The sequence below is a fragment of the Streptomyces sp. NPDC029466 genome (assembly GCF_055574515.1).
In genome coordinates this window covers 227,756-284,689 of the sequence record NZ_JBVHZH010000001.1, presented here as the reverse complement: position 1 = coordinate 284,689, position 56,934 = coordinate 227,756, and the positions used below count along the sequence as shown (strand labels likewise).

Sequence of the window (56,934 nt, the reverse complement as noted above, 5' to 3'; positions counted from 1 at the left end):
GGTGCGGTGGTGCACGGCGTCCTGGTCCGGCCCCGCGACACCGACTACGACGAGGTGTGCGCGCTCCTGGACCGGCTGGAGGGCTACACCCCCGGCGACCCGCACAACCTCTACGAGCGGGTGCCCACCGAGGCGGTGTGCCCGGACGGCCGGACCGTACGGGCCTGGGTCTACCTGGCGGCCGGCCCGCTCGCCGCCCGGCTGCGCGCCACCGGCACCCCCATCGAGGGCGGCGACTGGCCGGCCTCGCGGGCGGCGGCCGGCTGACCGGCGCCTTCGCCGGCCGCGCACGCCACCCGGCCGCCCCCGGGCGCCGCCGCGGCGGCCGACCCCACCCCGGCTAACCTGGACGACTCCTCGCGTACCAGGGCTCCCACCCGTACCGAGGGCCCTTCCCGTACCGCAGAACAGGTGTGACCGCGTGGCTTCCTCCCCGTCCTCCCCCTCCGCCGCAACCACCCACGAGCCGCTGCCCAAAGCGGAGCTGCATCTGCACATCGAGGGCACTCTGGAACCCGGGCTGGCCTTCGCGCTCGCCGAGCGCAACGGCGTCGAGCTGCCGTACGCCACCCAGGACGAGCTGCGCCGCGCCTACTCCTTCGCCGATCTCCAGTCCTTCCTGAACCTCTACTACGCGCTGATGGCCGTGCTGCGCACCGAGGACGACTTCGCCGACCTCGCCCACGCCTATCTCGCCCGCGCCAAGGAGCAGGGCGTCCGGCACGCCGAGATCTTCTTCGACCCGCAGGCGCACACCGCGCGCGGCGTCCCCATCGGCACCGTCATCAACGGCCTGGCCCGCGCCCTGGACAGCGCTGCCGAGACCTATGGCATCAGCACCCGCCTGATCATGTGCTTCCTGCGCGACGAGAGCGCCGAGTCCGCCCTCGCGACCTTCGAGGCGGCCCGTCCCCACTTCGACCGGATCACCGCCGTCGGCCTGGACTCCGCCGAGGTCGGGCACCCGCCGTCGAAGTTCAAGGAGGTCTACGCGCTGGCGCGGGAGGCCGGCCTCAAGTGCGTGGCGCACGCGGGGGAGGAGGGGCCCCCGGCCTATGTGTGGGAGGCCCTGGACGTCCTCGGCGTGGACCGGATCGACCACGGGGTGCGCTCCCTGGAGGACGAGCGGCTGGTGGCCCGGCTGGTGGCGGACCAGGTGCCGCTCACCGTCTGCCCGCTGTCCAACGTGCGGCTGCGGGTCATCGACGACCTCGCCGACCACCCGCTGCCCGCGATGCTGGACGCCGGGCTGCTGGTGACCGTCAACTCCGACGACCCGGCGTACTTCGGCGGCTACGCGGACGACAACTTCACCGCCGTACGCGATGCCCTCGGCCTCGACCAGGAAACCCTGCGCACCCTCGCCCGGAACTCCTTCCGCGCCTCCTTCCTGGACGAGGCGACCCGCGAGCGGTACCTCCGGGAAGTGGACGCCCACCAGGCGTAACGCCCCCCGGGCGGCAGGGGCGGGTGAGATGTCCCCTGCCGCCCGGCCTGCTCCCGGGGCCGAGCGGAGGGCAGCCGGACGGAACACGAAGTTCCCCGCGGGGAAACGAAGCGGCAACGCCCGGCTGCCACGCTCGGGTCATGACGGCGCCGATACCGCACCTGCCCTCCGCGTCCCTGGCCCCCCTCGGCACGGGGGGCCTCGCCGCCGAGATCACCGCCCAGCTCAGCTCCCAGCTCCGCCGCGTCCGGCTGCGAGGTTTCCCGCATCCGGAAACGCCGGCCCCCACCCTCGTCGCCGTCGCCCACGGCAGCCGCGACCCCCGCGCCCTGCCCACCGTCCGGGCCCTGCTCGACCGGGTACGGGCGCTGCGCCCCGGCCTGGACGTACGGCTCGGGCACATCGAGCTGAACCGGCCGCTGCTCGCCGACACCCTCGCCGGGCTGCACGGCGCCGCCGTCCTGGTACCGCTGCTGTTCGGCCGCGGCCATCACGTCACCCACGACCTGCCCGCCGCGCTCCGCGGCGCACCCCACCTGACCGGCCGGGTCGCCGAACCCCTCGGGCCGCACACCCTCCTCGCCGAGGCGCTGCACGGCCGCCTCCTGGAGGCCGGCTTCCCCGAGGCCCCGTGCCCGCGCACCGCCGTCGTCCTGGCCGCCGCCGGCTCCCGCGCCCCGCGGTCCGCCCAGGACACCGAGCGCACCGCCCGGCTGCTCTCGGACCGGCTCGGCGGCACCCCCGTGCTGCCCGCCTACGCCTCCGCGGCCGCCCCCACCGTCGCCGACGCGGCCCGTGCGCTGCGCGACCGCGGCCACGACCGGATCGCCGTGGCCGGCTGCTTCACCGCCCCCGGACGCTTCGCCACCCAGTGCGCGGCCGCCGCCCCCGGGCCCGCCGCCGAGCCCCTGGGCGACCACCCCGCACTGGCCCGTCTCGTACTGCACCGCTACGACCAGGCCCTCCTGGCCGCGACCGGATCCGGCCCGGAGGCCCGCAGGGCGGCTACCGTCGCTGTATGACGGGCACACCACCGACCATCCCCGGCTACACCGCGGCCGACCTCGAACGCTGGGTCACCGAGCCCGACAAACGGCCGGGACGCACCGCCTTCCAGCGCGACCGCGCCCGGGTACTGCACTCCGCCGCGCTGCGCCGGCTGGCCGGCAAGACCCAGGTCGTCACCCCCGGCGCGCACACCGCCGCCTGGGACGCCAGCCCGCGTACCCGGCTGACCCACTCCCTGGAGTGCGCGCAGGTCGGCCGGGAACTCGGTGCCGCCCTCGGCTGCGACCCGGACCTGGTCGAGACCGCCTGCCTGGCGCACGATCTCGGCCACCCGCCCTTCGGGCACAACGGCGAACAGACGCTCAACGAAGTCGCCGCGCCCTGCGGCGGCTTCGAGGGCAACGCCCAGTCGCTGCGGCTGCTGGCCCGTCTGGAGCCCAAGCGGTTCGTGCCCGCAGAAGACGGCTCGACGGTCAGCGTCGGGCTGAACCTCAGCCGCGCCGCCCTCGACGCGGCCACCAAGTACCCATGGGCGCGCGGCGGTCACCCCACCGACCCCACGTCCCCGAAGTTCGGGGTCTACGCGGACGACGCACCGGTCTACGCGTGGTTCCGGCAGGGCGCCCCCGACGGGGCCCGGAGCTTCGAGGCGCAGGTCATGGACTGGTCCGACGATGTGGCGTACTCGGTGCACGACGTCGAGGACGGGCTGCACGCCGGACACCTCGACCCCAACCTCCTGCTCGCCGACGCCGAACGCGCCGAGATCTTCGAGGTCGCCGGTGCACGCTACGCTCCCGGCGCCGGCGCCGAGGAGCTGGCCGCGGCGCTGGACCGCCTCCTGGAGCAGGAGTGGTGGCCGCACGGCTACGACGGCTCCGCCCTCGCCCAGGCCCGCCTCAAGGACGCCACCAGCCAGCTGATCGGCCGTTTCTGTCTCGCCGCCGAGGGCGCGACACGGTCCCGGTGGGGGACCGGACGGCTCACCCGCTACGGAGCGGAGCTGGTGGTTCCGGACGAAACCCGGCTGGAATGCGCCGTTTTGAAAGCCGTCGCCGACCGGTACGTCATGCAGCGCCCCGACCAGGAGGCGCTCCGCGCCGACCAGCGTGTCGTCATCGCCGAACTGGCCGAGGTGTTGTTCGCCCGCGCCCCCGACGGCCTTGATCCACAGTTCCGTTCACTGTTCGACACGGCCCCCGACGACACCGCACGGATGCGCGCCGTCATCGACCAGATCGCCGCCCTGACCGACGCCTCCGCCCGCTCGCTGCACGCCCGTCTCACCCGCCGCCCCGGTCCCGGCGGGGCGCACCGCGGGTGACCCTGGAGGGAAGCCCCTCTTCCCCCCTCACGCTCCGTGCGGGACGCTCGAACCCGACCGTTTTCGAACGGAGCACCCTGACAACAGCGAACAGCGAGCCCTGACAGGCACGGCAACCCCGTTCGGCGGACGGTGACCGGGGAGCCCCGACAGGCGGCGATCGGGAACCCCGACGCCACCGAACGCATCAACGGGGGAGAGCACCGGGGGGTACATCGGGGCGTTCACGACGCGGACGCGGACGCAGGTACCGCAACGAGGAGGAAGCAAGTGGTCGACGCACACCAGACGTTCGTCATCGTCGGGGGTGGCCTGGCCGGGGCGAAAGCCGCGGAGACGCTCCGCGCGGAGGGCTTCACCGGCCGGGTGATCCTCATCTGTGACGAGCGCGACCACCCCTACGAGCGCCCCCCGCTCTCCAAGGGGTACCTGCTCGGCAAGGAGGAGCGCGACAGCGTCTTCGTCCATGAACCCGCCTGGTACGCCCAGGCGCACATCGAACTCCACCTGGGCCAGCCCGCCGTCCACCTGGACCCCGGGGCGAAGACCGTCCGCCTCGGCGACGGCACCCTGATCGTCTACGACAAGCTGCTGCTGGCCACCGGCGCCGAGCCGCGCCGCCTGCACATCCCCGGCACCGGCCTGGCCGGCGTGCACCACCTGCGCCGCCTCGCGCACGCCGAGCGGCTGCGCGGCGTGCTGGCCTCCCTCGGCCGCGACAACGGCCATCTGGTGATCGCCGGCGCCGGCTGGATCGGCCTGGAGGTCGCCGCCGCGGCCCGCTCCTACGGCGCCGAGGTCACCGTCGTCGAGCCCGCCCCCACCCCGCTGCACGGCATCCTGGGCCCCGAACTCGGCGGCCTGTTCGCCGATCTGCACCGCGAACACGGCGTCCGCTTCCACTTCGGCGCCCGCTTCACCGAGATCGTCGGCCAGGACGGCATGGTGCTCGCCGTGCGCACCGACGACGGCGAGGAACACCCCGCGCACGACGTGCTCGCCGCGATCGGCGCCGCCCCGCGCACCGCACTCGCCGAACAGGCCGGACTGGACCTCGTCGACCGGGAAGCCGGCGGCGGTATCGCGGTCGACGCCGCCATGCGCACCTCCGACCCGTACATCTACGCCGCCGGCGATGTCGCCGCCGCCGACCACCCCGTTCTGGACAGCCGGCTGCGCGTCGAGCACTGGGCCAACGCCCTCAACGGCGGCCCGGCCGCCGCGCGCGCCATGCTCGGCCAGGACGTCAGCTACGACCGCATCCCGTACTTCTTCTCCGACCAGTACGACGTCGGCATGGAGTACTCCGGCTACGCCCCGCCCGGCTCGTACGCGCAGGTCGTCTGCCGCGGTGACGTCGCCAAACGGGAGTTCATCGCCTTCTGGCTCGGCGCGGACGGCCGGCTGCTCGCCGGGATGAACGTCAACGTCTGGGACGTCGCCGAGTCCATCCAGCAACTCATCCGCTCCGGGGCGTCGTTGGCGCCCGAGGCGCTGGCCGATCCGGAGGTTCCGCTGGCCTCGCTGCTCCCGTAGCGTGCCGGTATGACGCCAAGCCCCAGCGGTCCCACCGGCCCCGGCCGCACCGACGTCCCGGACCTCGTCACCCTCGACGACGTCCGGGACGCCGCCCGGCGGCTGGCGGGAGTGGCACACCGCACGCCCGTGCTGCGCTCCCGCACCCTCGACGCGCTGGCCGGCGCCGAGGTCCACCTCAAGTGCGAGAACTTCCAGCGGGTCGGCGCCTTCAAGTTCCGCGGCGCCTACAACGCCCTGTCCCGGCTGTCCCCGGAACAGCTGGCCCGTGGAGTCGCCGCCTACTCCTCCGGCAACCACGCCCAGGCCGTCGCGCTGGCCGCCCGGGAGCTGGGCAGCCACGCCGTCATCGTGATGCCCGAGGACACCCCGAAGTCCAAGAAGGACGCCACCGCCGGCTACGGCGCCGAGATCGTCACCTACGACCGCTACACCGGCGACCGCGTCGCGATCGGCCGGCGGCTCGCCGAGGAACGCGGCCTCGCGCTGATCCCGCCGTACGAGCATCCGCACATCATCGCCGGCCAGGGCACCGCGGCCCTGGAACTGATCGAGGAGACCGGCCCGCTCGACGCGCTGCTGACGCCGGTCGGCGGCGGTGGCCTGATGGCCGGCTCGGCCGTTGCCGCCACCGCCCTCGTCCCCGGCATCCGCATGATCGGCGTGGAGCCGGCGGCCGGCGACGACACCCTGCGCTCCCTGGCCGCCGGCCACCCCGTCACCATCCCGGTCCCGCGCACCATCGCCGACGGCCAGGCCGCCGAGCGCCCCGGCGAGCTGACGTTCTCCCTCAACCGGCGGCTGCTCGACTCGGTCGTCCTGGTCACCGACGACGAGATCCGCGCGGCCATGAAGTTCGCCTTCGAGCGCCTCAAGATCGTCACCGAACCCAGCGGCGCCAGCGCCCTCGCCGCCCTCCTCGCCGGCCACATCAGCCCGCTGCCACCCCGCATCGGCGTGATCATCTCGGGCGGCAACGTGGGGGTGGAGCGCTTTCTGGAGCTGCTGGGGTAGCGATTCCTGGAGCTGCTGGGGTGAGGGGAGGGGCGGGGCGCTTTCTGGGCTGCTGGGGGGAGGGGCGGGGCGAGGGGAAGCGCGCCGAGCGGGCCGCGGAGCCCTCCTGCTGCTCCCCCGCCCCCTCCCCCTCCTCCCCCTTCGGGGGGAGGGGGCGGGGGTGGGTTCGGGGGTGGGGGGAGAGCCCCGGCGTTCGCGGCGCCCCGTGGCCGGCGGCGTGCGAGCCCGCAGACGCGTGGCCGGGCTGTCCGCCTCCGCCAGAGTGTGGCCGCGCCGCCCGACTCCCCGCCCCGCCCCCGCCCGACCAAGGCTGTCCGACCCCGGCCGTAGAATTCACGCGTGGCAGGCAGGATCAACGATGACGATGTGAAGGCGGTGCGGGACGCGGTCCCGATCGACGCCGTCGTGTCCGAGTATCTCCAGCTCCGCAACGCCGGCGGCGGCAACCTCAAGGGCCTGTGCCCCTTCCACGACGAGAAGTCCCCGTCCTTCCACGTCAGCCCGGCCAAGGGGCTCTACCACTGCTTCGGCTGCCAGGAGGGCGGCGACACCGTCGACTTCGTCATGAAGATCGACCACCTCTCCTTCGCCGAGACCATCGAGCGCCTCGCCTCCCAGGCCGGTATCACCCTGCGCTACGAGGAGGGCGGCTACACCCCGGGCCGCCAGCAGGGCGAACGCACCCGCCTGGTGGAGGCCCACAAGGCCGCCGCCCAGTTCTACGTCGAGCAGCTCGACAGCCCCGAGGCGGAGATCGCCCGCAAATTCCTCGCCGAGCGCGGCTTCGACCAGGCCGCCGCCCAGCATTTCGGCGTCGGCTACAGCCCGGCCGGCTGGGACCACCTCACCCGCTTTCTGCGCGGCCGCCGCTTCAGCGACCAGGAGCTGGTCCTCGCCGGCCTCTCCCAGGAGGGCCGCCGCGGCCCCATCGACCGCTTCCGCGGCCGTCTGATGTGGCCGATCCGCGATATCGCCGGCGAGGTCGTCGGCTTCGGCGCCCGTAAGCTCCGCGACGACGACAACGGCCCCAAGTACCTCAACACCCCCGAGACCCCCATCTACCGCAAGTCCCAGGTCCTCTACGGCATCGACCTCGCCAAGAAGGAGATCGCCAAGACCAACCGCGCGGTCGTGGTCGAGGGCTACACGGACGTGATGGCCTGCCATCTGTCCGGTGTCACCACCGCCATCGCCACCTCCGGTACCGCCTTCGGCGAGGGCCACATCAAGATCCTGCGCCGCCTTCTGATGGACAACTCCGGCTCCGAGGTCGTCTTCACCTTCGACGGCGACGCCGCAGGCCAGAAGGCCGCCCTGCGCGCCTTCGAGGACGACCAGAAGTTCGCCGCCGAGACCTCCATCGCGATCACCCCGGGCGGCATGGACCCCTGCGATCTGCGGCTCGCCAAGGGCGATCAGGCCGTCGCCGATCTCGTCGAGTCCCGCACCCCCCTCTTCGAGTTCGCGCTGCGCCATGTCGTCTCCCGGCACAACCTCGACACCACCGTCGGCCGCGCCGCCGCCCTCGACGAGGCCGCCCCCATCGTCGCGCACATCAAGAACAGCTCCATCCAGCACGAGTCCGCCGTCCAGCTCGCCGGCATGCTCGGCATCCTGGACACCCAGTTCGTGGTCAAGCGCGTCTCCCAGCTCGCCCGCTGGGCCCGCGAACGGGGCCGGGACGGCGGTCCCGACCAGGGCCGTCAGCAGCGCCGCGGCCAGGCCCCGGCGCCCGTGGAGCCCGGCCCCGCGCCCGGCCCGCGCGGCCCGGCGCTCAACCTCCGCAGCCCCGCCCACCGCGTCGAGCGGGAACTCCTCAAGCTGGCGCTCCAGCGCCCCGACCTGGTCTCCCCGGCCTTCGACGCCTACGGTGCCGACGAGTTCACCGCCCCGCCCTACGCCGTGGTCCGCCAGTGCATCGAGGACGCCGGCGGTGCCGCGGCCGGCGCCGCCGACCAGGCCTTCATCCCCCGGGTGCGGGAGGCCGCCCCCGACGACACCGTCCGCGCCATGGTCACCGAGCTCGCCGTCGAGCCGCTGCACACCCGCCGGGATCCCGACGAGGCCTACGCCGGCGTCCAGTTGGTCGCCGTCCGCCTCGCCGCCGTCAATCAGCGCGTCACCGAGATCCGCGGCACCCTCCAGCGCCTCGGCCCCCGTGCCGACCCCGAACACCTCGCGGCCGTCCAGAACGAACTGTGGGTCCTCCAGCAGTACGGCCAGTCCCTGCGCGAACGCGGCTACGCCGCCCTGTAGCCCCCGGGAGCCCGGCCCGGGGAGCCGGCCCGCGCCGCACCGCCCGTAACACCCCGCGGTAGCCGTCCGGTCACGGACCGGACTCAAAAAGTGCACGCACGCCCCTCGTGGCAGGCGTGTGTCGTACTCCACACTGAGAAGCGGTGCCTGAGTCCTCGGTGCGCCGCGGGCCCGGCCGTACCCCACCGGAATCCCCCGCGGAACCACTCGTGACGTACGGGACGGACGGCGGCCCGGCCGCCACCGTGCCCGACCTTTCTGCCGCTTCAGCAGCGATCACCCTGGAGGTCGCCCCCGTGCAGACCCAGACCCTCGCCGACGCGCCGGCCGCCACGGAGCACGACCCGGAGCACGACACCGACCCGGCCGCGGAGCCGCTCACCGTGCCGCAGCAGGCCGAACCGCCCGCCGCCGAGATGATCGTCGAGGAGATCACCCCGGAGCCGGTGCCGCGCCCCGAGGCGGGCAGCCCGTCCGCAGATCTCTTCCGCCAGTACCTCCGCGAGATCGGCCGGATCCCGCTGCTCACCGCCGCCGAGGAGGTGGAGCTCGCCCGCCGTGTCGAGGCCGGTCTCTTCGCCGAGGAGAAGCTCACCCACGCCCCCGACCTCTCCTCGCAACTCGCCTTCGACCTCGACAAGTTGGTGGTCCTGGGCCGGATGGCCAAGCGCCGCCTGATCGAGGCCAACCTGCGGCTGGTGGTCTCCGTCGCCAAGCGCTATGTCGGCCGCGGGCTGACCATGCTCGACCTCGTCCAGGAGGGCAACCTCGGGCTGATCCGCGCCGTCGAGAAGTTCGACTACGCCCGCGGCTACAAGTTCTCCACCTACGCCACCTGGTGGATCCGCCAGGCGATGTCCCGCGCCCTCGCCGACCAGGCCAGAACCATCCGGGTCCCGGTCCATGTCGTCGAGCTGATCAACCGCGTGGTGCGGGTCCAGCGCAGGATGCTCCAGGAGCGCGGCTACGAGCCCACACCCGAGGAGGTCGCCGCCCATCTCGACCTGACCGGGGCACGCGTCAGCGAGGTGCTGCGGCTGGCCCAGGAACCGGTCTCGCTGCACGCTCCCGTCGGCGAGGAGGAGGACGTCGCCCTCGGCGATCTCATCGAGGACGGCGACGCCGCCTCACCCGTAGAATCCGCCGCGTTCCTGCTGCTCCGCGAGCACCTCGACGCGGTGCTGTCCACCCTCGGCGAACGCGAACGCAAGGTCGTCCAGCTCCGCTACGGCCTCGCCGACGGCCGCCCCCGCACGCTGGAGGAGATCGGCCGGATCTTCGGCGTCACCCGCGAACGGATACGGCAGATCGAGTCCAAGACCCTCAACAAGCTCCGCGACCACGCCTTCGCCGACCAGCTCCGCGGCTACCTCGACTGAGACCGCCGGCCCCGGCCCGCCCGGTACGCCCCCGCCCGGTACGCCCCGCCCGGGACGTCACGCCTCCCGCTCGAACGCCCCCGGATAGGCCTCGTCGCGCACCGCCGCGTACTGCTGGCGCACGGCCTGGCCGACCGCCAGCTCCTCACCCGGCTCGAAGACCTGGCTCGCGGCGGCCGGCCACTGCGGGGGATCGACCCAGGCGGGCCCGCCGCCCGGTCCGGACTCCGCACCACTCGCCGGGGTGAGGGTGCCGTGCGCCACCCCCCACGCCCAGGCCGCCTGCCGGGCCGCGCCCAGCGCCGCGTACTCCGCCGGCTGCGGCACCACGACCGGCACCCCGAACAGCGCCGGCGCCACCGCCTGCACCGCGAACAGCTCCGCGGCCGCGCCCAGCAGGAACACCCGGCGCACCGCCATGCCCCGCCCCCGCAGCACATCCAGCGCGTCCGCGAGCCCGCAGAGCATGCCCTCCACGGCCGCCCGCGCCAGATGCTCCGGCTTCATGCTGTCCCGCCGCATCCCGTGCAACGACCCGGCGGTGTGCGGCAGGTGGGGCGTCTTCTCGCCCTCCAGATACGGCAGCAGCACCATCCCGTACGCACCGGGCGACGAGTTCATCGCCAGCTCGGACAGGCCCTTCAGATCCGTCCCCAGCATCTCCGCGGCACCGCGCAGCACCCGTACCGCGTTGCTGGTGTGCACCACCGGCAGATGCCGGCCGGTCGCGTCCGCGAACGAGGTGATCGTGCCGCTCGGGTCCACCAGCGCCTCGTGATGAATCCCGAACACCGACCCCGAGGCGCCCAGCGACACCACCGCGTCGCCCTCCCCGACGCCGAGCCCGAAGGCGGCGGCCATCGTCTCGCCCGTACCGGCGGAGATCAGCAGCCCCTCCGGGGTGAACCCCGCGGTCCCCGACGGGCTCAGCAGCTCCGGCAGCCGCACCTGGTGGCCCAGCGCCAGCTCCACCAGATCCGGCCGGTACGACTCGGTCGCCGCCGACCAGAAACCGGTCGCCGAGGCCCCGCCACGGTCCGTCGTCCGCCGCGCGGGCCGCCCCAGCAGCTGCCACGCCAGCCAGTCGTGCGGCTGCATGACCTCCGCGATCCGGGCCGCATGCGCCGGCTCGGTACGCGCCAGCCAGCGCAGCTTGGTCACCGCATGGGTCGCCTGCGGCACCGCCCCGACGGCCTGCGCCCACGCGGTACGCCCGCCGAGCGAGTCGATCAGATCCGCCGCCGAACTCTGTGCCCGCTTGTCATTGCCGACCAGCGCCGGCCGTACGAGATTCCCCTCGACGTCCAGCGGCAGCAGCCCGTGCGGCTGCGCGGCGACCCCGATCGCCTGCACCCCTTCGAGCAGCCCGCGGCCCGCCGCCTCCCCGAGCGAGATCAGCCACGCCTGTGGATCGACCTCGGGCCCCTTCTCGACGGGGTGCGGCGCATACCCGCGCCTGATGACGGCGCCCGTGTCCGCATCGCAGACGACGATCCGTGTGCTCTCGGACGAACTGTCCAATCCGGCGACTATCCCCATGGCCTCAGATGATGCCCCATACGACGCATAGGAGCAGCGTCAGGGTTTACCCGGGAGACCCTCTAGGTGTTGCTCGTGCCCCAGTCGTCCTCGTCGCCGCCGCGCTGGTCGCGCAGCGAGCGGACCCGGTCGGTGACGGAGGCCGGCAGCCGGTCCCCGACCTTGGCCGACACCGTCCCGAAGGCCTTCGACGCCGCCTCGCGCCCGGTCAGCGCGGCCGACTCGGCGGTGTTCCGGACCGCGGGATTCTGGGAGATCCGCTGGGCGGCCTTGCGGAGCTGCTCGTACCGCTCCCGGCCCGCCCGTGCGCCGAGCACATACCCCGTGGCCAGTCCCGCGATGAACGTGAGCCGGTAGCGCATTGCTCCACCTTTCCTCTCGTCGGTCCCGTCCGGTGCCGGTACGCACCGGAGTAAAGGGCTGTGCCGCGCGCCTACCCTCCGGGGCCGCAGATCACCCGAGGTGACCTGAGGCGATACCGATTGGCGGAGCACCCCCCTGCTTGCGCTAATGTATGTGTCGCAGCGAGCGCGCGCCGTCCGGAAGACCGGTCAGCGGTGCATTCGAGGCACACAGAGCAATCCCCTGTAGCTCAATTGGCAGAGCAGCCGGCTGTTAACCGGCAGGTTACTGGTTCGAGTCCAGTCGGGGGAGCTCGGTCCCCTGTAGCTCAATTGGCAGAGCATTCGGCTGTTAACCGGAGGGTTACTGGTTCGAGTCCAGTCGGGGGAGCAGAGAGAAGAGGGCCCCGGAAGGGGTCCTTTTTCTTGTGCCATGGAACCGAACGGCCCGTGATCGAGGTCCTCTTGGGCGTGCGTGGTCGCCCGACGGCAGCCCTCACGGGCAACAGATCGTATGAGCGGCTATGCTGCGGCAGACGGCGCGCACAAATGTGCGCGACGCGCCGTGGGGGGCGGTAGCTCAGCCGGTTAGAGCAGCGGACTCATAATCCGTCGGCCGTGGGTTCGAGTCCCACCCGCCCCACCGCAGCACCCAGGGGGGAGATCCTTTCTACCTGGGAGAGGACAGACAGCAGGGCCGCCACGCACATGTGGCGGCCCTTCTGCACCTTCCGGACCAACGTGCCGTATGCGCCCCCGCGTGCTCATCATGGTCATCCGCGGCCGTCCGGCCGTCAGGAGTGCGGTGCGCAAGGGGAAGGTGAGGGCGATGGAGCTGTTTCCGGCGATCCCGTATGGCGAGTGGCGGGAGACCAAAGAGACGGTTCATCGCTTTGCGCAGGTGGTCGGGAAGGTTCGGCTGGCCGCCAGTGCGCGGCGTAATCACTGGTGGAACGTCCCGTTCCATCTCACCGGGCGGGGCATCACCACCCGGCCGATGGGGCAGCTCGACAGCAATCCGATCTTCACGATCGACTTCGACTTCGTCGGGCACCGGCTGGTCATTTCGGTGCTGGACGGCCGGACCGTCTCGTTCCCGCTGGTCGGCCGGTCCGTGGCCGCCTTCCACGACGGCCTTATGGACGCGCTGGCCGGGCTGGGGGTCCGGGTGCGGCTCGCCGTTCCCCATCCGTTCGACCTGCCCGACGCCGACCGGCCGTTCGCCGGGGACACCGAGCACGCGGCCTACGACCCCGGGCACGTCCAGCGCTACTGGCAGGTGCTCAGCCAGGTGGCCTCGGTGCTGGAGGAATTCGCGGCGGGCTATGAGGGGAAGGTCAGCCCGGTGCACCACTTCTGGCACACCTTCGACATCGCGCACACCCGGTTCTCCGACCGCCGGATCGAGCAGCCGCGGCAGATCGACCCGGTGACCCGGGAGGCGTACTCCAGGGAGGTGATCAGCTTCGGCTTCTGGTTCGGGGACGACAGCTTTCCCGAGCCGGCGTTCTACTCGTACACCGCGCCGGAGCCCGCGGGCCTGGCCGATGAGCCGCTGCGGCCTGAGGCGGCGCGGTGGGTCGCCCGGGGGGAGAGTCATCTGGCCGTGCTGCGGTACGACGACGCGCGTGCGCAGGCCGATCCCCGGGCGGCCGTGCTCGGCTTTTACGAGAGTGCCTACCGTGCCGGGGCCGGGCGGGCCGGGTGGGATGTCGAACGGCTCAGTTGTGCGGGCGGGGTGACGGATCCGCAGTTGTAGGGCGGGCCGGTTGTCCGGCCGTCCGCTTCCGTTCTCGGCTGTCTGCGGACCAGGTCTGGGCCCGGTCGTAGGAAGAAGCCTCAGATCACCGGTGGGCGGCCCAGGCGGGTCATGTGCCATACGGTGCGCCAGTGCAGGGGGCGGCGTCGGCCGCAGGGGGTGCGTACTCCCTCGGCGAAACCGGCAGCCCAGGCGCGCAGGCCCGCCACCGAGGGGCTGCGGACGGCTGTGAGGGCGGCCCATACGCCGAGGTAGAGGGGCATCAGGACCGCGGGGAGGTGCCGTTTGGCGAGCCAGACGCGGTTTCTGGCGACCATGCGGTGGTAGACGGCGTGCCGGGTCGGTGAGGTGTACGGGTGCTGGAGCACGAGCTCCGGGACGTAGCGGATGCGCCAGCCGTCGTCCAGGGCCCGCCAGGCCAGGTCGGTTTCCTCATGGGCGTAGAAGAAGTCCTCGGGCCAGCCGCCGATCCGGTCCAGCATCGGTACGGACAGGGAGTGCCCGCCGCCGAGGAAGGTGGTGACCAGACCGCCGCGTGCCGGGTCGTTGGCCCGCAGGCGGGGGACATGGCGGCGCTGGGTGCGGCCCCGCTCGTCGGCGATGCGGAAGCTGACGATCCCCAACTCCGGTTCGCACGTGTGCAGTTCCGCCAGCCGGCTGAAGACGTCCGGGCTGATCAGCAGGCCGTCGTCGTCCAGATCGACCACCACGTCGACCTCCCCGAGCTTGCGCAGCTCGTCCAGGGCGACATTGCGGCCCCCGGAGACTCCCAGGTTCTCGCTCAGCTCGACACCGACGGCGCCGTGCGGCAGCGGGGGGAGCGGGGAGCCGTTTCCGATGACCACGATGTGGGCCGGCCGGAGGTCCTGCTTGGCGACCGAATCCAGCAGCGCCCGCAGTTCGGCCGGACGGTTTCCCATGGTCAAGATGGCGACGCCTACGCGCAGATGACGCACAGAAGTTTGCTCCGTTCTTGGCGGTCTTGTCGGGATGCTAACCGCCGGGGGCGGCGACTGTGTGCCACGGCGCTTCCCCGGCGACATCCGGCCGTTGAACGCTGGGGAACGTCCTCGCCGGTGCCGGGAGCCCGCGGATGCCGGGCGTGCCGGACCGGCGCACCATGGAAGGACCGGGGGTTTGCACGGTTGCCCAGGGGGGCGGATGGAGGAAGCCCTCATGATGGAAGTCAAGACGGTCGACAAGCCGGATGAACGGCGCGACTTTCCCCGGGGTCACCTCGAAGCCCTGCACCTCACCGGACTGGACTTCGCCGTGGCCACCTTCGAGCCCGGCTGGCGCTGGTCGGAGTCGGTAGCCCCGATAGCCGGGACCGACAGCTGCGAGGTGCACCACAACTGCTTCGTGGTCCAGGGCCGGATGCGCATCAGGATGAACGACGGCGCGGAGTCCGAAGTGGGACCCGGCGATGTCTTCGTCTGCCCGCCCGGACACGACGCCTGGGTGGTCGGGGACGAGCAGTGCATCGTGTACGACTTCGCGGGCCAGATGGCGAAGGACTACGCGAAGGGCTAGGTCTGCTCCTGGGGCGACGCGCAGGCGGAGGAAGGGGGTGACGGCGCGGGGCGGAGCCGCTGTCTGACGGGGGACGGAGCGAGGCCGGGGCGCGGTGGCCGGTTGCCGCGTCGGCCGGCTGGGTGGCGTGTGGTTCGCCACGTGCATCCGGATGTCTAGGAACGCGCTCAATGGGCAGGGGTGCGGGACGGTCCGGCGTGCGGAATACGTCGCGGGTTGATCCCGTTGCCGCAGCCGGAGACCGTGTGACAAGCGTCGACAGACCGGAAGCAGGGAAACAGGCATGAGCACCATTGAGCTCACCAAGGAAAACTTCGACGAAATCGTCTCCGGCAACGATTTCGTCCTGATCGACTTCTGGGCCGAGTGGTGCGGGCCGTGCAAGCAGTTCGGCCCGGTCTTCGAGAAGTCCTCCGAGACGCATGACGACCTGGTCTTCGCCAAGGTCGACACGGAGGCGCAGCCCGAGCTGGCGCAGGCCCTCCAGATCCAGTCCATCCCGACCGTGATGATCGTCCGGGAGAACATCGCCGTCTTCGCCCAGCCCGGCGCGCTGCCCGCGGAGGCCCTGGAGGACGTCATCGGCCAGGCCCGTGCGCTGGACATGGACGAGGTCCGGGCGTCGGTCACCGAGGCCCAGCAGGCCGAGCAGGCGCAGGGCGAACAGGGTCAGCAGGCGCAGAGCTCGTGAGCGACCTTCTTCTGGTCCGGCACGGCGAAACCGAGTGGAGCAGGGACGGCCGGCACACCAGCTGGACCGATCTGCCGCTGACCGCCACCGGTGAGGAGCAGGCCCGCGCGCTGCGGCCGCTGCTGTCGGACCGGAAGATCGGGCCGGTGTACGCCAGCCCGATGCAGCGGGCGCTGCGCACCGCCGAGCTGGCGGGCCTCGCCCGTCCGCAGATCGACGCCGACCTGCGGGAATGGGACTACGGCGGCTATGAGGGCATCGCCACCGCCGAGATCCACCGCGACCGGCCCGGCTGGTATCTGTTCTCCGACGGTGTCGCCGAGGGGCCCGCGGAGCATCCGGGCGAGTCGCCCGAGCAGGTCGGGGCGCGCGCCGACCGGGTGCTGGCACGGATCGCGCCCCGGCTCGCCGCCGACGACGGCGATGTGGCGCTGGTCGCCCATGCGCACTTCCTGCGGGTGCTGGCCGCCCGCAGGCTCGGGCTGCCGCCCGCTGCCGGGGGCCTCTTCACCTTCGAGACCGGGGCGGTCGGCGTCCTGGGGACCGAACACGACCGGCCCGCGGTCCTCGCCTGGAACGCCCGGAGTCTGTAGCCCGGGGTCTGTAGCCCGGGGCCGGGGGCGGGACCCTTGGCCGGTAGGTCTGTTGTGAGCCGTGAGCCGTGAGCCGTGAGCCGTGAGCCGTGAGCCGTGAGCCGTGAGCTCGGAGTCGCCCGGCCGGAGGCCGTGCGGAGGTGGCCGCCGGCGGGTTACGGATCCATCGGATCGAGATGCAACGGCTGCACCTTGCCCTCGATCATGGCGCCGAGCCCCATGACGGCACAGGTGTCGGGGTGGTCCGCGGTGTGGACCGGCATGTTCGTGGCCTGGTGGATCATCGGCTCCAGGCCGGGGATCAGGGCGCTGCCGCCCGCGAGCACGATGCCGCGCTCCCCGAGGTCGGCCACCAGATCCGGCGGGCAGCGGCGCAGCACGGCCCCGATGCCGTCGAGGATCGAGGTCAGCGGGGTGGTGATGGCGTCCCGTACCCGCTCGGTGTCGACATGCACGGAGCGCGCCATCCCGCTGATCACGTCCCGGCCGTGCACCTCCGTGGAGCCGGGGGTGACCCCGTCGCCACCGGAGAGGATCAGCTGAAGCGGGCGTACGGCCTGGCCCGCCAGCATCAGCTCGTGGTGCAGCCGCAGATGCTGGACGACCGCGTGGTCGATGGCGTTGCCGCCCACCGGCACGGTCTCCGCGGCCACGATCGAGCCGAGGGAGAGCACCGCGACCTGCGTGGTTCCGGCGCCGCACACCACGATCATGGTGGCCTCGGGCTGCTCCACCGGAAGCCCGCACCCCACCGCCGCGGCGACCAGGGTGTCGACCAGCTCCACCCGCCGCGCCCCCAGCCCGGTGAGCGTCTCCACGGCGGCCCGCTGGGCCAGCGGCTCGCTGCCGTACGGAAGACAGACCGCGCCCCGCATCGCGGGCCGGCGCCGCCAGGACTTGCGCAGCTTGTCGCCGACCAGGGTCCGCAGCAGCCGCTGGGCCATGTCGATATCGACGATGGTGCCGTTGGAGACCGGGCGCACCACCCTGATGTAGTCGGGGGTGCGGCCGTCCATCACCTCGGCCTGGGCGCCGACGGCCAGCAGCGCCCCGCTGCGGGTGTTGATGGCGGCGACGGTCGGTTCGTCGACGACCAGCCCCTGGTTCTTCACATACACCCTGGTCCGGGCCGCGCCGATGTCGATGGCGGCCGAACAGCGCCGCAATTGGGCGAGGCTGATGGTCATGGGTGATTCCTCCCCGATGGGCCGGTATGGACGAAGCGGTCGCGCGGCCGGTTCGCAGGGACCGCTCGTGCGCCATCCTCCGGTCGTGCCGAGGCCGCCGCCTGCTGGAAAGGTCCGCTCGGGGGACGGCGGCGGGGTGGCTGCGGCGAAGGGGTGACGAGGGGGGAGAAGCCGGTGCGGCGGGCCCTCAGCCGGCCAGTCGCTGGTACAGCCCCCAGGTGAATTCGGGGACGATGTCCTGCGGGGTGCCGTCGGGGCCGGGCGCGGTGCACGCCAGCCGCCAGCGGGTGGGGGCGCTGCCCTCCATGGGGCGGGCCGGGGCGAAGGCGCGGGCGACCTCGTCGACGGTGCAGGACCAGGGCCGTAGATCCGCGGTGCTGCGCAGGTCAGGGGCGGTGGCGCCGGGTGCCCGGACGAGCCAGGCGTTCCAGACGGCGTCCCGGGCGCCGGTGAGGATCTCGAACCGCAGATCGGGCCAGAGCGGCACCGGCCAGGTCAGGGCCTCGCAGCGCAGATCGCCGATGCGGCGGGGCGTGACGGTCTCGGGGGCGCCGAGCAGCGCACGATACGGCCGGCTGCCGCCGGGCGCGCGCGGGGCGTGCATCCGTGCCTGCCAGCGGCGGTTGGCCTCGCGCATCTCGGCGCGGGAGACGCCCAGGGTGCGCAGCGCCTCCTCGACCAGGCCGGGGTGGTGGTCGGCCATCCGGCGCAGCAGGACGACCTGGAAGGCGACCGGCCCGGGCAGCCCGGAGGGGGCGTCGGAGCCGCCGGGCGGGTCATTGTCCGTGGTGTGGTCCATGAGGGACATGGTGGTGGACGGCGCGGGCCACCGGCCGCCCGGGGCGCTCGCCGTCGGGGAGGAAGAGCACGGAGTTGACGTAGCGGCGGTGCGGGGCGAGGGAGCGGCGCAGCAGCCCGTGCTCGGCGACCTGGCAGGTGCGGGACTGATGGGCGGGCAGATCGAAATCGGCCAGCGGCAGCCAGCGGTCGTGCGGCAGCACCCAGCCGCGGTAGCCGTGGGCGGACGTCCAGTCCAGAACGGGCCCGAGCGGCTGGATGCGGGTCTCCAACTCGACGAACAGTGCCGGGAGTTGACGTGCGACGGTGTGTGCGGCGCCGCGCAGCACCGCCAGCTCCGCGCCCTCCGCGTCGATCTTGATGAGGGTGACGGACGCCAGCTTCAGCGCGTCCAGCGGGAGACAGGGCACGTCGAGGGCGGCGGAGTGCAGCTCCCGGCGTACGAGCGAGGAGACCCCGCGGTCGCCGCGGCCGCCCGGGGGCAGCCAGAGGGTGGCGCAGCCCGTGTGGTCGGTGGCCGCGGCGGACACCACCTCGACCTGCGGGGGAGTGACCGAGGAGAGCAGCCGGGCCAGGTGGGGGACCGGTTCCAGGGTGACCACTCGGTCGGCGCGCCGGGCCAGCCGCCGGGTCCACGGGCCGTACCACCCGCCGACGTCCACGGCCGTGCCACCGGGCGGACAGAAGTCGGCGAGCCGCCGCAGCTCCGGTTCGAAGCGCGGATAGAGCCCGGCGACCAGCGCCGACACCAGCCGGCCCGGCAGCCGGGGCGCCAGCCGCGCGGCGAGCGTCACGACCCCGGGTCCCGGTCCGCGAGCCGGCGCAGCGCGCGGGTGTGCTCGGCGTCGCTGAGCTGTTCGCCGGAGGAGGGCAGGAGCTGGGGGATGCCGTCGAGGATCGGATAGCGGCGGCGCAGCCGGGGGTTGTAGAGGGCGTCACCGGGGGCGAGCAGCGACAGCGGGCCCTTGTCGAGCGGGCAGACGAGGATCTTCAGCAGGGGGTCATCGGGCTTCATCGAGCGACTCCGGGGTTCCGGTCGGGGGTTCGGGGACGGGCGGGTCATGGCGGGGCAGCGCGAGCAGGACCGCCACGGCGACGGCCGTGCCGCCCAGCCGCAGCGCGCGCCGCAGCGGATCGGCGGGCAGCGGCTCACCGAACGCCACGGTGCCGCAGACGACGGTGAACACACAGGTGACGGTGGTGCAGACGGGGACGATCACGGACGCCCGGCAGCGTTGCAGGGCGGTCTGGGACAGCACCAGACCGGCGGCTCCGGTGACGAGAAGAAGGTACGGGTAGGGCGAGCGGAGCAGCCGGCCCGCGACGGCCGGGAGGTCGTGCGGAGCCAGCAGACCGGAGACGCCCTTGATGGCCAGCGAGCTGACCCCGTAGAGCAGGCCGACGGCCACCCCGTAGGGGACACCCGCCGTCGGCAGCCGGTGGCGGCGCCGGGCACGGCGTTCCGCCGAGCGGTACAGCAGCAGCCCGGCGGTCAGCGACGGCACCGCGATCAGCAGCAGGGTGCCGGGCGGCGCGGTGCGGGCGACGGCCCGGGCGTCCTCGCCCTGGAGGGAGGCGATGACCAGCGCCAGCGCGACCAGGATCGCCACGATGCCCTGCCGCTCCCGGCCACTGGTCCGCTCGCCCAGCACCACCGAGGACAGCAGCAGCAAGAGGACCAGGCCCGAGACGAAGAGGCCCTGGGCGGCGGCCAGCGGCAGGGTGCGATAGACGGCGAGCTGGGCGGCGAAACCGGCGGCCAGGGCGAGCGAACCGGCCAGCCACAGCGGACTGGACAGCAGCCGGCCGACGACCCGTAGGGGCTGCCGGGTGCTCAGCGCGGGCAGCCCGGCCAGGGCGCGCTTCTCCAGCACGAAACCGGTGCTGTACAGGACGTTGGCGAGCAGCGCGGACGCCACGCCCCACCATGGCACCGCGCTACCCCCCTGCCCGCCGGGCATGGGCGAGCAGGATCGAGGCCAGCGACGGGACCCGGCACGCGGCGCGGTCGAGGGGGCGCAGCGGCCGCGGCACATCGTGGTACGGCGCACCGGCGATCCGTACGGCCTCGAAACCGGCCGCCGTGAGGAAGCCGCGCAGGGCACGGGCCGTGCAGAGCCGGAGATGGCCGACGACCTGGGTGCCGGGCCGGCCGTGGATCCCGCGCATGCTCACCTCCGAGAAGACGGGCTGGACCCCGGCGAGCAGCAGCCCGCGGTTGTACCAGGCGGCGAGGTTCGGGGTGGAGAGCATCAGATGACCGCCGGGGCGCAGCACCCGGCGCAGCTCGTCCAGCGCGGCATCGGGGTCGACGAGATGCTCGATGACCTCGCTGAAGAGGACCGCGTCGGCGGAAGCGGTCGCGAACGGCAGCCCCCCGTCGGTGAGTTCGCCGCGCACCGCCCAGGGGATCCGGGTCCGGGCGCGGCGCAGGGCGTCCTGCGACCAGTCGACGCCGACCAGACGGTGACCGGTGAGCACCTCCGCCGCGACGGCCGCCGCCGAACCGTCGCCGCAGCCGATGTCCAGGATGGTGGCGGGCGGCGCCCCGGTGCGTACGGGCCCCAGGGCACGCGCCAGCAGCCGCGCCTGCCGCCGGCTGCGGGCGGCGCCGGACGCGACCGGCACGGCGGGGTTCTCGTAGAAGTCCCGCAGCGTGGCGGGGTGCCGGGTCATCGGGCCGCTCCGCCGGCCGGGGGCGGGGTCCAGGCGGTGGCGGCGAGGGAGGAGCGGAACAGCTCGCCGAGCCGGGCGCCGGCCGCGTCGTCCAGGAGGGCCGGGGACCAGCGCAGCGCCAGCTGGATCCGGCCGGCCACGGAGACGGTGGTGACGGTGAGCCCGCGCGGCATCCGGGCCGGGGCGGAGAACCACACCGCGGTCGGCCGGCCGGCGTCCCCGAAGTCCAGCGGGTAGGGGATCCGGCCGATGTTGGACAGGAGGGTGGTGGAGGTCCACGGGGCGGCGGCGCGGCGCAGCGTACGGGTGACCGTGCCGCGCAGGCCGACCGGGAGGACGGGCGCGGTCAACAGCGTGGCGTAGAGCCCGAGTTGAGGTCCCGGTGTGGCGGCCTTGAGAGCGCGGGTGCGGGCAGCGGTACGGCGCAGCAGCCGGGCCACCGCGTCCGGGTCGGGCGGATCGGCGGTGAGCGGCCCGGCGTCCCGGCGCTCCTCGGGGCCGAAGCCGACCGACACCAGCCGGGTGCCGTTGCCGATGGGCATCCCGGCATCGCGCGGCCGGTCGTCGACGGGCATGGTGACGACGATGGGGGCGGCGGCCGGGGCGGCCGGGGCGTGCGGGTGGGCCGGGGCGTCCGTGGCGCGTGGGTGGGCCGGGGCGTGCAGCCGGTTCCAGCGGGCGACCATCAGCCAGGTGGCGACCAGGAGTTGATCGTTGACGGTGTAGGGAGCCGGCTGGGTGGGTGTGCGTGGCGGGCGGGCCGGGATCGGGAGTTCGGTCAGGAGCATGGCGTTGCCGGGGTGGGTGGGGTGGGTGGGGCGGGCAGGTTGGCTGGGGTGGTTGAGTTTGGTGGGTGGGCAGGGGTGGTTGGGTGGGGCGGGCTGGTCGGGGTGGTCGGGCCTGCTGGGCTTGCTGGGGTGGGGAGCGCTGCCGGGAGCCGGGGTCGGGGCCGGGTTGGGGGCGGGGGCGATCCGTGCCGGGCGGGCGAGACGGGGGCCGGGGGCCGGTGCGCGGTCGGCGGGCGGTGGTTCCCGACGGGGCCCGGGGGCGCGTACGGGTGCGGGGGCGGGGGAGTTGTCGGCGCCGCCGTAGAGCTCGGCGGCGGTGGCCAGCACCCGCAGACAGGCCGGCCCGTCCAGCGCGGTGTGGTGGAGGGTGAGCAGCAGCACGGTGCCGCCTGCCGTCGCCCCCTCGATCACCTCCAGCCGTATGGGAGGCGAGGCGTCCAGCGGCGGACAGTGGTCGAGCGCGCGTTGCCGGGCGCGGGCCAGGGCGCCGGGGCCGGGCGGCGGGAAGTCGACCGGGTCCACGTCCGGGGTGGCGGTGAGCTGCCAGTGGTAGCGGCGGTGCCACCAGCGGACCGGGGCCTGCCGCATCAGGATGCGCGGATGGCGGGCGAGCGCCCGGTGGAACGCGGTGCGCAGCCGGACGGGGTCGACCCGGCCGGGGAGATGCACCTCGATGTGTACGGTCTCCGGCTCGCCGTCGTCCAGACAGTGCCGGGAGATCTCGTCGACGACGGGGAAGGGGAGGCGGGTTACGGCGCTGCCGCGAGGGAGGCGGGCTACGGCGCTGTCGCGGCTCTGCTCCCCCCCACCCCCGAACCCACCCCCCGCCCCCTCCCCCGAAGGGGGAGAGGGGGAGGGGGCGGGGGAGAGCTCGCCCCGGCTGTCGGGCGGGGTGCCCGGGCTGTTGGGCGGTGTGCTCCGGCCGCCGGGCAAAGCGCCCGGGTTGCCGGGCGGTTCGGCCCGGTCTCCAGATGGCGCGCCCCGGCCGTCGGACGGTGTGCCCCGGCCTACAGATGACGCGCCCTGGCCGTCGGGCGATTCGCTACGTCCTTGGGGCGGTTCGCCACGTCCGTCGGCCGATTCGCCACGTCCGTCGGCTGGTTCGTGCCGGGCCGGTTGCAGTGCGGTCATCGGGTGGTGTCCTCCCCGCTGGGGTCGGTCGGCGGTACGGGCCCGCTGTCGGCGGGCGGTACGGGCCACCCGCCATCGGCCGGCCGTACGGGGCCGCCCGGCCGGGACCGGTGCCGCTCGGCCCAGTTCGGCCCGGCGCCTGGCGCCCGTCCCCGTGCCACGATCGGACGTCCAGCGGCGACCGTGCCGCCGCTCTCGTCCCGCACCCGTCGCGGAAGCGGCGGCGTACGCAGACCGGATGGATCAACGCGACCGGAGGGCCCGGATGACCCGGACGGCTCGGACGCCCCGGACGGTCCGGAGGGTTCCTCTGGTCCAGGCGGTCCGTACGGCCCAGCTGACCCACCTGACCCAGCTGATCCAGCCGACGGCCCGCCCGACGCCCCGTCGTCCGTCCCATCCACCCCCGCCCCCTCCACGAAGACCCGCCCCCGCGACGCCCGCCCCCGTACGGTGACCACCGCCGCAGCCAACGCCAGGAGCGCCAGGGCCTGGGCGGTGGCGCTGAACGCGCCCTCGCCGGCGGCGTGGGGCTCACCCGCGCTGAGGGCCGCGACGGCTCCGGCGCTCGCCATCGCCGCCAGGGCCAGGGGGACGAGGAGGTGGGGCCGGAAGTACGCCAGGAGTGCCAGGGCCGGCACGATCAGGGCGTACGGGCCGGAGGCCAGGGCCAGTACCGCGGTCAGCGTCACCACTCCCAGCACCCACGAGGGGGCGGGTGGTGGCGGTGCCGGGAGCGGCGGGGTGCGGGGGGTGCGGCGGACGAGGGCGGAGAGGAGCAGGAGCGCTGCCCCCAGGGCGCCGCCGGCCAGGCCCAGGTCGTAGGCGACGGCCGGGGTGTAGGAGAGCTCGACGGTGCCGCCGGCGCCGGCCGGGACGAGGAAGGCCTGTTGCCAGCCGTCGACCCGGAGCGGGGTCAGCCGTCGGCCGTGGAGTGTGGCCTGCCAGCCGTCGTTGGCGTTCTCGTGCATCTGGAGGTAGACGGCCCGGCCGGCGCCGACCGCGACGCTGCGGTGGTCCCCCGACCAGTCCCCGGCGGTAACCTTCCGCACCGGGGCGGCGGACCGCTGCGCCGGCCCGTCGTCCGCGGCGCCCGCTTCCCGCACCGCGCCGACGCCCGCAGCGGCGGTTTCCCGTGCCGGCCCGTCGCCCGTGGCGCCCCCTTCCCGCACCACCCCGACGCCCGCAGCGGCGGCTGCCCGCCGCGCCCCCACTCCCGAGGCCCCCGCTTCCCGCCCCGCTCCCACGCCCACACCGCCGGCTCCCCCGCCCGCACCGCGCGCGTCCGCATCCCCCGTCGCACCCCGTCGCAGCGTCACATCCGTCAGTGCCAGCGGCCCCTGGTCGCCCGCCTCCACCCGGTGGCGTCCGGATGGCAGGTCCAGGCGGCCGTCACGGGCCGGGCCGGCGCACAACCGCACCTCGACGGGGCGGCGTTCGGTGAGGTCGCGGACGTACCCGGTGGCCTCGGTGGCGTGCAGGACGCCGTCGACGGCGAGCATCGGGCCCTGGCCGCAGCCGACCGAGAAGCGGGCGTGGGCGGCGGGCCGCGGGGTGCGGTAGGCGTCGAGTGCGGGGAGGTGGATCTCGCTGAGGCCGACCGGGAGTTGGAGTGCCTGGCCGGCGACCGGGTTGTGCAGGGTCAGTGGTTTGACCTTGCTGATGGTGAGGTCGAGGCGGTCGGTGGTGATCGGGTCGAAGCGGGCCTGGCCGTTCTCGTCGACGCCCGCGGTGGCCGCCCCGTCCGGCGAGTTGATCAGGATCTGCTCCGGACGGGTGGCGAGACCGCCGGCCGCGGCCAGCACGATCTGGTCGATCTTCTTCCGGCCGGGCCAGCGCAGATGCACGGTGGGCCGGTCACCGGCGATCCAGGCGGTGGTCAGATCGCCGTCGACGAGGTTGCGGGGGCTGAGCGACGGGCCGAAGCCGAAGGCGGTGGAGTCGGCGGTGGCGGTGATTTGGTCCCGCTGTTCCGGTGCGATGCGGTCCAGGAGCCGGTCGAGTGCGGGGCCGGGAACGGCCAGTGCCTGGCCGGAGATGCGGTACGTGGCGGCCGGGCCGGTGCGGAACTGGCGGTGCAGTCCGGACTCCGCGGAGACCGGGGAGAGGCCGCCCGGGTCGCTGCCGCGGTGCAGCGAGACGACCTCGGCGGGCGCGCCGGAACGCTCGGCGTCGGTGGGGAGTTGCAGCAGCCGGGTGACCTGGACGCCGGGGACGGAGATCTCCCGGAAGCCGGCGCCGGAGAGCCCGGCGCGTGGGGTCTGCGACCCGAGGATGGTCACCTTCAGCCAGGTCGCCCGGCCGGCGGGGGCCTTGACCCGCTGCGGCGTCCCGTCGGGGCGCAGGGTGTCCTCCGTACTGCCGCGGTCGGTCTGCACCCTGACGGAGGTCGGGGCGGCACGGAGTCCGTCTCCGGGCAGCGGCGTCAGGGACAGCGTGGACGGGAGGGTGACGGGCCGGGGGAAGGCGATCCGTACCCACTGGCCCACGGGGTTCCCGGCGCTGCCTTCCGCCCAGGCGGTGTCCGGGTCGCCGTCGAACGCGTGGACCGGGTCGTACTGCGGCAGGTGGAAGAGCCAGTTGCCGCTGCTGGAGGCGGTGACCGAGGTCGCGCCGCGGAGCACGGCGGTGGTCTGGTGGCCGGGGCCGGTGGTCGGCAGGATCTGCCGGGGCGGGCGGCCGGGGTCCTGGACGCTGTCGGGATGGTTCCGCTCGCCGTCGGTGTAGGTGTACGAGGTGTTGCTGTTGACCAGCCCGAAGCGGGTGTCGGCGCGGCGCAGGCCGTCGGCGGTCAGCTGGAGCGGTGGGGTGCCGAGGCCGGGGTGGCGGTCGCCGGTCAGCACGGTGGCGCGGTGGCGCAGGGCGGGGTCGGTGGACAGCTGGAGGAGGGCTTCGGGGCCGCCGCTGAGCTGCGCGGTGTCCGCGACGGCCCGGGTGGTGACCGGGCCGGGCGCGGGGGTGTCCTGCGGCCGGTAGATCTCGACGGCGCGCTGCCGCGGATAGAGGCCCTGGACCTGTAGGGGTGCCCCGGAGGGGATCCGGCCGCCGGTGGTCAGCGGGCCGAAGGCGGCGACCTTGCGGTAGCCGGACGCCTGGAGGGTGCGTTTGACGGTCTGCGGCGGGACGTAGCCGATCTGGTCCGGGTCGAGGTCGTTGCGTACGACCACGTCGTGCAGCCCGGCCCGGCCCAAGTAGTCGCGCAGTCCCGGGACTTGGGCGCCGGTCAGCAGGGCCTGTTCGACGGCGTCCAGGGTGCGGCGGGCGCCCGGAGTACCGAACGGGACGAAGTCGCGCTGGGTCCAGGGGGAGGTGGCGAGGACATCGAGCGGCTCGTCGATGGGGGAGCCCCAGGTGTAGATGCCGTGCGCGGTCGCGGGGACGACCAGCGCGCGGCTGTGCGGGGAGTGCTTATGGAGCCAGGCCGCGGCCCGTTCCCAGGAGGCGGGCAGCTCGGTGAAGGCGCCGGGCTGGAGGACGGTGCCGGTGAGGAAGGGCAGCGCGAGGGCGGGCAGCACGAGGAGCGCCGTCACCAGCGGGAGGCGGTGGCGGGCGGGGATCCGGCGGGTGCCGCGGCGTTCGGTGGCGACCGCGAGCAGATGTGCCAGGCCCAGGGTGAGTGCCAGGGCCAGGCCCGGGGTGAATTTGTAGATGTTGCGGAACGGGCGCAGCCAGCCGTTGAGCCAGTCCTGCCACAGGTCGTGCAGCGGCCCGCCCAGCGCACCGCCGTATCCGGCCAGCGCGATCAGCGCCACGGCCAGCACGGTCAGCAGCAGCCAGCGCCGCTCGGGCAGATCCCGGCGGGCCAGCCCGGCCAGGCCGAGCGCCGCGGCCAGCGCCGAGCCGAGCACCGCGTAGGGCCGGGCCGTGAGGGTCCAGCCGGCCGGCAGCCAGGGTTCGCCGAAGTGGAGGTAGCCGACCCAGTTGCCGGCGCCGCGCAGCAGTTCGGTGGCGGACATGGTGCCGGTGGTGGTGTCGGCCTGCTCGATGTACGGCATGAAGTTCTCGCCGTGCAGGCCGAGCAGCAGCAGCGGCACCACCCACCAGGCGGTGGCCAGGACGACACCGGGCAGCCACCAGACGAGCAGCTTCGGCCGGCGCGGCCCCGTACGGGAGAGCAGATACAGGCCGGCGGGCAGCAGCGCGGCCAGCGTCGAGGCCGCGTTGACCCCGCCCATGAAGGGGATCAGCAGCGCCGAACGGGTGGCCGCGAGACGGGCGCCGGCCTGCGTGTTGGTCAGCGGCAGCAGCACCCAGGGGAGCAGTGCGCCGGGCAGCGCGGCGGCGGAGGTGGAGCCGATGACGAGGGTGAAGGTCGGCCACAGGGCGTAGCAGGCGGCGGCCAGCAGCCGGGCCGGCGGGGTGCCGACGCGGAGCCGTTCGGCCAGTCGCAGCGCACCCCAGAACGCCGCCGTGACGATCAGCGACATCCACAGCCGCTCGGCCAGCCACACCGGGACCTGGGCCAGATCGGCCAGGCCGTAGTAGGGGAGCGTGGGGAAGGCATAGCCGACGTACTGGTCGGCGATGCCGCCGAGGCCCGCCCGGTCGTGCCACAACTGCCCGAGGTCGGCGAGGAACCGCCACGGGTCGGTCGTCACCCCCAGCTTGGTCTCGAACGTCATCTTCCCCGGCGAGGGCGCCAGGAAGCCGGCCAGCGCGAGCGCCCAGAACGCGAACAGCCAGCGTCTGCGCCGTGGTTGGCCGGGCGGCGGCGCGGGGACGGGCGTCGGCCGGCTGCCGCCCTCGGGCGATCCGGGGGACGGGAACGGCCTCAGGGTCTGGGTCATGGCAACCGCCGGAGAATGAGGAGGAGGTTCCAGGTGGCGACCTCCCGGACGCCCGGGAGGCGGGGGATGGCCTCGGCGAGGAACGGCGCGTAGCGGGAGCGGGCGGTGACCACGGCGATGTCGTCACGGGCCCGGACCTGGCGCAGGGTGCGGCCGATGTGCACCGCGAACAGGTTGACGCCCAGGGTGTGTTTGGCCGCCCGGCCGGTGCGCCGCCGGTAGCGGGCGCGGGCCCGCTCGGCGCCCAAGTAGTGCCAGGGCGCGGTCTCGTGGCCGCCCCAGGGGGAGAACCAGTTGGTGAAGGCGACGTAGATCAGCCCGCCGGGGCGGGTGACCCGGATCAGCTCGCTCAGGAAGGTCTGCGGGTCGGCGACATGCTCCAGGACGTTGGAGGAGAAGCAGATGTCGGCGGCGCCGTCGGCGAGCGGCAGCAGATAGCCGTCGGCGAGCACCGCGCCCTCGGGCGGCGGGCCGTGCGCGGTCAGCTCCGCCGTATCGGGCTCGAAGAGCCAGCTCCGGGCGCCGCGGCGGCGGAACTCCGCGGTGAAGTAGCCGCTGCCGCCGCCGACATCGGCGACCACCGCGTCCCGCAGCGGGGCATACCGTTCGAGCTGGTCGGCGGCGTCCCGGGCGAGCAGCCGGTAGCAGTGCCCGGGGTCGGTCCGCTCCCGCAGAAAGGCCCGGAACAGGGCGGCGGACCTGCGCAGCGAGGGATCGCGCACCGGGCCGTCACCGCCCGGGGAGCGGGTCGAGGGCGGCCTCCGCGGCGACCGCCCGGAAGCTCTGCACCGTATGGCTCCACCGGAAGCGGGCGGCGCGCCGTTCGGCGGCGCGGCCCAGGGCGTCGCGGCGCCGGGCGCTGAGCGCGAGGGTGCACCAGTGTGCGGCGAACGCGCTCTCACCGCGGGCCAGCAGCCCCGTCGTGCCGTCCTCGACCGAGTCCCGCAGGCCCGGGATGTCGAAGCCGACGGCCGGGGTGCGGCGGGCGGCGGCCTCCATCACCACCAGCCCCCAGCCCTCGACGAGCGAGGGATGCAGCAACAGCCAGGCGGAGCACAGCAGTTGATGCTTGCGCTCTTCGGAGACATGGCCGGTGAAGGTGACGCCGGGCCCGGCCAGGGCGGTCAGCCGGGCGCGCTCCGGGCCGTCGCCGACGATCACCAGCCGGCCGCCGGTCACCGGCCGGACCCGCTCCCACAGCCGCAGCAGCAGATCGATGCGCTTGTACTCGACGAGCCGCCCCATGGCCAGGAACAGCGGCTCCGGCGCCTTGGGGGCCAGCGGGCCGGGCTCCGCCACGCCGTTGTACACCAGGCGGATCCGCCCCGCGTCGACACCGAGGCCGCGCAGCGCGGACGCGGTCGAGCCGGAGACCGCCACCATCAGATCGCGGCGGTGCGCACCGGCCAGCGCCCAGTGCTCCAGTCGGCGGCCGAGCCGGGCGGCGGGCCCCGGGCAGCGCAGCCGCCACAGGTCCGTATGGACATGGTTGACCAGGCACAGCGTGGGTCCGCGGTGCCACAGCGGCGCCAGGTACGGCATGCCGTTGCAGACCTCGACGAGCAGATCGCAGGGCCCGACCCGGCGCGCCAACTGGCGGGGCACGCGCAGGAAGTGACCGGCGTCGCCGCCCGCGGACACCACCCGGTAGCCGCGGGCGGCACCTCCCGGCTCGGCCGGGGCCGGGAGCTCGGGGGGTGTCGGCCCGCCGCACAGCAGGGTGACCTGGTGCCCGTGGGCGCTGAGCCCCTCGGCGATCCGGTCCACCAGCAGCTCGGAGCCGCCGGCGGCGGGGTTGCCCAGATCGCGGCGGGCGAGGAAGACGATCCGGCGCGGCAGCGGCGGCGTCCCCGGGCCGGGTGGCCCGGACGCCGTGGGGGCGGGTGCTGCGGGGGGCGGGGACGGGTGTGCGTACGGGGGCATCTGCGATCCAACTCGTCTCAGGGTGCGGTACCGGCGGTGGGGGACGTACTGCGTACTGAGTCGTGCGGGCCGTGCTGCCTCATGCGGTGCCAGGTCGCACCGTGCGGGCGGGGGACGCTCGGGCCGGCGGTGCTGTGCTGCGGGGAAGTGACGCTGTCGTGCGGGGAAGTGGCGCTGTGGTGCCGGGAAGTGGCGCTGTGCTGCGGGGAAGCGGGCGTGCGCTGCGGTGTGGCGGAGGTGCGCCGACCGGAAGGCCGGTCGTCAGCGTGTGGGGTGGACAGTTTTCGCCCGCCCCGTTACCCGCGGCTACTCACCGGGGTGACAAAAACCGCCCCGATGCGGCCTGACGGTTCATCACTTCGCTCAGGGCCGGCCGGTTGCCCGCCGCCCGCGCACCACCCACACCACCCCGGCCGGCACCAGCACCGCGCCCGCCGCCGCTGCCGTGACCGGCAGCGTCCGGCCGACCAGCACCAGTTTGTCGCTGTCCGCCCTCGCCAGCCGCACCTGTGCCCGCTGCGTCGCGGGCGTGAACCGCAACCGCTCGCCGCGCAGCAGCGTCACCGCGGTACGCCGGGCGCCGGGTGCGCGCAGCGTCTTCACCGGCGAGATCACGGCATCCATGATCCGGCCGGTGCGCGGCTCGACGACCAGCTCGACACCGGAGTTGGCGTACCACTCCTCGGCCTGGATCTGCCCCTGCTCCGGCCGTCCGACGAGCCGTCCGGGGACCTGCCGGCTGCCGGTCCGGGTGGGCGGCACGGTCCCGGTGAAGCGGTATCCCCGGAAGCCCTGGACGGCCCGTGTACCGGCGAAGCGGAGCGGGACGGCGGCGCCCAGGGTGTTGTCCCACCAGCGATGGCCCGTCTTCCGTACATCGAAGGGGAACTTGAGGTAGGCATCGCCGTCGAAGCGGGTCGGGGCCTCCGCGCAGCAGTGCACCGGCACATTGCTGTGCCGGTCGGTGACCCAGCGCTCGGTGGTCCACTGGAACGCCCGGCGCGGGTCCTTCAGGGCGAGCGTCTGCGGGGTGTCGACCGTCGTGGAGACGTCCCAGACGGCCCGCCCGCTTTTCTCGCTCGCCGCGACATCGCCCAGTACGTGCCGGGTGATGGTGATCCGCCGGCGGTCCCTGGTCTTCAGCGCGGCGGTGTCGAAGTAACTGCCGTTGCCGGTGAAGACGGTGGTGACATCGACGTCGATCGGTGTGACCTTGGCCCGTGGCGTGACGTACCAGGCCAGCAGGGGCGCCAGGACCAGCAGAAAGACGCCGAGACCGAGAACGGCGAGCGACAGGGGCGGGGCGGCGGTGGCCGTGGTGGGGGAGGCGTCGGGCTTGCCGGATACGGGCATACGGGCACTCCTGGAGGCGGTGGGGGAATCACGCTCTGGTGCACGTGCGGACGCCGCGGGGCGCCATGGGCCGGGAACGTAAGGGAACTCTTGACAGGGCGTCAATGCCCTTCCACACTCGGCAGGCACCACGACTCCCGTGGTGCCGCGCTGTGGGACGCGACCCCGGGCCGCCGTGCCGGGTGCCGCGCCAACCTCGACGGAGACCGCCGACGGGCTCCGGCATCGACGAAGGGCTCGCCGCGCCATGCACCGTACGCTCGCCGCCGCACTGACCGCGCTCATCGCCGCCGCCCTCGCCGTCGGCGTCGCGCTCGGTATCGTCGCCGCCCTGGATGCCACCCCTGAGCAGCCGAATGTGCCGCTGGTGACCTTCGACCGGAGCGGCGAGTAGCGGGCGGGCCGGGAAGGCGGGCGTGCTGAGGAGGTCCGGGTCATGGTGACGGCCGTCCGCTCGGCCTGGCGGGAGGTCCCGCCCTACCAGGTACGGCAGTTCGCCGCCCGGGCACTGGAGGAGGTGCCCACCCTCGCCCAGGACATCCTCCGGGAGATCCGCGATGCCTACCCCCAACTCCCGCTGGTGCCGGATGAGTTCGGGGAGCCCCGGGCGCTGGTGGGCATCCGCCAGTCGCTGGAGCACTTCGTCGCGCATCTGACGGCCGGCCCGGACCGGCCGCATGTGCACCCGCGGGTCTTCCAGGAGTTCGGCCGCGGCGAGGGCCTCCAGGGCCGCAGCCTGGACGTCCTCCAGGCCGTCTACCGGCTGGGCGTCCGGCTGGCCTGGCGGCGGCTCGCCGAGATCGGCCAGCAGGTGGCGATCCCGGCGCCCGCGATGTACGAGCTCGCCGAGTCCGGCTACGAGTATCTGGACGGGCTGGTCGCCGAATCCGTACGCGGCTACGCCGAGGCCGCCGCCCGCCAGGCCGGTGAACGGCTGCGGCTGCAACGGCGCCTGATGGAGCAGCTGTTCACGGGACCGGCAAGACGGCGGCGCGGCGCGGGAACGGCGGACGGGGTGCCGCCGGCCCTCGCCGAGCGCGCCGCCGCGCTCGGCTGGACGCTGCCCGGGCGGGTCGCGGTCGCGGTCCTGCTGCGCCCGGCCCGGGAGGCGGTCGCGCCCGCCGTCGCCCCGGACATCCTGCTGGACATGGAGAGCGAACGGCCCCGGATGGTGGTGCCCGAGCCGGACGCCCCCGGACGGCGGGAGCTGCTGTCCCGCGCGGCGGCCGGCTGGTCCGGCGCGATCGGCCCCGCCGTACCGCTGCTGGACGCCGCCAAATCGCTGCGCTGGGCCGGGGCCGCGGTCGATCTGACGGAGCGCGGACTGCTGCCCGCGGGCGAGCTGCTGCAGTGCACCGAGCACACCGAGGCGCTGGTCCTGCTGCCGCCGGAGGAGCTGATCGGGGACCTCACCCGCCGCCGCCTCGCCCCCCTGGACAGCTGCGGCCCGGCCCATGGCCGGCGGCTCGCGGAGACCCTGCTCGCCTGGCTGGAGACCCGCGGCGGCGCCCCCGAGGTCGCCGCCCGGCTCGGTGTCCATCCGCAGACCGTGCGCTACCGGTTGCGCCAGATACGGGAGTTATGGGGCGCGGAGATCGACGACCCGGACCGCCGCTTCGAACTGGAGCTGGTGTTACGGGCCCGGCGGCTGCGCGGGGACCTCAGCTGACCCCGCCGGAGTCCGCCGCCCGGCCCTCCACCAGGGCCGCCATCCCGTCCAGGAGCCTGGCCAGCCCGAACTCGAACAGCGACGTCAGCGTCACCGCACCGTCGTCGTGCCCCGAGATCCCCCCGTACATGGGGTAGGAGCCCGAAGTGAGGATGCCCTCGAAAACCGGCTCCATGGACGCCATCCACTGGTTCCGGTCCATCCCGGTCTCCTGCTCGGCCTCCAGATCGTCCTCGAAGCCCGCGGCGGTGGCGCGCACGTAGTTGAGCAGCGTGACGGCCATATGGATCAGCGTCACCGGGTCCATGCCCGTCACCCGCGCCATGGTCCACTCGATGAGCGCCATCGCCCGCGGCATCGGCTGCGGCCGGGTGATCGACAGATAGTGCGCCAGCCACGGATGCCGCTGGTAGAGCTCCCATTGCAGCCGTGCGCCCGCCGCCATCCGCGCGCGCCAGCCGTCCGGCGCCGGGTCCGGCAGCTCGACCTCGTGGAACGCCGCGTCCGCCATCAGCACCACCAGCTCGTCCTTGTTGGCCACATGGCGGTAGAGCGCCATCGAGGACACCCCGAACTCGGCGGCGACCCGGCGCATCGACAGCGCCCGCAGCCCCTCGGCGTCGGCGATCTTGAGACCGGCCCGTACGACGCCCTCCCGGCTCAGCCCACCGCGGTCCGTCTCGCGCGGCCGCCGCTCCCGCGGGAGTCCGGGGCGCGCGGCCTGCTGTGGCTGTGGCTGCGGCTCGGCCACCACCGTGCCCACGCCCGGCACGGCGCGGACCACGCCCTCCTGGCGCAGCGTGGTGAGCACCTTGGTGGCGGTCGCCATCGCCACCCCCCACTCCTGGGTGATCCGTCGGGTCGAGGGCACCCGGTCGCCCGGCGCGAGCTCACCGGAGTCGATGCGGCACCGGATCGCGTCGACGATCCGGCGATAGGGCGGCGCCGACTGCTCCACGGGGTGACCTCCGTACTAGTGCACCAGGGGGGTATCGCTGCCCGCGAGGCTATCAGCGCCGGTCCCGCCAGGGCATCGCACTAGACAAGTGCACTAGTGTGACGCACCTCCAATTCCCTTGTGCAGCCTGGTGTTTGCGCCGTAAGCCCGCCCTGCTTACGGTGCTGCCATGTCGTTTACCTCGTACACATCCCCGTCGCCGTCACAGCCGTCACGGCCGGCACCGCCCTCGGCCGGCCGCCGGGAGTGGACCGCCCTCGCCGTCCTCCTGCTGCCGTGCCTGCTCGTCTCCATGGACGTCTCGGTGCTCTACTTCGCGGTCCCGTTCCTCACCGCGGAACTGGAGCCCAGCAGCGTCCAGCAACTATGGATCCTGGACGTCTACGGCTTCGTCCTGGCCGGCCTGCTGATCACCATGGGCGCGCTGGGCGACCGCATCGGCCGTCGCAAGCTGCTCCTGTCCGGCGCCCTGCTCTTCGGCCTCGCCTCCGGGGCCGCCGCCTACGCGCAGAGCGCCGAAATGCTCATCGCCGCCCGGGCGTTGCTCGGTATCGGCGGCGCGACCCTGATGCCGTCCACCCTCGCGCTGATCCGCAACCTCTTCCATGACGCCAAGCAGCGCGGCAGGGCCGTCGCGCTCTGGTCGTCGGCCGTGATGGGCGGGATCGCGGTCGGCCCGGTGCTCAGCGGGGCGCTGCTGGAACACTTCTGGTGGGGCTCGGTCTTCCTGATCAACGCCCCGGCGATGGTGCTGCTGCTGGTCTGCGGGCCGCTGCTGCTGCCGGAGTTCAAGAACCCGGCGGCCGGGCGCTTCGATCTGCCCGGCGCGCTGCTGTCCCTGCTCGCGATGCTGCCGACGGTCTACGGCGTCAAGGAGATCGCCCGCGACGGACTGGCGCCGCGGCCCGTCCTCGTCCTCGCGGCCGGGCTGCTGGCCGCCGCGGCCTTCGTGTACCGCCAGCGCACCGCCCGCCATCCGATGCTCGACCTGGAACTCTTCCGCCACCGCGGGTTCAGCGTCTCGGTGCTGATGAACCTGCTGGCGACGTTCGCGGTCGTCGGTTGCGCGGTCTTCTTCACCCAGTACCTCCAGACCGTACGGGGCATGAGCCCCATGGAGGCGGCACTGTGGAACCTGCTGCCGACCCTCGCGGTGGGCGGCATGGCACCGACGGCGGCCGTGCTCGCCCAGCGGATGGACCGGGCGTATGTCATCGCCCTGGGGTTCGTGATCGCGGCCGGCGGCTTCGTCTGGCTGTCCTGGCTGGAACCGGGCTCGGCCCTGTGGTTCGTCCTGGTCGCCTCGTCGGTCTACGCCTCGGGCCTGGTGATGGTGATGTCCCTCGGCAACGAACTGGCCATCGGCCTCGCCCCGCCCGAGCGCGCCGGCTCCGCCTCGGCCCTGCTGGAGTCCGGCACCGAACTGGGCGGCGCCCTGGGCATGGCCGTCCTGGGCAGCATCGGGAGCGCGGTCTACCGCGCGGACCTGGCCGATACCCTGCCCGCCGGCCTCCCGTCGGCCGCCGCCGACACGGCCCGCGAAACCCTGGCCGGCGCCGCCGCGATGGCCGCCGAACTCCCGGGCCGCGCGGGCGAGACCCTGCTGACCGCGGCCCGGTCCGCCTTCACCGACGGCCTCCAGGCGGCCGTCCTGGTCGCCGCGGGAGTGATGGCCTGCGCCGCGGTGCTGGCCGTGCTGCTGCTGCGGGGGCTGGGGAGAGCGGGAGCGGAGGGGGAAGCGGTCGCCGTCGGGGCGGCCGGGGCGCGGGAGGCCGGATCGGGCGCGGCTGGTGTGCCGGAGGCCGGGCAGGGCGCGGCCGGTGTGCCGCGGGCCGGTGCCGGCTGCTGACGGCCGCCCACCCGGCTCACTCGGGGGCCACGCCCAGCATCCGCCGCAGCAGCTCCTTCAGCAGCGTCCGCTCGGCGACCGTCAGCCGGCCGAGGGGTTCGCGCGCGAAGTCCAGGGACGTCCGCAGGGCCCGGGCCAGGCGCGCCCCCTCCTCGGTCGGGGCGGCGAGCTTGACGCGGCGGTCGGCCGGATCGGGGCGGCGCTCGACCAGGCCGCGGGATTCCAGCCGGTCCACGATGCCGGTGATGTTCGACGGCTCGCACTTCAGGCGCTGGGCGACCTTGCGCATGGGCAGCGGCTCGATGGAGAGCAGGCTGAGTACCCGGGCCTGCGCGCCGGTCAGCGAATGCTCGGTCGCGGCGAGCTCGTACTCCTCGTAGTAGCGGGCCACGACGGTGCCGATGAGGTCGACGACCTCGACGGTCAGAGGGTCTGCGCGGGGGGTCATGCACACGAGGATACCCATTTACTTGACAACCTGAAATATCGAGGAGCATGGTTGTTTCAGTACCTGAAGCATTAGGAGGATCGCGCTTATGTCCGCACTGCCCACGACCAGCCGCGAATGGCACCTCGTCGCCCGCCCCCACGGCTGGCCCACCCCGGAGGACTTCGCGCTGCGCGAGGCCGCGGTGCCCGAGGTCGGCGAGGGCCAGATCCTGGTCCGCACCCAGCACTTCTCCGTCGACCCGTACATGCGCGGCCGGATGAACGATGTGAAGTCCTACGTCCCGCCCTTCCAGCTCGACCAGCCGATGGAGGGCGGCGCGGTCGGCGAGGTCCTCGCCTCGCGCGATGACTCCATCGCCGTCGGCGACCATGTCCTGCACGGTCTCGGCTGGCGCGAGTACGCGGTCCTGGACGCCAAGCGCGCCGCCAAGGTGGACCCGTCGCTGGCTCCGCTCACCGCCTACCTCGGCGTGCTGGGCATGCCCGGCCTGACCGCGTACGCGGGCCTGCTGGAGGTGGCGTCCTTCAAGGAGGGCGACGCCGTCTTCGTATCCGGCGCCGCCGGTGCGGTGGGCAGCGAGGTCGGCCAGATAGCCAAGCTCAAGGGCGCCTCCCGGGTCATCGGCTCGGCCGGCTCCGACGAGAAGGTCAAGCTCCTGGTGGAGGAGTACGGCTTCGACGCCGCCTTCAACTACAAGAACGGCGACGTCGGCAAGCAGCTGAAGGAGGCCGCCCCGGACGGTATCGACGTCTACTTCGACAATGTCGGCGGCGACCACCTAGAAGCGGCCATCAGCTCCCTCAACGTCCATGGCCGTGCCGCCATTTGCGGCATGATCTCGATGTACAACGCGACGGAGCCGAGCCCGGCCCCCCGCAACCTCGCCATGGTGATCGGCAAGCGTCTGCGCCTCCAGGGCCTGCTGGTCAGCGACCACGCCGCCCTCCAGCCGAAGTTCGTCGAGGAGGTCTCCGCCTGGATCCGCTCCGGCGAGCTGAAGTACGGCGAGACCAAGGTCTCCGGCATAGAGAACGGCGTCGAGGCCTTCCTGGGCCTGCTGCGCGGCGAGAACACGGGGAAGATGATCGTGAGCCTGGAGGGCTGACGGCGCCCCCGAAGCGCAACCGGGGCGGCGGAGGGGTGGGGTGGGGGCGGGGCGGGGGAGGGGAAGCCGGAAGGCCGTGTCCCGCCCCTTCACCCCCTTGCCCCTCACCCCCTCACCCCCTTGCGCCCGCCCGTTAGGCTCGGCGGCACGCCGTCGCGATCCGTGGGCGCGAGTCGCGGCGAACCACAGGAGGATTCGGTATGTCCATCCAGACCGTCGACGTCGTCTACACCGCCGTCGCCACCGCTGAGAACGGCCGTGACGGCCGCGTCGCCAGCGACGACGGCAAGCTCGACGTGGTCGTCAACCCGCCCAAGGAGCAGGGCGGCAGCGGCGCCGGCACCAACCCCGAGCAGCTCTTCGCCGCCGGTTACAGCGCCTGCTTCCAGGGCGCGCTCAGCGTCGTCGCCCGCCGGGAGAACGCCGATGTCTCCGGCTCCCGGGTGACCGCCAAGGTCGGCATCGGCAAGACCCCGGACGGTGGCTTCGGCCTCACGGTCGAGATCGCCGTCTCGATCCCGCAGGTCGACGCGGCCACCGCCCAGGACCTCGTGGAGAAGGCGCACCAGGTGTGCCCGTACTCCCACGCCACCCGCGGCAACATCGAGGTCAAGCTGACCGTCGCCTGACCCCACGGCGTCACCGGCGCACTTCCGTAAGGGCCGCATCCCGTGAAGGGGTGTGGCCCTCCGGTGTCTGCGGGCGTGGCCGAGTCCGGCGTCCGTGGCCGGGGGCGGGGCTTCGGGCATCGCCGTGGGGCCGCTCGTCGAGTCCGGCTTTGGCTCCCGCTTCGATCCGGTTCGCCGCTCCCGCTCTTCCCTCCCGTTCTTCGGTCCCCGCTTTTCGCTCCCGGTTTCGGGCCTGCCTGGGGCTCAACTCACGCTATTCTGGCGGCGCTTCACCACGTTCCTCCCCACAGCTCCGTCGGCGGTCGGCCGGCGGGGGCCCTGGCTTCCGGGGCCTGTCCGGAGGAGCGAGGAGGAGCGATGGACGATCAGGACACGGAGCAGGAGAGCGACCGGTGGGCGCCGTCTGACAGATGGCAGGTGGTCATCGGGGTGCTGGGCCTGCTGGTGGCGATCGTCGCTTGTGTGGGGCAGTTCGCCCGGTAATGCCGGGGCCGGCCCCACGGGGTCCGGACACGGCCGGTACCCGCCGTCGAGGCGGGACGGTCAACGGGGGAGTGCCCGGGCTCGACACCTCCCGCGCAGCTCGCGCACCGCACGCTTCCGCGTTCAAGGCTCTCGTGTCCGTGGCCCTTCCGGTGCTTCTCACGCCCCGCGCTCTTCGTACGCCCCACGCCCCACGCACACCAACGACCACCGCCCCTCCCACTCCCACCCCATCCACCCACCCCCTGTGACGCACGCAACATTCCCCCCGCCTTGACGCACCCCCCGTGTAATCGATTTCGTAGCCCCCACGCATTTCTCGCGGAAACGATTACACGGCGATCACGGCGCCCCCGTACGGGAGGCGCGAACAGCGACCAGCGGACAAACGGAACGGCGACGGTGCCATGGCGAACATCAAGGATGTGGCGGAGCGGGCAGGGGTGTCCGTGGCCACGGTTTCGCGGGTGCTCAATGGCCACAGTCCGGTCGCCGAGACCCGGGAGCGGGTGCTCACCGCCGTACGGGACCTGGGCTACCGGCCCAACAACGTCGCCCGCGCGCTGCGCACCGCGCGGACCGGTGCGCTCGGTCTGATCATCAGCGATCTCACCAACCCCTTCTTCACCGAGCTGGCCGACGCCGTCGAGGACGAGGCCCGCAGCCTCGGCTACAGCATGGTCATCGGCAATGCCGGTGAGCGCCCCGAGCAGCAGGACGACTACATCCGCACCCTGCTCGACCGCCGGATCGACGGACTGCTGGTCAGCTCGGCCGGTACCGGTTCGGCGATGCTCAGCGAGGTCGTGGCCTCCGGCACCCCGTTGGTGCTGCTGGACCGCACCGTGCCCGGTGTCGATGCCCCGTGCGTCCGCGCCGACGGCCGTACCGCGCTCACCGAGCTCGCCGCCCATCTCGCCGCCCACGGCCGCCGCCGCCCCGCGATCATCGTCGCACCGGCCGGCACCCCCACCGGCGACGAGCGCCTCGGGTTCTTCCGTACGGCGCTGGGCGGGTACGGCCTCACCCTGCCCGACGAGCGGGTCGGTGCCACCCCCGACCTCCAGCCCACCGGCGGCCGGCAGGTGATGAGCGCGTTCCTCGACCTCGCGGAGCCGCCGGACGCGGTGCTGGCCACCGACAACCTGATGGCGCTGGGTGCGATGGACGAACTCCGCGCCCGCGGGCTGCGGGTCCCCGACGATGTGGCGCTGGTGGTGTACGACGACGTGCCGTGGTTCGCGCACACCGATCCGCCGCTGACCGCCATCGCCCAGCCCACCCGGGAACTGGGCCGGGCCGCCGTCCACACCCTGCTGGCGCGGATCGAGGGCCGGCCGGCCGACTCGGTGCTGCTGCCGGCCCGGCTGGTCACCCGCCGCTCCTGCGGCGAAGTGCCCGCCCCCTGAGCCGGCCCGCCCGGTTGCCCGGTCCGGCACTCCGGACCCGGCTCCCCCGTCCGGGCGGGCCACCCCAGCCAGTCACCACCACCCCAGCCAGTCACCACCACCCCAGCCAGTCACCACCGCCCACGCACGCCACCACCCACGCACACCACCGCCCACCGCCCCACCGGACCAAGGCCCACCCAGGCCGGCCACCACCACCCAGGCCGGCCACCGCCACCCACCACCACCCATCACCACCCATCACCACCCACCCGAGCCGGCGACCCCACCGCCCACCCGAACCAGCCATCACCCAACCCACCCAGGAAGAGAGGGGCAGCGCATGACCGGCGTCAACGACGACGTACCGGGCGGCCGCGAACTGCTGCGCGTGGAGGGGGTGACGAAGTCGTTCCCGGGTGTCCGCGCGCTCGACGGCGTGGACCTGACCCTGCGCGCCGGTGAGGTGCATGTCCTGCTCGGCGAGAACGGTGCGGGCAAGAGCACCCTCATCAAGATGCTCTCCGGCGCCCACCGCCCCGACGAGGGCCGTCTCCTCGTGGACGGCGACGAGGCCGGCATCCGTTCGGCGCAGGACGCCGAACGGCTCGGCATCGCCACCATCTACCAGGAGTTCAACCTCGTCCCCGGGCTGACCGTCGCCGAGAACATCTTCCTGGGCCGGCAGCCGCGCACCCGGCTCGGGCTGGTCGACAAGAAGGCGATGCGGGCCCGGGCCGCCGAACTGCTGCGGCGGGTACGGCTCGACGTGTCCCCGAACACCCCGGTCGCCGAACTGGGCATCGCCCGCCTCCAGATGGTCGAGATCGCCAAGGCGCTCAGCCTGGACGCCCGTGTCCTGATCATGGACGAGCCGACCGCGGTGCTGACCTCCGAGGAGGTCGAGACCCTCTTCGAGATCGTCCGCGAACTGCGCGACACCGGCGTCGGCATCATCTTCATCACCCACCACCTGGAGGAGATCGGCGCGCTCGGCGACCGGGTGACGGTCCTGCGGGACGGCCGTTCCGTCGCGGAGGTGCCGGCCTCGACGGACGAGGACGAGCTGATCCGCCTGATGGTGGGCCGGGACATCGCCGAGCAGTACCCGCGCCGCCGCCCCGACGAGCCGGGCGCACCCCTGCTGCGCGTCCGCGGGCTGACCCGTAACGGCACCCCGGCCGGACCGGTCTTCGAGGGCATCGACTTCGAGGTACGGGCCGGTGAGGTCGTGGGCCTGGCCGGGCTGGTCGGCGCGGGCCGCACCGAGGTCGTCCGGGCGATCTTCGGCGTGGACCGCTATGACGCCGGCACGGTCGAGATCGACGGCGAGCAGCTGGCCCGCGGCGATGTCCGGGCCGCGATGCGCGCCGGGCTCGGCCTCGTACCGGAGGACCGCAAGGGCCAGGGCCTGGTGCTGGACGCCTCCCTCCAGGACAACCTCACCCTCGCCCGGCTCGACCGCGACACCCGCGGCGGGCTGGTGGACCGGGGCGCGCAGCGGCGCGAAGCGGCCACCGCCGCCGAGCGGTTGAAGGTCCGGATGAGCGGCCTGGGCCAGAGCGCCCGCACCCTCTCCGGCGGCAACCAGCAGAAGATCGTCATCGGCAAGTGGCTGCTGACGGACACCCGGCTGCTGATCCTCGACGAGCCGACGCGCGGGATCGACGTCGGCGCCAAGGTCGAGATCTATCAGCTGATCAACGAGCTGACGGCGGCCGGCCGCGCGGTCCTGATGATCTCCAGCGATCTGCCCGAGGTCCTCGGGATGAGCGACCGGGTGCTGGTGATGTCACAGGGCCGGCTGGCCGGTGAGCTGTCGGCCGAAGAGGCCACCCAGGACGCCGTGATGGAACTGGCGCTCCAGTCCCCGCACGGCACGACCACGACCACGACCACGACCACGAAGCACAACGACGAGAGCGCGATGGAGGGCTCCGATGTCCACTGAGGTGAAGACAGGAGCCGCCGCCGAGGCGGTGGGACGGGCACCGGACCGGGACGGCTTCGGGCCGTGGTTCTCCCGGGCGGTCCTCAGGAACGGCCCGCTCGGCGGGCTGATCGCCCTGGTCGTCGTGATGGCGGTGCTGTCCGGGGACTTCCTCAACGGGCAGAACCTCCTCAACGTCGGCGTCCAGGCGTCGGTCACCGCGATCCTCGCCTTCGGCGTCACCTTCGTGATCGTCTCGGCCGGTATCGATCTGTCGGTCGGCTCGGTCGCCGCGCTCTCCGCCACCGTCGTGGCCTGGGCGGCCACCAACGAGGGCCTGCCCGTCTGGATGGCGGTACTGCTCGGCCTGGCGGTCGGCGCGGCGGCCGGTCTGGTCTCCGGCGCGCTGGTCGCCTACGGCAAACTGCCCGCCTTCATCGCCACGTTGGCGATGCTCTCGGTCGGCCGTGGCCTCGCCCTCGTCATCTCCGGCGGCTCGCCGATCGCCTTCCCCGGCTCGGTCGGCGCGCTCGGTGACACCCTCGGCGGCTGGCTGCCGGTGCCCGTGCTCGTCATGATCGCGATGGGGCTGATCGCCGCGCTGGTGCTGGCCCGTACGCATGCCGGCCGGGCGATGTTCGCGATCGGCGGCAACGAGGAGGCGGCCCGGCTCTCCGGCATCCACGTCAAGCGCCGCAAGCTCGCGATCTACGCGCTGTCCGGGGTGTTCGCCGCGGTCGCCGGCATCGTGCTCGCCGCCCGGCTCACCTCCGCCCAGCCGCAGGCCGCCACCGGCTACGAGCTGGACGCCATCGCCGCCGTCGTCATCGGCGGGGCCAGCCTCTCCGGCGGTTCCGGCAAGGCCTCCGGCACCCTCATCGGTGCGCTGATCCTCGCCGTCCTGCGCAACGGCCTCAACCTGCTGAGCGTCTCGGCGTTCTGGCAGCAGGTCGCCACCGGACTGGTCATCGCGGTGGCGGTGCTCCTGGACACGCTGCGCCGCCGGAGCGCGCGATGAACGCCCCGCGGAACACCCGGCGGAACGCCTGGCAGAGCACCCGGATCAAGGCGTCGCTGGCGGCCGGGCTGGCCGCGACCGTCGCCCTGGGCCTGGCCGGCTGCGACCGCGGCGGCAACACCGATCTGGGGCTCGCGCTGTCCACGATGAACAACCCGTTCTTCGTCGGCATCAAGGAAGGCGCCCAGGCCGAGGCGGACGCCCGCGGTCTGCACCTCAACATCACCGACGCCCAGAACGACCCCACCCAGCAGATCAACCAGATGGAGACGTTCACCAGCCAGAACGTCAAGGCGGCCATCATCAACCCGGTCGACTCCGACGCCGCGGTCCCGGCCGTCGGCGTCGCCAACCGGGCCAAGGTGCCGGTCATCTCCATCGACCGGGGCGTCAACGGCGGCACGGTCGGCTCGACCATCGCCTCCGACAACGTCGCGGGCGGCCGGCTCGCCGCGAAGACCCTGGCCGAATCGCTCGGCGGCAAGGGCAAAGTGGCCTTCCTGGAGGGCCAGGCCGGCACCTCCGCCGCCCGCGAGCGCGGCAAGGGCTTCGAAGAGGGCATCAAGAAGTACCCCGGCATCCAGGTCGTCGCCCGGCAGCCCGCGGACTTCGACCGCACCAAGGGCATGGACGTGATGACCAACATGCTCCAGGCGCACCGCGACATCGGCGGGGTGTTCGCCGCCAACGACGAGATGGCGCTGGGCGCGTCCAAGGCGCTGGGCGGCCGCTCCGGCAAGGACGTCAAGGTGGTGGCGTTCGACGGCACCCCGGACGGGGTCAAGGCGGTCCGCGGTGGCACCCTGACCGCCACCGTCGCCCAGCAGCCGGAACTCCTCGGCAAGCAGGCCGTGGACTGGGCGCTGAAGGCCGCCCTTGGTGAGAAGCTGCCGCGGTCGGTGCGGGTGCCGGTGGTGCTGGTGACCGCCAAGAACGCCGCGAAGTTCGACGACTGAGAGCGTGGCCCGGCACGGCCGACGGGGCCGCCGGGAATGACAGATGAGAAGAGTGGGAGAGCGGTGCATGTATGACGTCCTGGTGGTCGGCTCGGCCAACGCGGATCTGACGGTACGGGTCGACCGGCGGCCCGGCGCGGGCGAGACGGTGCTCGGCACGGACCTGGTCGAATCGGCCGGCGGCAAGGGCGCCAACCAGGCGGCCGCCGCCGCCCGGATCGGCGGGCGCACCGCGCTGCTGGCGCGGGTCGGCGGCGATGCGTACGGGGAGCTGCTGCTGGATGCCCAGCGCGCCGCGGGCACCGATGTCACCCCGGTCATCGTGGACGGGACGGCCCGCACCGGCACCGCGATGATCATCGTCGACCCGGACGGTGACAACAGCATCGTGGTCTCGCCGGGCGCCAACGCCGCGCTCACCCCGCAGGACGTGGCCGCCGCGAAGGACACCATCGCCGCCTCCGCGGTGGTCTCCCTCCAGCTGGAGATCCCCATGGAGTCCGTACGGGCCGCCGCCGCGGCCGCCGAACAGGCCGGCACCCGCGTCGTGCTCAACCCCTCCCCGGCCCCCGCGGCGGATCTGGCCCCCGAACTCCTCTCGGTGGCCGACCCGTTGGTGGTCAACGAGCACGAGGCGCGGCAGCTCTCCGGGCTGACCGACGGCACCCCGGCGCAGTGGGCGCAGGCCCTGCGCGACCGGGGCGCCCGCTCCGTCGTGGTGACCCTGGGCGGCGACGGCGCGCTGGTCCTGGATGACTCCGGAGCCGAGAACGTCCCGGGCGTACGCGTCAAGGCCGTGGACACCACCGGCGCCGGCGACGCCTTCACCGGCGCCCTCGCCACCCGCCTGGCCCGCGGCGACACGCTGCCCGGGGCGGCGCGCTTCGCCGTACGGGTCGGCGCCGCCGCCGTCACCAAGCCGGGCGCCCAGCCGTCCTACCCGACCCGGGCGGAGCTGGAGGTCCTGGCGCCGGAACAGCCGGAGGGCTGAGGCCGGGGCGGCACCGCACGGGATTGCTCGGCGCCGCCCGGCGGTGCCCGCCCCTCACCGCCCGGCCAATTCCTTCGGCCCGTACAGCGCGTGGTCCGCGCCGGTCGCCAGTGCCCAGTAGCGGTCGCCGTAGGACCAGTGCCACCACTCGGTCGGGTAGTTGACCAGACCGGCGGCGGTCAGCGCGGCGTTCAGCACCCGGCGGTGGGCGCGGGCGGCGGGCGTCAGATCCGGCGCGGCCGTGTAGCAGGCGCCGTCGCTCTCCTCGGGGGAGGCGTTGATCGGGGTCCCCATGTCGACGGGTTCTCCCTCGGTGGTGACGAGGGTGAGGTCCACCGCGCCACCCGCGCTGTGCGGGGCGATCCCGGGCGGTGACACATAGCGGCTGGCGGCCTGGTGGAGCCGGCCGGCGTCCCAGCCGGGGTGGGCGGCGCGCAGTTCGTCCGCGTACTCCTCGAAGTAGCGGCGCTGGAGCCCCGGCGGCCGGTAGCCCTCGACGAACTGCAGCCGCAGCCCGTCCGGCAGCGATTCCTGCGCCGCCAGCAGCCGTGGGAGCACGCCCTCCCGCAGAAAGGCGAAGTCACCGAGCGGGTCGTTCCGGTCCTCGGCCACGAGCAGCGCGGGCGCCGCGGCCCGTACGTCCACCAGCGGCTCACCGCACTCCTCGACAGGGATCGCGGCCACCGCCGGGTCCGCCATCAGCGTGATCCGGTCGCGGACATCGGTGAACACCAGCTCCGCCCCGTCCCCCGGCACCGGCCCGGTCCACTCGGCGGCCGCCGCCACCCGCTCGCCCGACGGCAGCCAGGCGCCGCTGAGTCCGCACCCCGAAGCGGAGCCGCCGGTCCCCATGCCGTTGGCGAGCAGCACCTGCAGCCCCTGGTCCCGCGCCTGCCGCGCATATCGCGCCACGCGCTCCGCCGAGCCGTGGAAGGAGCTGGCGAGCGACACCCGGCAGCCGTCCGCCGCGGCCCGCGCCGCCACTTCGGGGACGCTGTTGTCGAAGCAGGTGGCGAGCGCGAACCGGATGCCGCCCAGGGTGCAGCGGCCGTCGGCGGTGCCCGGCGCGAACACGGAGTTCTCGTCCCCGTACAGATGGACCTTGTCGTAGCGGGTGACCAGGGCGCCGTCCGGGCCGATGACGAACGAGGAGATGGCCGGACGGGACCCACCGCCGGTGGCGCGGCCCGCCGCGTTCACGACCGCCGCGGTCCCGGTCGCCCGGCAGGCCTCCCGTACGGGTGCCAGCCGGGCATCGTCCGCCGTGACCGTCATGCCCTGCGGGGCGGCGGCTATCAGCGCCAGGTCGTAGTGCGTCAGCGCGAGTTCGGGGAAGACCACCAGCCCGGCGCCGCGCCCGGCGGCCTCGGTGAGGAGCCCGGCCATCCGGGCGGCATTGGCCTCGATATCGCCCGGTACCGGGAGGAATTGTGCGGCAGCAATGATCATTCGCCCATGATGCCGGGCGGGGTGGGTGGCCGCTGGGCGGTCTGCGGGTGGTCCGGGCGGATCGGCGCGGTCCGGGCGGGGTGGACCGGGCGGCGCGGGCCGACCGGGATGGTCCCGGCGGTCCGGTGGCCGCTCCCGCCGCCGGACCGCCCGCCCAAGGGGGCCCCTGGTCCGGCTACTTCCGGTCCGCCGCCCGTGCTGCCGCCGCCTCCGACGCCGCCACCGTCACGACCGCCCGCACCTGCCCGGTGATCGTGGTCCGGTTCCGTACGAAGACGGGGTCGGTGATCCGGCCGTGCGCCGGGTCCGTGTTGTCCGGGCCGAACTCCAGCACCGGTGTGTGCAGATGCCCGCCCGGGATCGCCGGTCGCACCGCGTCCCTCAGGAGCGTCGCCCGATAGGCGATCTCATTGGAGAGGTAGTCCCCGCCGCCCCCGGCACGCGCCGTGGAGCCCGGGGTCGGGCCGTCCGGCCGGTCGACGGGCGCGCCGCCGCCCGCCGGGATCTCGGTGACGGCGGTGTGGTCGACCACCGGGTACGGTCCGGTGCCGGCCGCCACGATCCGCGCGTACGGCAGGCTGGTGGTCGTCCACTGCGGCTGCGGCCGCACGGTCGGCACTCCCGCCGGGATCGGCACCAGCTCCGTACGCGAGTCCCGCGCGTTGTCCGGATAGCCGCCCCGCCAGGCCCCGTTGGTCCGCTCGACATCGAACCGGCCGGGCCGCCCCTGACTGACCGTCGTGAACAGATCGGCCTGCCGTGGTCCGCTCCGGAAGTGCGGCAGCAGGGTGCGCTCCACCGTGCCCGCCGCGAAGTCGGCCCACCGTACGGGGAAGACCGCGGTCTCGATGCGGGCGGGCTTCCCGGAGGCGGTCCGCACCGTCGTCCCGTCCAGCGCGAGCGCCGCCGCCCCCGACGGATTGCTCCGCCGGGCATCGGCGTCCAGCTGGAAGGGGTCGAAGCCGGTCACCACCACCCGCAGCACCTCCTTCCCGGCGGGCAGCGCGATCGAGTCCTGCCCACGCGAACCCCGCTCCAGCGACCCGAGCAGGGCATCGCGCCGGCCCTCGGACAGCCCGAACTCCGGCCGCCACTGCCGTAGTTCCTTCGCCATCCCGAGCCGCGCCCAATACAGCGGCCGGTCGTCGTCCCGGCTCAGATCGCCGCCGTCGGGCCCGCGGCCCTGCGCCCGGTCCACGGCCCGCCGCCACAGCGCCCGCCCCTCGCCCGCGACATAGCGCCGGGCCTCCGGGTAGCTCGTCACCCGCGCCAGCCCGCTCGCGAACTCCCGCTCCCACACATCGAATCCACTGCGCCGCAGGATCTCCTGCGGCGCCACCTGCGTCAGCCGCCCCTCCTCCACCGTGCTGTCCACCGCGGGGGCCGCGGCCGCCGGAGCCGTCAGGGCCAGCGGAACGGCGGCCATCAGCGCGACACCCAGCGCGCCCATCCTGGTACGTATGCGTCTCATGGGGGCGAGTAAAGCGGTGTGGGCGTGGGGGCGGTAGAGGTGCCGGCCTCCGCGCTGTCCGGTTCCTGCCCCTCGACTTGGGGCCTCGACCCGGCCCGGTGCGTGTCGGGTGACCGCGGATAGGGTTCCTGGTCCGGTCCGGTCCGGCACCGTCCCGCCGTGTCCGCCCGGTCCGGTCCGCCGCCGCGTCCGGCGCACTCCACGAGACTCAGGGGGATCTCTGTGGCCACTCCGCCACCGCCGCACGACCCGCACCCGCATGGCCAGCCGTACGGCCCACCGCCCATGGGGCCCTACCCGCAACAGCCCACAGCGCCCCACCCCCAACAGCCCGCGGGCGCCCGCCCGCAGGCGCCCGTCGGCCCGTACGACCCGCGGCCGGGGCAGCCGGCCGCCCCGTACCCGTACGACCGTCAGCAGCCCCTGCACCCGCACCCACACCCGTACCCGCACCCGCACCCGCAGTCGCACCCGCACCCGCACCCACACGCCGCCGACCCGGGCTGCCGGCTCTGCGGGGCCCGGCCCGCCGTGCAGGCCACCGTGCGCGGGCACCAGGGCCTCTTCCTCCTGATGCGCTTCCTCAGCCGCAGTGGAACGTTCTGCCGCTCCTGCGGGCTGGCCACCTACCGGGAGATGTCCGCGAAGACGCTCTGGCAGGGCTGGTGGAGCCCGCTGTCCGTGGTGGTCACCCCGGTCACCCTGCTGATGAACCTCGGCCCTCGAAGCCGCTTCCGCAAACTGGCCGCCCCCGTAGGCGGGTTCGGCCCCTCGCTCGACCCGGGCCGGTCGCTGCTGCGCCGGCCGGTGGCGCTGCTGTTCCTGGTGCCGATGGCGCTGGTGGTGCTGGCGATTCCCACCCTGTTCGTGCTCGGCGCGTTCGTCGAGGGCGCCGGTATCGGGCAGGCGCCCACCCTCGCGATCGGTGACTGTGTCCGCAACGAAGGGGACTGGGAGGACCAGGACCTGGAGATCGTCGACTGTGGTTCGGCCGACGCGGAGTACAAGGTGACCCGCCGGCTCGACACCGCCAAGGACGTGTGCGCCGACGGCGAGCTGCTCGCGGACCTCACCTACAGCCCGGACAGGATGACGATCTCCTGCCTCGCGCCGGCCCGGTAGCCGCACCCGGGCCCACGGGGTCTGCGGGGTCTCCGGGCTCGGCGGGGTCCAGGAGGTCTGCCAAGGCTCCGGCGTCAGCCCTCGCCGGGCCCGTCACCCGACCCCTCGCCCCGCCCCTCGCTCGCCCCGTCGCCCGACCCCTCGCCCGGCTCCTCACCCGGCCCCTCCCCGGTCCCGCCGGCCCGCCCCTGCCCGCACCCGAGCAGCGTCAGGAAGTCCCGGAAGGCCGCCGGCATCTCCACCTCCTCCGGGTCCAGCAGCCACTGCAACTGGAGCCCGTCCATCACGGCGGCCAGCAGCGGCGCCGCCCGCTCCGGGGTCAGACCGCCGGGCAGGGTGTCGCCGCATTCGGTCCGCAGGACCTCGGCCAGCGCGGCGCGGACGACGCGGAAGCGGCTCTCGAAGAATGCGCGCGCGGGATGGTCCTCGGTGACGCTGTCGGCGGCCAGCACCGTGTAGGTCCGGACGAGGCCGGGGCGGGTGGCGTTGTAGTCGACGAGCTGGGCGAGGGTGTCGGTGTGCCGGGTGCCGGCCGCCGCGGCCGCCGAGGCCAGATCCCAGCGGTCGCGCGTCTCCAGCACCCCCACCAGCAGCAGTTCCTTGGTGGGGAAGTGGTGCAGCAGGCCCTGCTGGGTCAGTCCGGCGCGTTCGGCGACGGCGGCGAGCGAGGTACGGCGGTAGCCGCGCTCGGCGATCAGCTCCATGGCGGCCTCCAGGATGGCCGCGCGCCGCTCCGCGCGCTGGGTCTCGCGCCCGCCACCGGCGCGCCGCGCACCCGGCCCGCCGCCGCGGGGTCCGCCCTGGTCTCGTGCAGTCACCGGCCGAGCGTAACCCTCCCGTGGAGATCCCGTACGGCTGATGTAACGGAAAAGTAACGGTGCCTACCGGTTGACAGGTGGGCCGGTAAGAATCCGGACGGGGGGTCCGCACGTCCATTCAGGGAACACCGGAGAGCCGCATGACCGACCACCATCCGCACGGCCCCGCCGCTGACGCCGCCCACCATCATGCCCGGGACCGCGCGCACGAGCACGCCGCGGCCGTCGAGCGGGCCCTCGCCGCGCTCGACCTCGACACCAAGGCCCGGCTGCTGTCCGGCCAGGACATGTGGACGCTGCCGGCCGTGCCCGCGATCGGGCTCCGGTCGCTGGTGATGTCGGACGGGCCGGTCGGGGTGCGGGGTCAGGAGTGGAGCCCCGAGGACCCCTCGGTGGCGCTGCCCAGCCCCACGGCGCTGGCCGCCACCTGGGACCCCGAGCTGGCCCGCCGGACCGGTCACCTGCTCGCCCAGGAAGCCCGCCGCAAGGGCGTGCACGTCCTGCTGGCACCGACCGTCAATCTGCACCGCTCACCGCTGGGCGGCCGGCACTTCGAGTGCTATGCGGAAGACCCGCTGCTCACCGGCGAGATCGGGGCCGGATATGTCCGTGGGGTGCAGGAGGGCGGCGTCGGTGCGACCGTCAAGCACTTCGTGGGCAACGACGCCGAGACCGACCGGCTCACCGTCGACAACCGCATCGCTCCCCGCCCGCTGCGCGAGCTCTATCTCGCGCCCTTCGAGCACATCGTCGAAAACGCCCGCCCCTGGGCCGTGATGACCGCCTACAACCAGGTCAACGGCTCGACGATGACCGAACACCGCGCTCTGGTCCAGGACGTGCTCCGCGGCGCATGGGGTTTCGACGGCTGCAACGTCTCCGACTGGACGGCCGCCCGTGACACCGTGCGCGCCCTGCGCGGCGGCCTGGACGTGGCGATGCCGGGGCCCCGCACGGTCTACGGCGAGCGGCTCGCCGGGGCCGTCCGCAGTGGTGAGGTGGCCGAGTCGGAGGTGGACGACGCGGTGCGCCGGGTGCTGCTGCTCGCCGCCCGTACGGGCTGTCTGGAGGGGGTGCCGGCCGCGGTCGACCCGGCCGGTGTCCCGCGGGAGGCCGACGGCCGGGCGGTGGCCCGTGAGGTCGCCCGGCGGGGGTGTGTCCTGCTGCGCAACGAGCCGGTGGGCGGTGCGCGGCGGGCGCTGCCGCTCGATGCCGCCGCGGTCCGCAGGGTCGCCGTGATCGGGGCGGCCGCGCGCGAGGCCCGGGTGCTCGGCGGCGGGTCCGCGACCGTCTTTCCCGACGCGGTCGTCTCCCCGCTGGAGGGGCTGCGCGCCGCGCTGCCCGACGACGTCGAGCTCACCTTCGCGGCCGGCACCGATCCGCGCTCCCGCGTCCCGCACGCCCGCGAGGGCTTCACGCTGCGCGCCCGCTACCTGGCCGCGGACGGCCGGCTGCTCGCCGAGACCACGCAGCGCGACGGCAAGGTGCAGGTGATGGGCCGCTTCCCCGAGGGCGTCACCCGGCAGAACCTGAGCGCCGTCGAACTGACCGGCAGCTTCACCCCGCGGCACACCGGCGGCCACACGCTCGCCGTCTCCGGCACCGGTGCGCTGCGGCTGACCGTCGGCGGCACGGTGCTCTTCGACGGCCACTGCGCACCGGAGGGCGGCGACCCCTTCGAGTCGTTCCTCAACCCCGTCGAGCGGCGGGTGACGGCGCAGCTGACGGCGGACGAGCGGGTCGAGGTCACGCTGCGGTACGTGCCGGACCACCCGGGCGGCTCCGGGGAGGGGCCGGCCGCGCTGCACTTCCTGCTCGGCCACCGCGCGCCGCAGGCCGACGCGGACACGGAGATCGCCGAGGCGGTCCGCGCCGCGGCCGACGCCGAAGTGGCGATCGTCGTCGTCGCCACCACCGAGGAGACCGAGTCCGAGGGCTTCGACCGCCGGGACCTGCGGCTGCCGGGCCGCCAGGACGAGCTGGTCCGCCGGGTCGCCGCCGCCAACCCGCACACCGTGGTGGTCGTCAACTCCGGCTCCCCGGTGGAGCTTCCTTGGCGCGAGCAGGTCCCCGCCGTGCTGCTGAGCTGGTTCCCCGGGCAGGAGGCCGGGGCGGCGCTGGCGGACGTGCTGCTCGGCGCCCATGAGCCGGGCGGCCGGCTGCCCACCACCTGGCCGGCCCGCCTCGACGACGCGCCGGTCACCACCGTCACCCCGACCGACGGGCAACTCGACTACGCCGAGGGCGTGTTCGTCGGATACCGCGCCTGGCAGCGGTCCGCCGTCGCGCCCGCCTACCCCTTCGGCCACGGCCTCGGCTACACCGACTGGGAGTACGAGTCGCTGGACACCACCCCGGACTCGGTGCGGGTACGCGTCCGCAACGCGGGCGACCGGCCCGGCCGCGAGGTCGTCCAGATCTATCTGGCGCCCACCGAGGACGCCGCCCCCGACGCTCCGGAGCGCCCGGTGCGCTGGCTGGCCGGCTTCGCCGTCGTCGAGGCCGGCCCCGGGGAGAGCGCCGAGGCCGAAATCCCGCTGCCGGACCGGGCGTTCGCGGTCTGGGACGCGGAGGGCGGTGACTGGCAGCGGGTCAAGGGCGTCTATCTCGTCGAGGCGGCGCACAGCGTCGACGACCGCAGGCTGACGGCGGAGGTCACCGTCGGCTGACGGGGCCGGAGGCGGGGGCGCTCCTCCCCAGGGACGCCCCCGCCGGTCCCGGCACCCGCCAGTCCGGTCCCGGCGCACGCCCGTCCCGTCCCGGCACCCGCCCGTCCGGACCCTCATCGCGACCGTCCCCTCATGACGGCACCACCGACACATCACCGCCGCTCGTCCGTGCCGTGATCTTGTGCGCGGAGCCCTTGTCCGTCGGGACGGAGACCTTGCGATCGCCGCCGCTGGTCGTGGCCTCCACGGCGTAGGAGCCCTTCGGCAGCCGGATGGTGACATTGCCTCCGCTGGTACGGCCCGATATCTCGTCGGGCGCCGAGGACAGCGCGAGATCCACATCGCCGCCGCTGGTCCGTGCCTTGGCGGTGCGGGCCGTGGAGTCCTTGACGGTGATGTCCCCGCCGCTGGTCTCCGCGGCGATGCCGCCGGTGGCGCCGCGGACGGTGATGTCCCCACCGCTGGTGCGCAGATCGACCGAGGCGTTGCGCGGCAGCAGCACCCGGTAGGCCACCTCGCACCGGCGTCCCATGCCGCAGTCCTCGGCCTCCAGCGTCAGCCGGCCGTCCTTGACCTCGTGCGAGGGGCTCGGCTTGCGGTCGTTGTAGACGTACTTCTCCGTCACCTTCACCTGGCCGCCGGCGTCGACCGGGACGACCTCGATGTTCCCGCCGTGCGTCGTCGCCGACAGCGCGGTGACCTTGCCGGGCACGGTGTACGTACGCTGCGCCTCCTTGTCCGGGCCGAACCCCGTCAGCGAGCAGCCGGTCATCAGCACGGCCGACGCGGCACAGGACAGCACGAGATACGAGGTACGCAGGCGGGCCATGGTGAGAGGTCTCCTGGGGCAGCAGTGAACGGAAACGGAACGGATCGGACAACCGATCGGTGCCATCGTCCCGCCCCGGCCCCTTCCTTGGCGTCGCCGCACAGGATGACCTTGGCGCAGCCGTGCCCTTAAGGGTTTCCCCCAGCCCGCGGCCGCACCGAGAACCTGTACACGGTTTCCGAGTGATAGGTCTCGCCGGGCCGCAGCACCGTGCTGGGGTAGTCCGGGCGGTTCGGGGAGTCCGGGAAGTGCTGGGTTTCCAGGGCCAGTCCGGCCGCCGGACCGTAGGGGACGCCCGAGGTGCCGGTCAGGGTGCCGTCGAGATGGTCGGCGGTGTAGAGCTGGAGGCCGGGCTCGGTGGTGGCCAGGGTCAGGGCCCGTCCGGAGCGCGGGTCGTACAACTCGGCGACGGTGCGCGGTGCGTGGCACACCCGGCCGTCCAGCGCGAAGTTGTGGTCGAAGGCGCCGCCCACCGCGCGCGCCGTACGGAAGTCGAAGCGGGTGCCGGCGACTTCGGCCGGTGCGCCGGGCACCGGAATGCCGCCGGTGTCGCACGGCGTGTACCGGGACGCCGCCAGCCGCAGCTCGTGCCCGGTGGCGCTGCCGCTGCCGTCCCCGCCCAGGTTGAGGTATGTGTGGTTGGTGAGGTTGACGACGGTCGGTGCGTCGGTCCGCGCCCGGGAGACGATGCGCAGCGCGCCGCCGGGGGAGAGGGTGTAGGTCACGCTGACGTCCAGGGCACCCGGGAAGCCCTCCTCACCGTCCGGAGAGACCCGGTGCAGCCGCACTCCGCCGTCGACCGGCCGGGCCTGCCACACCACCCGGGAGAAGTTCCGCGGCCCGCCGTGCAGGCTGTGGGGCCCGTTGTTCGGCGTCAGTTCCCAGGTCCGGCCGTCGAGTCGGAACGACGCCCCGGCGATCCGGTTCGCATACCGCCCGACCAGCGCGCCGAAGTGCGACCCGCCGTGCGTGACATACGAGCCGAGGTCGGCGAAGCCCAGTGCCAGCTGCCCCCGCGCCCCGTCCCGGTCCGGGGCCTCCACCGTCTGGATGATTGCGCCGTAGGTCAGGACACGGACCCGCACCCCGCCGGGCCCCGACTCCAGGGTCCAGCGGTCGACGGGCGTACCGTCCTCCAGAGTGCCGAAGGCTTCCCTGCTGACCTGCGTCTTCATGGCAGCGAGCCTATGCCCGCCGGCCATCGGGCGGCGCCGGGGGAGCGCGTTCAGCCGCTGCGGCCGGGCCGGGTGATGGTGCGGAACGCCAGCTCCGCCAGCTCCTTCTGGCCGCCGGTGCCGGGGTGGAACCAGTCCCAGGTGCTCAACTGCCGCCCCGTGAAGCGGTAGTCGAAGACCGACTTGTCGAACCGGCACAGCGGATCGGTGCCGCACACCTCCGCCAGCGCCGTGTTGTACGCCATCACCCGGCCTTGGACCTCCGCCCGCCGGTCGTGCGCCGCCTTGGACAGATCATCCGGATCGCGCAGCATGGACCCGCAGATGCCCAGCTTCCACACCTGCTTGCCGAGCGGGTTCTTGCGCCCTTCCGACCACAGCCGCAGCAGATCCGGCACCGCCGCGACATACACCTGGGTGTGCGGCAGGGCCCGCCGCAGGTACTTCATGGACCGTGCGAAGTCGGCGCGGAAGGCGTCCGCCGGGGTCATCGAGCGGACATCGCGCCGGCAGGCGTCGTTGGCGCCGATCAGGACCGTGACCAGCTGGGGCTTCCGGTCGGCGGCCGCGGTGATCTGGTCCGGCAGATCGCGCATCAGCGCACCGGTCCGGGCGAGGTTCCAGCTGTGTGTGGCGGGGCGTTTGACCAGCCGTCGGGCGAGGCTGTCGACCTTGGGGTCGGTGCCGGTGGCCCAGGAGACCTGCGGGCAGTCGGAGAGGACGGTGCAGGCGTCGAAGCCCACGGTGATGGAGTCGCCGAGGGCGGCGATCGAGTGGGGGTTGGTGCGCCACACGGGCGCCTTGGCGGCCTTGCGCTTGCCCCCGGCGCCGGACTGCGGAGCGGAGCCGTCACCACTACAGGCGGTGAGGGCGATCACCAGTGCGGAACCGATGGCGACGCTGCGTGAGGAGCGGAGGTCGAAGCGGCGGCGCCGGGTGCGAAAGGCCCGATCGATCCGCGTCATCCCCTGTCCCCCTCCGGCGTGCGAGTGATATCTCTTCGGGTACCGACGGTACGTCACGCCCTCGACCGGCACCGCGCGATAGCTTTGCCCCGTGCTTGCCGGGCGGTGACGCAAAGTGGCAAGTGCAGTCGGCACAGACAAATTACATCACGTCATTTCCTGTCCCTTTTGCGGCAAATTCCGCCTAATGGTGTTTACTGTAGGTCACCAGCATGCTGGTGCCGAAGTGGTCACTGGGGCAGAATGGCAACTGTCCCGGCCGCAACCGGAACGGGCACGAGGCCGCTGGGGAAGGCGAACCTCGAACCGCACTGGAGGTCCCGGTGACGACACGTGGAGTTCTGTACGTCCACTCCGCTCCGCGCGCGCTGTGCCCGCACGTCGAATGGGCCGTCGCGGGCGTCCTCGGTGTGCGCGTCAACCTCGACTGGATCCGCCAGCCGGCGTCCCCGGGCACATGGAGAGCCGAGTTCTCGTGGCAGGGCGAGGCCGGCACGGCCTCCAAGCTGGCCTCGGCGCTGCGCGGCTGGCATCTGCTGCGCTTCGAGGTGACCGCGGAACCCTGCTCCACCGCGGAGGGCGAGCGCTACAGCTCCACCCCCGATCTGGGGATCTTTCACGCCGTCACGGGCATCCACGGCGACATCCTCATCCCCGAGGACCGGCTGCGCGCCGCGGTCGCCCGCTCGGCGAGCGGCGAGACCGAGCTGGCCGCCGAGGTCGCCAAGCTCCTCGGCAAGCCCTGGGACGACGAGCTGGAGCCCTTCCGGTACGCGGGCGAGGGCGCCCCGGTGCGCTGGCTGCACCAAGTCGTATGAGGAGTGAGGCGCCGGTCCGCTGCCTCCACCAGGTCGTCTGACCCACCGGCAGGCCCCCGACACGCGGCGGCGGTTGCCTTCGAGCGCGCTCCACGTCCTAGCGTGCGCTCATGGCCGACAACACGTCATCCGACACTCTTTCCGTAGCGGTGCTCGGCACCGGCATCATGGGCGCGGCGATGGCCCGCAATCTCGCCGCCGCCGGTCTGGACGTGCGCGCCTGGAACCGGACGCGCGCCAGGGCCGAGCCGCTGGCCGCCGACGGCGTCCGGGTCGCCGGCAGCCCCGCCGAGGCGGTGGACGGCGCCGAGGTGGTCCTCACGATGCTGCTCGACGGGGAGGCCGTCCTCGACGCGCTCCGGCAGGCCGCCGGCGCGCTGCCGCCCGGCGCACTGCTTCTCCAGATGAGCACGGTCGGCACCCACGGGCTCGCCCCGCTCGCCCGGTTCGCCGACGAGCACCGCCTGCGCTTCGTGGACGCCCCCGTACTGGGCACCAAGGTGAACGCGGAGAAAAGCGAGTTGACGGTCCTGGCGGCCGGCCCGCAGGACGTACGGGAGCGCGCCGCGCGGGTCTTCGACATCATCGGGAGCACCACCCGGTGGGTCGGCGAGGACGGTGCGAGCGGGGCCGCCAGCCGCCTCAAGCTCGTCATCAACAGCTGGGTGCTGACCGTCGTCAACGGCACCGGCGAGGCGCTGGCGCTCGCCAAGGGGCTCGGTGTGGACCCGCGCGACTTCCTCGCCGCGGTCGCCGGCGGAGCCCTCGACCTGCCCTATCTGCGGCTGAAATCCGAGCTGATCCTGGCCGATAACTACCCTGCGAGCTTCACGGTGTCCGCGGCCCGCAAGGACGCCCGGCTCATCACGGAGGCCGCCGGGGAGGCCGGAGTACGGATGGATCTGGTGGCGGCGGACGCGGAACGCCTGCGCCGGGCCGAGGAACAGGGCCACGGCCACAAGGACGCCGCGGCGGCGTACTTCGCCAGCTTCGACGGCTGAAACGGCAGCGGGGGGGGGGGGGGGGGGGGGGGGGGGGGGGGGGGGGAGGGGGGGGGGGGGGGGATGCGAAGAAAAAGAAAGAAAAAAAAAAAACATGGAGGTGCGAAACAAAAAAAAAGGTGGGCGT

General features: G+C 73.6%; 47 protein-coding genes, 3 tRNA genes and 1 pseudogene (1 of these 51 running past the window's edge). 29 read left to right on the top strand and 22 right to left on the bottom strand.

Going from position 1 to position 56,934, the window contains the following annotated elements; genetic code table 11:
• The 8 genes from ACZ4XD_RS01265 to ACZ4XD_RS01230 form a co-directional block, all read left to right on the top strand.
• Positions 1-267: the 3' portion of a gamma-glutamylcyclotransferase family protein gene (locus ACZ4XD_RS01265; protein ID WP_468037172.1), read on the top strand. 174 nt of this gene lie to the left of the window's left edge; the window shows 267 of its 441 coding nt (coding positions 175-441); its start codon lies off the left edge, out of view; the stop codon is at positions 265-267.
• A gap of 154 nt (positions 268-421) precedes the next feature.
• Positions 422-1,447, top strand: a complete 1,026-nt coding sequence (locus ACZ4XD_RS01260; protein ID WP_468036992.1) for an adenosine deaminase — start codon at positions 422-424, stop codon at positions 1,445-1,447.
• Between the two features lie 140 nt (positions 1,448-1,587).
• Positions 1,588-2,469 (top strand): sirohydrochlorin chelatase, encoded by an 882-nt coding sequence (locus ACZ4XD_RS01255; RefSeq protein ID WP_468036990.1) that lies wholly within the window; start codon positions 1,588-1,590, stop codon positions 2,467-2,469.
• Positions 2,466-3,779 (top strand): deoxyguanosinetriphosphate triphosphohydrolase, encoded by a 1,314-nt coding sequence (locus ACZ4XD_RS01250; protein WP_468036988.1) that lies wholly within the window; start codon positions 2,466-2,468, stop codon positions 3,777-3,779. The genes ACZ4XD_RS01255 and ACZ4XD_RS01250 overlap by 4 nt, the downstream gene beginning before the upstream one ends.
• 270 nt (positions 3,780-4,049) lie before the next feature.
• On the top strand, positions 4,050-5,315 hold the full coding sequence (locus ACZ4XD_RS01245) for an NAD(P)/FAD-dependent oxidoreductase (protein WP_468036986.1): 1,266 nt from the start codon (positions 4,050-4,052) through the stop codon (positions 5,313-5,315).
• A gap of 9 nt (positions 5,316-5,324) precedes the next feature.
• The gene (locus tag ACZ4XD_RS01240; protein ID WP_468036984.1) at positions 5,325-6,329 is read left to right on the top strand and encodes a pyridoxal-phosphate dependent enzyme; all 1,005 of its coding nucleotides are present in this window, start codon (positions 5,325-5,327) and stop codon (positions 6,327-6,329) included.
• Between the two features lie 339 nt (positions 6,330-6,668).
• Positions 6,669-8,585 (top strand): DNA primase, encoded by a 1,917-nt coding sequence (dnaG, locus tag ACZ4XD_RS01235; RefSeq protein WP_468036982.1) that lies wholly within the window; start codon positions 6,669-6,671, stop codon positions 8,583-8,585.
• Between the two features lie 143 nt (positions 8,586-8,728).
• Positions 8,729-9,964, top strand: coding sequence for an RNA polymerase sigma factor (locus tag ACZ4XD_RS01230; protein WP_468036980.1), 1,236 nt, complete (start codon positions 8,729-8,731; stop codon positions 9,962-9,964).
• A 57-nt stretch (positions 9,965-10,021) separates the two neighbouring features.
• Here the strand turns inward: ACZ4XD_RS01230 and ACZ4XD_RS01225 are convergent, their stop codons facing one another.
• Positions 10,022-11,503 (bottom strand): FGGY family carbohydrate kinase, encoded by a 1,482-nt coding sequence (locus ACZ4XD_RS01225; protein WP_468036978.1) that lies wholly within the window; start codon positions 11,501-11,503, stop codon positions 10,022-10,024.
• A gap of 62 nt (positions 11,504-11,565) precedes the next feature.
• Positions 11,566-11,865 (bottom strand): YtxH domain-containing protein, encoded by a 300-nt coding sequence (locus ACZ4XD_RS01220; protein WP_468036976.1) that lies wholly within the window; start codon positions 11,863-11,865, stop codon positions 11,566-11,568.
• A 219-nt stretch (positions 11,866-12,084) separates the two neighbouring features.
• Between ACZ4XD_RS01220 and ACZ4XD_RS01215 the strand changes: the two genes are divergently transcribed.
• From ACZ4XD_RS01215 to ACZ4XD_RS01200, 4 genes are all read left to right on the top strand, one after another.
• Positions 12,085-12,157, top strand: a tRNA-Asn gene (locus ACZ4XD_RS01215).
• Positions 12,158-12,162: 5 nt separating this feature from the next.
• Positions 12,163-12,235, top strand: a tRNA-Asn gene (locus tag ACZ4XD_RS01210).
• Between the two features lie 178 nt (positions 12,236-12,413).
• Positions 12,414-12,487 (top strand) — tRNA-Ile (locus ACZ4XD_RS01205).
• A 186-nt stretch (positions 12,488-12,673) separates the two neighbouring features.
• Positions 12,674-13,603 (top strand): DUF5996 family protein, encoded by a 930-nt coding sequence (locus ACZ4XD_RS01200; protein WP_468036974.1) that lies wholly within the window; start codon positions 12,674-12,676, stop codon positions 13,601-13,603.
• An 80-nt stretch (positions 13,604-13,683) separates the two neighbouring features.
• Here the strand turns inward: ACZ4XD_RS01200 and ACZ4XD_RS01195 are convergent, their stop codons facing one another.
• Complete coding sequence (locus ACZ4XD_RS01195; RefSeq protein ID WP_468036972.1) at positions 13,684-14,559, bottom strand: glycosyltransferase family 2 protein; 876 nt, start codon at positions 14,557-14,559, stop codon at positions 13,684-13,686.
• Between the two features lie 220 nt (positions 14,560-14,779).
• On the opposite strand from ACZ4XD_RS01195, the gene ACZ4XD_RS01190 reads away from it, so the two are divergent.
• From ACZ4XD_RS01190 to ACZ4XD_RS01180, 3 genes are all read left to right on the top strand, one after another.
• Positions 14,780-15,136 (top strand): cupin domain-containing protein, encoded by a 357-nt coding sequence (locus ACZ4XD_RS01190; RefSeq protein WP_468036970.1) that lies wholly within the window; start codon positions 14,780-14,782, stop codon positions 15,134-15,136.
• A gap of 283 nt (positions 15,137-15,419) precedes the next feature.
• A complete protein-coding gene (gene trxA / locus ACZ4XD_RS01185; RefSeq protein ID WP_042154422.1) occupies positions 15,420-15,827 on the top strand; it encodes a thioredoxin in 408 nt (135 codons plus the stop codon).
• Positions 15,824-16,420 carry a histidine phosphatase family protein gene (locus ACZ4XD_RS01180; RefSeq protein ID WP_468036967.1) on the top strand — a complete coding sequence of 199 codons (597 nt, stop codon included), beginning with the start codon at positions 15,824-15,826 and terminating at the stop codon, positions 16,418-16,420. Before trxA ends, ACZ4XD_RS01180 begins: the two co-directional genes overlap by 4 nt.
• Positions 16,421-16,575: 155 nt before the next feature.
• On the opposite strand, the gene ACZ4XD_RS01175 is transcribed toward ACZ4XD_RS01180, so the two are convergent.
• The 11 genes from ACZ4XD_RS01175 to pgfA form a co-directional block, all read right to left on the bottom strand.
• Positions 16,576-17,607 carry a rod shape-determining protein gene (locus tag ACZ4XD_RS01175; protein WP_423606835.1) on the bottom strand — a complete coding sequence of 344 codons (1,032 nt, stop codon included), beginning with the start codon at positions 17,605-17,607 and terminating at the stop codon, positions 16,576-16,578.
• A 187-nt stretch (positions 17,608-17,794) separates the two neighbouring features.
• The gene (locus ACZ4XD_RS01170; RefSeq protein WP_468036964.1) at positions 17,795-18,406 is read right to left on the bottom strand and encodes a hypothetical protein; all 612 of its coding nucleotides are present in this window, start codon (positions 18,404-18,406) and stop codon (positions 17,795-17,797) included.
• On the bottom strand, positions 18,384-19,199 hold the full coding sequence (locus tag ACZ4XD_RS01165) for an FkbM family methyltransferase (RefSeq protein WP_468036962.1): 816 nt from the start codon (positions 19,197-19,199) through the stop codon (positions 18,384-18,386). The genes ACZ4XD_RS01170 and ACZ4XD_RS01165 overlap by 23 nt, the downstream gene beginning before the upstream one ends.
• Positions 19,196-19,420: a Trm112 family protein gene (locus ACZ4XD_RS01160; protein WP_468036960.1), complete on the bottom strand. Its 225-nt coding sequence runs from the start codon at positions 19,418-19,420 to the stop codon at positions 19,196-19,198. Before ACZ4XD_RS01160 ends, ACZ4XD_RS01165 begins: the two co-directional genes overlap by 4 nt.
• Positions 19,407-20,339, bottom strand: coding sequence for a DMT family transporter (locus ACZ4XD_RS01155; protein ID WP_468037170.1), 933 nt, complete (start codon positions 20,337-20,339; stop codon positions 19,407-19,409). Before ACZ4XD_RS01155 ends, ACZ4XD_RS01160 begins: the two co-directional genes overlap by 14 nt.
• Positions 20,340-20,343: 4 nt before the next feature.
• Positions 20,344-21,081, bottom strand: a complete 738-nt coding sequence (locus ACZ4XD_RS01150) for a class I SAM-dependent methyltransferase (RefSeq protein WP_468036958.1) — start codon at positions 21,079-21,081, stop codon at positions 20,344-20,346.
• Positions 21,078-22,589, bottom strand: a complete 1,512-nt coding sequence (locus ACZ4XD_RS01145) for a WS/DGAT/MGAT family O-acyltransferase (protein ID WP_468037168.1) — start codon at positions 22,587-22,589, stop codon at positions 21,078-21,080. The genes ACZ4XD_RS01150 and ACZ4XD_RS01145 overlap by 4 nt, the downstream gene beginning before the upstream one ends.
• Before the next feature lie 407 nt (positions 22,590-22,996).
• Positions 22,997-27,787, bottom strand: a complete 4,791-nt coding sequence (locus tag ACZ4XD_RS01140) for an alpha-(1->3)-arabinofuranosyltransferase domain-containing protein (protein ID WP_468036956.1) — start codon at positions 27,785-27,787, stop codon at positions 22,997-22,999.
• The gene (locus tag ACZ4XD_RS01135) at positions 27,784-28,509 is read right to left on the bottom strand and encodes a class I SAM-dependent methyltransferase (protein ID WP_468036954.1); all 726 of its coding nucleotides are present in this window, start codon (positions 28,507-28,509) and stop codon (positions 27,784-27,786) included. The genes ACZ4XD_RS01140 and ACZ4XD_RS01135 overlap by 4 nt, the downstream gene beginning before the upstream one ends.
• A 7-nt stretch (positions 28,510-28,516) precedes the next feature.
• Positions 28,517-29,710 carry a glycosyltransferase family 4 protein gene (locus tag ACZ4XD_RS01130; protein WP_468036952.1) on the bottom strand — a complete coding sequence of 398 codons (1,194 nt, stop codon included), beginning with the start codon at positions 29,708-29,710 and terminating at the stop codon, positions 28,517-28,519.
• Between the two features lie 363 nt (positions 29,711-30,073).
• Positions 30,074-31,063 (bottom strand): cell envelope lipid trafficking protein PgfA, encoded by a 990-nt coding sequence (pgfA, locus tag ACZ4XD_RS01125; protein WP_468036950.1) that lies wholly within the window; start codon positions 31,061-31,063, stop codon positions 30,074-30,076.
• A gap of 247 nt (positions 31,064-31,310) precedes the next feature.
• Between pgfA and ACZ4XD_RS01120 the strand changes: the two genes are divergently transcribed.
• Complete coding sequence (locus tag ACZ4XD_RS01120; RefSeq protein ID WP_468036948.1) at positions 31,311-31,457, top strand: hypothetical protein; 147 nt, start codon at positions 31,311-31,313, stop codon at positions 31,455-31,457.
• Positions 31,458-31,499: 42 nt separating this feature from the next.
• A complete protein-coding gene (locus ACZ4XD_RS01115; RefSeq protein ID WP_468036946.1) occupies positions 31,500-32,732 on the top strand; it encodes a PucR family transcriptional regulator in 1,233 nt (410 codons plus the stop codon).
• On the opposite strand, the gene ACZ4XD_RS01110 is transcribed toward ACZ4XD_RS01115, so the two are convergent.
• A complete protein-coding gene (locus ACZ4XD_RS01110; protein ID WP_468036944.1) occupies positions 32,725-33,690 on the bottom strand; it encodes a GntR family transcriptional regulator in 966 nt (321 codons plus the stop codon). The genes ACZ4XD_RS01115 and ACZ4XD_RS01110 overlap by 8 nt on opposite strands.
• A 169-nt stretch (positions 33,691-33,859) precedes the next feature.
• On the opposite strand from ACZ4XD_RS01110, the gene ACZ4XD_RS01105 reads away from it, so the two are divergent.
• Positions 33,860-35,539: an MFS transporter gene (locus tag ACZ4XD_RS01105; RefSeq protein WP_468036942.1), complete on the top strand. Its 1,680-nt coding sequence runs from the start codon at positions 33,860-33,862 to the stop codon at positions 35,537-35,539.
• 16 nt (positions 35,540-35,555) lie between these two features.
• On the opposite strand, the gene ACZ4XD_RS01100 is transcribed toward ACZ4XD_RS01105, so the two are convergent.
• Positions 35,556-35,987, bottom strand: coding sequence for a MarR family winged helix-turn-helix transcriptional regulator (locus tag ACZ4XD_RS01100; RefSeq protein ID WP_468036940.1), 432 nt, complete (start codon positions 35,985-35,987; stop codon positions 35,556-35,558).
• 88 nt (positions 35,988-36,075) lie between these two features.
• On the opposite strand from ACZ4XD_RS01100, the gene ACZ4XD_RS01095 reads away from it, so the two are divergent.
• The 7 genes and pseudogenes from ACZ4XD_RS01095 (at position 36,076) to ACZ4XD_RS01065 (ending at position 44,490) form a co-directional block, all read left to right on the top strand.
• A complete protein-coding gene (locus tag ACZ4XD_RS01095) occupies positions 36,076-37,095 on the top strand; it encodes an NADP-dependent oxidoreductase (protein WP_468036938.1) in 1,020 nt (339 codons plus the stop codon).
• A gap of 200 nt (positions 37,096-37,295) precedes the next feature.
• The gene (locus tag ACZ4XD_RS01090) at positions 37,296-37,724 is read left to right on the top strand and encodes an organic hydroperoxide resistance protein (protein ID WP_168478972.1); all 429 of its coding nucleotides are present in this window, start codon (positions 37,296-37,298) and stop codon (positions 37,722-37,724) included.
• Between the two features lie 357 nt (positions 37,725-38,081).
• Positions 38,082-38,207 carry a hypothetical protein gene (locus tag ACZ4XD_RS01085; RefSeq protein ID WP_018088072.1) on the top strand — a complete coding sequence of 42 codons (126 nt, stop codon included), beginning with the start codon at positions 38,082-38,084 and terminating at the stop codon, positions 38,205-38,207.
• A 407-nt stretch (positions 38,208-38,614) separates the two neighbouring features.
• Positions 38,615-39,616, top strand: a complete 1,002-nt coding sequence (locus tag ACZ4XD_RS01080; RefSeq protein WP_468036936.1) for a LacI family DNA-binding transcriptional regulator — start codon at positions 38,615-38,617, stop codon at positions 39,614-39,616.
• A gap of 322 nt (positions 39,617-39,938) precedes the next feature.
• The gene (locus ACZ4XD_RS01075) at positions 39,939-41,546 is read left to right on the top strand and encodes a sugar ABC transporter ATP-binding protein (RefSeq protein ID WP_468036934.1); all 1,608 of its coding nucleotides are present in this window, start codon (positions 39,939-39,941) and stop codon (positions 41,544-41,546) included.
• Positions 41,536-43,499, top strand: a pseudogene (locus ACZ4XD_RS01070) (ABC transporter permease/substrate-binding protein). The gene ACZ4XD_RS01075 and the pseudogene ACZ4XD_RS01070 overlap by 11 nt, the downstream one beginning before the upstream one ends.
• 67 nt (positions 43,500-43,566) lie before the next feature.
• Positions 43,567-44,490, top strand: coding sequence for a ribokinase (locus ACZ4XD_RS01065; protein ID WP_468036932.1), 924 nt, complete (start codon positions 43,567-43,569; stop codon positions 44,488-44,490).
• Positions 44,491-44,544: 54 nt separating this feature from the next.
• Here the strand turns inward: ACZ4XD_RS01065 and ACZ4XD_RS01060 are convergent, their stop codons facing one another.
• Positions 44,545-45,939, bottom strand: a complete 1,395-nt coding sequence (locus ACZ4XD_RS01060) for a nitrilase-related carbon-nitrogen hydrolase (protein WP_468036930.1) — start codon at positions 45,937-45,939, stop codon at positions 44,545-44,547.
• Positions 45,940-46,114: 175 nt separating this feature from the next.
• Positions 46,115-47,410, bottom strand: coding sequence for a pyroglutamyl peptidase (locus ACZ4XD_RS01055; protein WP_468036928.1), 1,296 nt, complete (start codon positions 47,408-47,410; stop codon positions 46,115-46,117).
• A gap of 222 nt (positions 47,411-47,632) precedes the next feature.
• Between ACZ4XD_RS01055 and ACZ4XD_RS01050 the strand changes: the two genes are divergently transcribed.
• Positions 47,633-48,532, top strand: a complete 900-nt coding sequence (locus ACZ4XD_RS01050; protein WP_468036926.1) for an LppU/SCO3897 family protein — start codon at positions 47,633-47,635, stop codon at positions 48,530-48,532.
• A 74-nt stretch (positions 48,533-48,606) separates the two neighbouring features.
• Here the strand turns inward: ACZ4XD_RS01050 and ACZ4XD_RS01045 are convergent, their stop codons facing one another.
• The gene (locus ACZ4XD_RS01045; protein WP_468036924.1) at positions 48,607-49,350 is read right to left on the bottom strand and encodes a TetR/AcrR family transcriptional regulator; all 744 of its coding nucleotides are present in this window, start codon (positions 49,348-49,350) and stop codon (positions 48,607-48,609) included.
• 140 nt (positions 49,351-49,490) lie between these two features.
• On the opposite strand from ACZ4XD_RS01045, the gene ACZ4XD_RS01040 reads away from it, so the two are divergent.
• The gene (locus ACZ4XD_RS01040) at positions 49,491-52,019 is read left to right on the top strand and encodes a beta-glucosidase (RefSeq protein ID WP_468036922.1); all 2,529 of its coding nucleotides are present in this window, start codon (positions 49,491-49,493) and stop codon (positions 52,017-52,019) included.
• Positions 52,020-52,149: 130 nt separating this feature from the next.
• Here the strand turns inward: ACZ4XD_RS01040 and ACZ4XD_RS01035 are convergent, their stop codons facing one another.
• The 3 genes from ACZ4XD_RS01035 to ACZ4XD_RS01025 form a co-directional block, all read right to left on the bottom strand.
• Positions 52,150-52,848, bottom strand: coding sequence for a DUF4097 family beta strand repeat-containing protein (locus ACZ4XD_RS01035; RefSeq protein ID WP_468036920.1), 699 nt, complete (start codon positions 52,846-52,848; stop codon positions 52,150-52,152).
• Between the two features lie 128 nt (positions 52,849-52,976).
• Complete coding sequence (locus tag ACZ4XD_RS01030; protein WP_468036918.1) at positions 52,977-54,023, bottom strand: aldose epimerase family protein; 1,047 nt, start codon at positions 54,021-54,023, stop codon at positions 52,977-52,979.
• A 50-nt stretch (positions 54,024-54,073) separates the two neighbouring features.
• Complete coding sequence (locus tag ACZ4XD_RS01025) at positions 54,074-54,988, bottom strand: SGNH/GDSL hydrolase family protein (RefSeq protein WP_468036916.1); 915 nt, start codon at positions 54,986-54,988, stop codon at positions 54,074-54,076.
• Positions 54,989-55,311: 323 nt separating this feature from the next.
• Here ACZ4XD_RS01025 and ACZ4XD_RS01020 point away from each other — a divergent pair, with 323 nt between their 5' ends.
• Both ACZ4XD_RS01020 and ACZ4XD_RS01015 read left to right on the top strand, forming a co-directional pair.
• Positions 55,312-55,806, top strand: a complete 495-nt coding sequence (locus ACZ4XD_RS01020) for a DUF3145 domain-containing protein (protein WP_042154367.1) — start codon at positions 55,312-55,314, stop codon at positions 55,804-55,806.
• Positions 55,807-55,916: 110 nt separating this feature from the next.
• The gene (locus ACZ4XD_RS01015; RefSeq protein ID WP_468036914.1) at positions 55,917-56,807 is read left to right on the top strand and encodes an NAD(P)-dependent oxidoreductase; all 891 of its coding nucleotides are present in this window, start codon (positions 55,917-55,919) and stop codon (positions 56,805-56,807) included.
• Positions 56,808-56,934: the final 127 nt, after the last annotated feature.

Coding starts and splice junctions, on each gene's coding strand:
- ACZ4XD_RS01255 (WP_468036990.1), top strand. CDS start 1,588: ATGACGGCGCCGATACCGCACCTGCCCTCCGCGTCCCTGGCCCCCCTC.
- ACZ4XD_RS01250 (WP_468036988.1), top strand. CDS start 2,466: ATGACGGGCACACCACCGACCATCCCCGGCTACACCGCGGCCGACCTC.
- ACZ4XD_RS01240 (WP_468036984.1), top strand. CDS start 5,325: ATGACGCCAAGCCCCAGCGGTCCCACCGGCCCCGGCCGCACCGACGTC.
- ACZ4XD_RS01225 (WP_468036978.1), bottom strand. CDS start 11,503: ATGGGGATAGTCGCCGGATTGGACAGTTCGTCCGAGAGCACACGGATC.
- ACZ4XD_RS01220 (WP_468036976.1), bottom strand. CDS start 11,865: ATGCGCTACCGGCTCACGTTCATCGCGGGACTGGCCACGGGGTATGTG.
- ACZ4XD_RS01200 (WP_468036974.1), top strand. CDS start 12,674: ATGGAGCTGTTTCCGGCGATCCCGTATGGCGAGTGGCGGGAGACCAAA.
- ACZ4XD_RS01190 (WP_468036970.1), top strand. CDS start 14,780: ATGATGGAAGTCAAGACGGTCGACAAGCCGGATGAACGGCGCGACTTT.
- trxA (WP_042154422.1), top strand. CDS start 15,420: ATGAGCACCATTGAGCTCACCAAGGAAAACTTCGACGAAATCGTCTCC.
- ACZ4XD_RS01175 (WP_423606835.1), bottom strand. CDS start 17,607: ATGACCATCAGCCTCGCCCAATTGCGGCGCTGTTCGGCCGCCATCGAC.
- ACZ4XD_RS01170 (WP_468036964.1), bottom strand. CDS start 18,406: ATGGACCACACCACGGACAATGACCCGCCCGGCGGCTCCGACGCCCCC.
- ACZ4XD_RS01160 (WP_468036960.1), bottom strand. CDS start 19,420: ATGAAGCCCGATGACCCCCTGCTGAAGATCCTCGTCTGCCCGCTCGAC.
- ACZ4XD_RS01150 (WP_468036958.1), bottom strand. CDS start 21,081: ATGACCCGGCACCCCGCCACGCTGCGGGACTTCTACGAGAACCCCGCC.
- ACZ4XD_RS01140 (WP_468036956.1), bottom strand. CDS start 27,787: ATGACCCAGACCCTGAGGCCGTTCCCGTCCCCCGGATCGCCCGAGGGC.
- ACZ4XD_RS01130 (WP_468036952.1), bottom strand. CDS start 29,710: ATGCCCCCGTACGCACACCCGTCCCCGCCCCCCGCAGCACCCGCCCCC.
- pgfA (WP_468036950.1), bottom strand. CDS start 31,063: ATGCCCGTATCCGGCAAGCCCGACGCCTCCCCCACCACGGCCACCGCC.
- ACZ4XD_RS01120 (WP_468036948.1), top strand. CDS start 31,311: ATGCACCGTACGCTCGCCGCCGCACTGACCGCGCTCATCGCCGCCGCC.
- ACZ4XD_RS01115 (WP_468036946.1), top strand. CDS start 31,500: ATGGTGACGGCCGTCCGCTCGGCCTGGCGGGAGGTCCCGCCCTACCAG.
- ACZ4XD_RS01105 (WP_468036942.1), top strand. CDS start 33,860: ATGTCGTTTACCTCGTACACATCCCCGTCGCCGTCACAGCCGTCACGG.
- ACZ4XD_RS01100 (WP_468036940.1), bottom strand. CDS start 35,987: ATGACCCCCCGCGCAGACCCTCTGACCGTCGAGGTCGTCGACCTCATC.
- ACZ4XD_RS01095 (WP_468036938.1), top strand. CDS start 36,076: ATGTCCGCACTGCCCACGACCAGCCGCGAATGGCACCTCGTCGCCCGC.
- ACZ4XD_RS01090 (WP_168478972.1), top strand. CDS start 37,296: ATGTCCATCCAGACCGTCGACGTCGTCTACACCGCCGTCGCCACCGCT.
- ACZ4XD_RS01085 (WP_018088072.1), top strand. CDS start 38,082: ATGGACGATCAGGACACGGAGCAGGAGAGCGACCGGTGGGCGCCGTCT.
- ACZ4XD_RS01080 (WP_468036936.1), top strand. CDS start 38,615: ATGGCGAACATCAAGGATGTGGCGGAGCGGGCAGGGGTGTCCGTGGCC.
- ACZ4XD_RS01075 (WP_468036934.1), top strand. CDS start 39,939: ATGACCGGCGTCAACGACGACGTACCGGGCGGCCGCGAACTGCTGCGC.
- ACZ4XD_RS01065 (WP_468036932.1), top strand. CDS start 43,567: ATGTATGACGTCCTGGTGGTCGGCTCGGCCAACGCGGATCTGACGGTA.
- ACZ4XD_RS01060 (WP_468036930.1), bottom strand. CDS start 45,939: ATGATCATTGCTGCCGCACAATTCCTCCCGGTACCGGGCGATATCGAG.
- ACZ4XD_RS01055 (WP_468036928.1), bottom strand. CDS start 47,410: ATGAGACGCATACGTACCAGGATGGGCGCGCTGGGTGTCGCGCTGATG.
- ACZ4XD_RS01040 (WP_468036922.1), top strand. CDS start 49,491: ATGACCGACCACCATCCGCACGGCCCCGCCGCTGACGCCGCCCACCAT.
- ACZ4XD_RS01035 (WP_468036920.1), bottom strand. CDS start 52,848: ATGGCCCGCCTGCGTACCTCGTATCTCGTGCTGTCCTGTGCCGCGTCG.
- ACZ4XD_RS01030 (WP_468036918.1), bottom strand. CDS start 54,023: ATGAAGACGCAGGTCAGCAGGGAAGCCTTCGGCACTCTGGAGGACGGT.
- ACZ4XD_RS01025 (WP_468036916.1), bottom strand. CDS start 54,988: ATGACGCGGATCGATCGGGCCTTTCGCACCCGGCGCCGCCGCTTCGAC.
- ACZ4XD_RS01015 (WP_468036914.1), top strand. CDS start 55,917: ATGGCCGACAACACGTCATCCGACACTCTTTCCGTAGCGGTGCTCGGC.